This is a genomic window from Aliiglaciecola sp. 3_MG-2023, from assembly GCF_030548205.1.
Taxonomy (GTDB): domain Bacteria; phylum Pseudomonadota; class Gammaproteobacteria; order Enterobacterales; family Alteromonadaceae; genus Aliiglaciecola.
On record NZ_JAUORV010000004.1, the window covers coordinates 173,015 to 230,685 of the forward strand.

The 57,671-nt window shown below is 42.5% G+C and carries 49 protein-coding genes and 1 other RNA gene (2 of these 50 running past the window's edge); 5 read left to right on the forward strand and 45 right to left on the reverse strand.

Annotated elements, in window-relative coordinates:
- Nucleotides 1-1,937, forward strand: the 3' portion of a protein-coding gene (locus tag Q4574_RS06060; protein ID WP_303472594.1) for a trypsin-like serine protease. 148 nt of this gene lie to the left of the window's left edge; only the last 1,937 of its 2,085 coding nucleotides appear in the window; its start codon lies beyond the left edge, outside the window; the stop codon is at nt 1,935-1,937.
- Here the strand turns inward: Q4574_RS06060 and mazG are convergent.
- The 7 genes from mazG to Q4574_RS06095 are packed head-to-tail and all read right to left on the reverse strand — an operon-like array spanning nt 1,926 to nt 8,506.
- A complete protein-coding gene (gene mazG, locus Q4574_RS06065; protein WP_303472596.1) occupies nt 1,926-2,762 on the reverse strand; it encodes a nucleoside triphosphate pyrophosphohydrolase in 837 nt (278 codons plus the stop codon). The genes Q4574_RS06060 and mazG overlap by 12 nt on opposite strands.
- Entirely contained in the window at nt 2,740-4,896 is a 2,157-nt protein-coding gene (relA, locus tag Q4574_RS06070) for a GTP diphosphokinase (protein ID WP_303472597.1), read from the reverse strand. The genes mazG and relA overlap by 23 nt, the downstream gene beginning before the upstream one ends.
- An 18-nt stretch (nt 4,897-4,914) precedes the next feature.
- Entirely contained in the window at nt 4,915-6,369 is a 1,455-nt protein-coding gene (gene rlmD, locus Q4574_RS06075) for a 23S rRNA (uracil(1939)-C(5))-methyltransferase RlmD (protein WP_303472599.1), read from the reverse strand.
- Nucleotides 6,370-6,371: 2 nt separating this feature from the next.
- Nucleotides 6,372-6,755 carry a holo-ACP synthase gene (acpS, locus tag Q4574_RS06080; protein WP_303472601.1) on the reverse strand — a complete coding sequence of 128 codons (384 nt, stop codon included), beginning with the start codon at nt 6,753-6,755 and terminating at the stop codon, nt 6,372-6,374.
- Nucleotide 6,756: 1 nt separating this feature from the next.
- Nucleotides 6,757-7,488, reverse strand: coding sequence for a pyridoxine 5'-phosphate synthase (gene pdxJ / locus Q4574_RS06085; protein ID WP_303472603.1), 732 nt, complete (start codon nt 7,486-7,488; stop codon nt 6,757-6,759).
- A complete protein-coding gene (gene recO, locus Q4574_RS06090) occupies nt 7,485-8,213 on the reverse strand; it encodes a DNA repair protein RecO (protein ID WP_303472605.1) in 729 nt (242 codons plus the stop codon). Before recO ends, pdxJ begins: the two co-directional genes overlap by 4 nt.
- An 11-nt stretch (nt 8,214-8,224) precedes the next feature.
- Entirely contained in the window at nt 8,225-8,506 is a 282-nt protein-coding gene (locus tag Q4574_RS06095; RefSeq protein WP_216046961.1) for a hypothetical protein, read from the reverse strand.
- Nucleotides 8,507-8,800: 294 nt separating this feature from the next.
- On the opposite strand from Q4574_RS06095, the gene Q4574_RS06100 reads away from it, so the two are divergent.
- Together Q4574_RS06100 and Q4574_RS06105 are read left to right on the forward strand one after the other, a co-directional pair.
- A complete protein-coding gene (locus Q4574_RS06100; RefSeq protein ID WP_303472607.1) occupies nt 8,801-10,261 on the forward strand; it encodes a sensor domain-containing diguanylate cyclase in 1,461 nt (486 codons plus the stop codon).
- Nucleotides 10,262-10,379: 118 nt separating this feature from the next.
- The gene (locus Q4574_RS06105) at nt 10,380-11,030 is read left to right on the forward strand and encodes a hypothetical protein (protein ID WP_303472608.1); all 651 of its coding nucleotides are present in this window, start codon (nt 10,380-10,382) and stop codon (nt 11,028-11,030) included.
- Here Q4574_RS06105 and mutT read toward each other — a convergent pair.
- The 19 genes from mutT to mraZ all read right to left on the reverse strand — a co-directional run bounded on the left by mutT (nt 11,005) and on the right by mraZ (nt 33,434).
- Entirely contained in the window at nt 11,005-11,394 is a 390-nt protein-coding gene (mutT, locus tag Q4574_RS06110; RefSeq protein ID WP_303472609.1) for an 8-oxo-dGTP diphosphatase MutT, read from the reverse strand. The genes Q4574_RS06105 and mutT overlap by 26 nt on opposite strands.
- 56 nt (nt 11,395-11,450) lie before the next feature.
- On the reverse strand, nt 11,451-14,171 hold the full coding sequence (gene secA, locus Q4574_RS06115) for a preprotein translocase subunit SecA (RefSeq protein WP_303472610.1): 2,721 nt from the start codon (nt 14,169-14,171) through the stop codon (nt 11,451-11,453).
- 87 nt (nt 14,172-14,258) lie between these two features.
- The gene (locus Q4574_RS06120; RefSeq protein ID WP_303472611.1) at nt 14,259-15,161 is read right to left on the reverse strand and encodes a M23 family metallopeptidase; all 903 of its coding nucleotides are present in this window, start codon (nt 15,159-15,161) and stop codon (nt 14,259-14,261) included.
- A gap of 283 nt (nt 15,162-15,444) precedes the next feature.
- On the reverse strand, nt 15,445-16,359 hold the full coding sequence (gene lpxC, locus Q4574_RS06125) for a UDP-3-O-acyl-N-acetylglucosamine deacetylase (protein WP_303472612.1): 915 nt from the start codon (nt 16,357-16,359) through the stop codon (nt 15,445-15,447).
- A 289-nt stretch (nt 16,360-16,648) separates the two neighbouring features.
- Nucleotides 16,649-17,815 (reverse strand): cell division protein FtsZ, encoded by a 1,167-nt coding sequence (ftsZ, locus tag Q4574_RS06130; protein ID WP_303472614.1) that lies wholly within the window; start codon nt 17,813-17,815, stop codon nt 16,649-16,651.
- 84 nt (nt 17,816-17,899) lie between these two features.
- Complete coding sequence (gene ftsA / locus Q4574_RS06135; protein ID WP_303472615.1) at nt 17,900-19,129, reverse strand: cell division protein FtsA; 1,230 nt, start codon at nt 19,127-19,129, stop codon at nt 17,900-17,902.
- A gap of 21 nt (nt 19,130-19,150) precedes the next feature.
- A complete protein-coding gene (locus Q4574_RS06140) occupies nt 19,151-19,897 on the reverse strand; it encodes a cell division protein FtsQ/DivIB (protein ID WP_303472617.1) in 747 nt (248 codons plus the stop codon).
- Nucleotides 19,897-20,844 (reverse strand): D-alanine--D-alanine ligase, encoded by a 948-nt coding sequence (locus Q4574_RS06145; RefSeq protein WP_303472619.1) that lies wholly within the window; start codon nt 20,842-20,844, stop codon nt 19,897-19,899. Before Q4574_RS06145 ends, Q4574_RS06140 begins: the two co-directional genes overlap by 1 nt.
- Nucleotides 20,841-22,295: a UDP-N-acetylmuramate--L-alanine ligase gene (murC, locus tag Q4574_RS06150; RefSeq protein ID WP_303472620.1), complete on the reverse strand. Its 1,455-nt coding sequence runs from the start codon at nt 22,293-22,295 to the stop codon at nt 20,841-20,843. Before murC ends, Q4574_RS06145 begins: the two co-directional genes overlap by 4 nt.
- Complete coding sequence (murG, locus tag Q4574_RS06155) at nt 22,292-23,371, reverse strand: undecaprenyldiphospho-muramoylpentapeptide beta-N-acetylglucosaminyltransferase (protein WP_303472844.1); 1,080 nt, start codon at nt 23,369-23,371, stop codon at nt 22,292-22,294. The genes murC and murG overlap by 4 nt, the downstream gene beginning before the upstream one ends.
- Before the next feature lie 5 nt (nt 23,372-23,376).
- Complete coding sequence (gene ftsW, locus Q4574_RS06160; protein WP_303472846.1) at nt 23,377-24,651, reverse strand: cell division protein FtsW; 1,275 nt, start codon at nt 24,649-24,651, stop codon at nt 23,377-23,379.
- Nucleotides 24,652-24,671: 20 nt separating this feature from the next.
- Nucleotides 24,672-25,976 (reverse strand): UDP-N-acetylmuramoyl-L-alanine--D-glutamate ligase, encoded by a 1,305-nt coding sequence (gene murD, locus Q4574_RS06165; RefSeq protein ID WP_303472622.1) that lies wholly within the window; start codon nt 25,974-25,976, stop codon nt 24,672-24,674.
- Nucleotides 25,977-25,985: 9 nt separating this feature from the next.
- Nucleotides 25,986-27,068 (reverse strand): phospho-N-acetylmuramoyl-pentapeptide-transferase, encoded by a 1,083-nt coding sequence (gene mraY, locus Q4574_RS06170; protein ID WP_303472623.1) that lies wholly within the window; start codon nt 27,066-27,068, stop codon nt 25,986-25,988.
- The gene (gene murF, locus Q4574_RS06175) at nt 27,062-28,453 is read right to left on the reverse strand and encodes a UDP-N-acetylmuramoyl-tripeptide--D-alanyl-D-alanine ligase (RefSeq protein WP_303472625.1); all 1,392 of its coding nucleotides are present in this window, start codon (nt 28,451-28,453) and stop codon (nt 27,062-27,064) included. Before murF ends, mraY begins: the two co-directional genes overlap by 7 nt.
- Nucleotides 28,450-29,979, reverse strand: a complete 1,530-nt coding sequence (gene murE, locus Q4574_RS06180; protein ID WP_303472626.1) for a UDP-N-acetylmuramoyl-L-alanyl-D-glutamate--2,6-diaminopimelate ligase — start codon at nt 29,977-29,979, stop codon at nt 28,450-28,452. Before murE ends, murF begins: the two co-directional genes overlap by 4 nt.
- The gene (locus tag Q4574_RS06185; RefSeq protein WP_303472628.1) at nt 29,976-31,715 is read right to left on the reverse strand and encodes a penicillin-binding protein 2; all 1,740 of its coding nucleotides are present in this window, start codon (nt 31,713-31,715) and stop codon (nt 29,976-29,978) included. The genes murE and Q4574_RS06185 overlap by 4 nt, the downstream gene beginning before the upstream one ends.
- Nucleotides 31,712-32,032 carry a cell division protein FtsL gene (gene ftsL / locus Q4574_RS06190; RefSeq protein ID WP_303472630.1) on the reverse strand — a complete coding sequence of 107 codons (321 nt, stop codon included), beginning with the start codon at nt 32,030-32,032 and terminating at the stop codon, nt 31,712-31,714. Before ftsL ends, Q4574_RS06185 begins: the two co-directional genes overlap by 4 nt.
- Nucleotides 32,029-32,979, reverse strand: a complete 951-nt coding sequence (rsmH, locus tag Q4574_RS06195) for a 16S rRNA (cytosine(1402)-N(4))-methyltransferase RsmH (RefSeq protein ID WP_303472631.1) — start codon at nt 32,977-32,979, stop codon at nt 32,029-32,031. Before rsmH ends, ftsL begins: the two co-directional genes overlap by 4 nt.
- Nucleotides 32,976-33,434, reverse strand: coding sequence for a division/cell wall cluster transcriptional repressor MraZ (gene mraZ / locus Q4574_RS06200; protein WP_303472634.1), 459 nt, complete (start codon nt 33,432-33,434; stop codon nt 32,976-32,978). Before mraZ ends, rsmH begins: the two co-directional genes overlap by 4 nt.
- 490 nt (nt 33,435-33,924) lie before the next feature.
- Between mraZ and Q4574_RS06205 the strand changes: the two genes are divergently transcribed.
- On the forward strand, nt 33,925-34,992 hold the full coding sequence (locus Q4574_RS06205) for an aldose epimerase family protein (protein ID WP_303472636.1): 1,068 nt from the start codon (nt 33,925-33,927) through the stop codon (nt 34,990-34,992).
- 47 nt (nt 34,993-35,039) lie between these two features.
- Here Q4574_RS06205 and Q4574_RS06210 read toward each other — a convergent pair whose 3' ends face one another.
- Together Q4574_RS06210 and Q4574_RS06215 are read right to left on the reverse strand one after the other, a co-directional pair.
- Entirely contained in the window at nt 35,040-35,819 is a 780-nt protein-coding gene (locus Q4574_RS06210) for a SapC family protein (protein WP_303472637.1), read from the reverse strand.
- A gap of 225 nt (nt 35,820-36,044) precedes the next feature.
- Nucleotides 36,045-37,655 carry a glycerol-3-phosphate dehydrogenase/oxidase gene (locus Q4574_RS06215; RefSeq protein ID WP_303472638.1) on the reverse strand — a complete coding sequence of 537 codons (1,611 nt, stop codon included), beginning with the start codon at nt 37,653-37,655 and terminating at the stop codon, nt 36,045-36,047.
- 453 nt (nt 37,656-38,108) lie between these two features.
- Here Q4574_RS06215 and Q4574_RS06220 point away from each other — a divergent pair, with 453 nt between their 5' ends.
- Complete coding sequence (locus Q4574_RS06220) at nt 38,109-39,305, forward strand: dipeptidase (protein WP_303472640.1); 1,197 nt, start codon at nt 38,109-38,111, stop codon at nt 39,303-39,305.
- A gap of 8 nt (nt 39,306-39,313) precedes the next feature.
- On the opposite strand, the gene Q4574_RS06225 is transcribed toward Q4574_RS06220, so the two are convergent.
- The 17 genes from Q4574_RS06225 to Q4574_RS06305 form a co-directional block, all read right to left on the reverse strand.
- Nucleotides 39,314-39,853 (reverse strand): hypothetical protein, encoded by a 540-nt coding sequence (locus tag Q4574_RS06225; RefSeq protein WP_303472642.1) that lies wholly within the window; start codon nt 39,851-39,853, stop codon nt 39,314-39,316.
- A gap of 219 nt (nt 39,854-40,072) precedes the next feature.
- Nucleotides 40,073-41,158: a tyrosine-protein phosphatase gene (locus tag Q4574_RS06230; RefSeq protein ID WP_303472644.1), complete on the reverse strand. Its 1,086-nt coding sequence runs from the start codon at nt 41,156-41,158 to the stop codon at nt 40,073-40,075.
- Between the two features lie 56 nt (nt 41,159-41,214).
- Nucleotides 41,215-43,734: a TonB-dependent receptor gene (locus tag Q4574_RS06235; protein WP_303472646.1), complete on the reverse strand. Its 2,520-nt coding sequence runs from the start codon at nt 43,732-43,734 to the stop codon at nt 41,215-41,217.
- A 165-nt stretch (nt 43,735-43,899) separates the two neighbouring features.
- Entirely contained in the window at nt 43,900-45,054 is a 1,155-nt protein-coding gene (locus Q4574_RS06240; RefSeq protein WP_303472648.1) for a hypothetical protein, read from the reverse strand.
- Entirely contained in the window at nt 45,051-45,926 is an 876-nt protein-coding gene (locus Q4574_RS06245) for a hypothetical protein (RefSeq protein ID WP_303472650.1), read from the reverse strand. The genes Q4574_RS06240 and Q4574_RS06245 overlap by 4 nt, the downstream gene beginning before the upstream one ends.
- A gap of 234 nt (nt 45,927-46,160) precedes the next feature.
- Nucleotides 46,161-46,790: a hypothetical protein gene (locus Q4574_RS06250; protein WP_303472652.1), complete on the reverse strand. Its 630-nt coding sequence runs from the start codon at nt 46,788-46,790 to the stop codon at nt 46,161-46,163.
- A gap of 308 nt (nt 46,791-47,098) precedes the next feature.
- The gene (locus Q4574_RS06255; protein ID WP_303472654.1) at nt 47,099-47,560 is read right to left on the reverse strand and encodes a DUF4190 domain-containing protein; all 462 of its coding nucleotides are present in this window, start codon (nt 47,558-47,560) and stop codon (nt 47,099-47,101) included.
- Nucleotides 47,561-47,704: 144 nt separating this feature from the next.
- Nucleotides 47,705-48,078, reverse strand: an RNA gene (gene rnpB, locus Q4574_RS06260) — RNase P RNA component class A.
- 547 nt (nt 48,079-48,625) lie between these two features.
- Entirely contained in the window at nt 48,626-49,624 is a 999-nt protein-coding gene (locus tag Q4574_RS06265; protein ID WP_303472656.1) for an AgmX/PglI C-terminal domain-containing protein, read from the reverse strand.
- Nucleotides 49,621-50,151 carry a biopolymer transporter ExbD gene (locus Q4574_RS06270; RefSeq protein WP_303472658.1) on the reverse strand — a complete coding sequence of 177 codons (531 nt, stop codon included), beginning with the start codon at nt 50,149-50,151 and terminating at the stop codon, nt 49,621-49,623. Before Q4574_RS06270 ends, Q4574_RS06265 begins: the two co-directional genes overlap by 4 nt.
- Nucleotides 50,152-50,164: 13 nt before the next feature.
- Nucleotides 50,165-50,704, reverse strand: a complete 540-nt coding sequence (locus tag Q4574_RS06275; protein WP_303472660.1) for a biopolymer transporter ExbD — start codon at nt 50,702-50,704, stop codon at nt 50,165-50,167.
- Between the two features lie 6 nt (nt 50,705-50,710).
- Complete coding sequence (locus Q4574_RS06280; RefSeq protein WP_303472662.1) at nt 50,711-51,364, reverse strand: MotA/TolQ/ExbB proton channel family protein; 654 nt, start codon at nt 51,362-51,364, stop codon at nt 50,711-50,713.
- Nucleotides 51,365-51,488: 124 nt separating this feature from the next.
- A complete protein-coding gene (locus Q4574_RS06285) occupies nt 51,489-51,833 on the reverse strand; it encodes a hypothetical protein (protein ID WP_303472664.1) in 345 nt (114 codons plus the stop codon).
- A complete protein-coding gene (locus tag Q4574_RS06290) occupies nt 51,830-52,648 on the reverse strand; it encodes a M48 family metallopeptidase (protein ID WP_303472666.1) in 819 nt (272 codons plus the stop codon). Before Q4574_RS06290 ends, Q4574_RS06285 begins: the two co-directional genes overlap by 4 nt.
- Nucleotides 52,635-55,583 carry a tetratricopeptide repeat protein gene (locus Q4574_RS06295; RefSeq protein ID WP_303472668.1) on the reverse strand — a complete coding sequence of 983 codons (2,949 nt, stop codon included), beginning with the start codon at nt 55,581-55,583 and terminating at the stop codon, nt 52,635-52,637. Before Q4574_RS06295 ends, Q4574_RS06290 begins: the two co-directional genes overlap by 14 nt.
- Nucleotides 55,580-57,532, reverse strand: a complete 1,953-nt coding sequence (locus Q4574_RS06300) for a hypothetical protein (protein ID WP_303472670.1) — start codon at nt 57,530-57,532, stop codon at nt 55,580-55,582. Before Q4574_RS06300 ends, Q4574_RS06295 begins: the two co-directional genes overlap by 4 nt.
- An 18-nt stretch (nt 57,533-57,550) precedes the next feature.
- On the reverse strand, nt 57,551-57,671 hold the 3' portion of the coding sequence (locus tag Q4574_RS06305) for a hypothetical protein (RefSeq protein WP_303472672.1). Its footprint extends 407 nt past the window's final position; the window shows 121 of its 528 coding nt (coding positions 408-528); its start codon lies off the right edge, out of view — the gene reads right to left on this strand; it ends in the stop codon at nt 57,551-57,553.

Consider the following 57,671-nt stretch of genomic DNA (forward strand, 5'->3'; position numbering starts at 1 on the left):
GTGGTTCCTCTGCAGATGAAGGGGAATACCCGTTTATGTCGGCATTGGTGATAGTGGGCTCAGAAATTGAAACTAGGGTAACAATAAACAGTATTGGATATGACTCCGACGCTTTTGGATTTGGACCAGATGGCGAAGCAGCGGGTACTTTGGTTGATTGCGGTATTGGTGATTCACAATGTGAAGGGGTAAGCAATAACATATGTTTGATTGAACGAGGCGATATCAACTTCTCTGAAAAAGCACTAAATTGTGAATCCGGCGGAGGCATAGGTGTCATTATTTATAATAACGTCGAGGGTGCTTTAGAATCGGGCACATTAGGAGATGATTTTAGTGGCAACATTCCGGTTGTGGCAATCTCACAAGAAGATGGACAGGCACTCTTAGAATTGGACAATGCCACCGCAAGTATTTCTTCCACCACCCTAGCAGGTACTAGTCAAGATGTGGTTTGTGGAGCAACCTTCTTAGGGGAACAATGGGTGTTAACCGCTGCCCACTGTGTAGACTCGGAATTTGCCGATCAATATCAAGTTAATGTGGGTGAGTACAACCTCACAGATGGAGCCGAGGAAGCTATCGCCATTAAGCGTATTTATTCCCACCCCAATTATGATTCAGAATCGTTTGACAATGATGTAGCCCTAATTGAGCTGGTTGAAACTGTGGATGCTACAGCCATTCAACTTGCCGATGCAGACACCACCGACCAATTGGCCATCGAAAATACCATTGCCACCTCAATTGGTTGGGGCGGTCGCACTGGCTATCTACCCAATGAAGGTCCTACCGGCAACTTTCCAGATATATTGCAAGAAGTAGAACTGCCGTTACTTTCCAATACACAATGCCGAAGTGAACTAGCTAGTTCACAAGGGATCAATACGTTCAGTACAGGCATTACTGAACAAATGATTTGTGCTGCACTAGACTCAGGCGGTGCAAGCGCTTGCCAAGGAGATAGTGGCGGTCCTTTGTTTGTTGAAAGCAGTTCTGGTCCTTTGCAAGTAGGTATAACGAGTTGGGGAATAGGCTGCGCTGCAGAAGGTTACCCTGGCGTATACGCCAGAGTGGGCGCGTTACTCGATTTTATCGATGCCACCCGGTCAGGTGTGGGCATTACCGGAAATTCAGATATCACCAATTCCCCTGTTAATGTAGCTATTGAGCAGGAATTCACGGTTACTAATAATTCTAATAGTACCATAATGCCAACCATCAGCTTATCGAATGACAGTGACTTTAGTATCGATAGTTCTCAATGCACAACCTTAACAGCTCAGCAAAGTTGCCAGTTAGTCGTGACCTTCAATGCACAAACACAGGGGGCTAAAACTGCCACCATCACCATTGCTTCTGACGTCCAAGATATCCCAACGGGTTCAATCAATATTCAAGGTTATGCCGTTGGCGCTGCCTCTGAATTAGCAAGCTCCATAGGCACGCAAAGTTCAGCAGTGAGCATCTACAGTGGCGGTGATGTGTCCTGGCGTACTAACTCCGTCGGCGGAGTGGTTAGCGGCAATATATCCGGTAACGAAGAAAGTATCCTCATCGCCGCTATTGAAGGTGCTGGCACATTGGATTTTGAGTGGGCAGTATCGTCAGAAGAAAATGAAGATGAGCCAAGTGAGCCTTTTGACGCACTTTACTTATTGGTAAACGGTGAAGAAATCGAATTTATTTCTGGGGAAGTGGATTATACCAGTCAAACTATTTCACTATCTGAAGGCACTAACCTAGTAGAGATATCCTATCGTAAAGACTTTAATGTCTCAGACGGCGATGACCAAGGAAAAGTACGTAATTTCGTATTTACGCCAACAACGCCGGTAAGTGAACCCACTAATACCAGCTCAGGTGGTGGCGGAACTATGACTTGGTTACTTTTACTGTTATTTGCTGGAATAGGTGTGCGAAGACTAACTTTTTAAATGTTTGACCTTTTGCCAGATGGCTTCCATCTGGCTAAGGGTGGTATCTGGAAGGGCGGTATTCTGCTCAGCAAAATGCTGCTCTACCTTTGCAAAGCGCCCCGCGAATTTGTGGTTCGCTTTTCTAAGCGCAGTTTCTGGATTCACATTTAAATGCCGCGATAAATTTACCACTGCAAATAGCAAGTCTCCCATTTCCTCTTCGATACGATGCTGATCTTTAGGTTGTTGTTCAAGTTCTTCCATAACTTCAGCGATTTCTTCTTCTACTTTTTCCACCACAGGCGCAACATTAGGCCAATCAAATCCCACTTTGGCGCAGGCTTTTTGAATTTTATCGGCAACCATAAGAGGCGACATTCCCATTGGGATATTTTGCAAAATACTGGTTGACTCTTGTGCGCCCTTTTGGGCTCGTTCTTGTTGTTTGATTGCATCCCAGTTAAGACTAACCTGCTCAGCAGAAAGGTCTGTTTTTTCTGCAAACACGTGGGGATGACGACGTACTAACTTATCGCTAATTGTGCGTGCAATTTCTTCAAAATCAAACGCTTGCTGCTCTTTTCCTAACTGCGCATAGAACACAACCTGAAACAGTAGATCACCTAACTCATCTTGAATATCCTGCATGCTGCCATGTTCAATGGCATCGGCCACTTCATACGCTTCTTCAATGGTAAAAGGGACTATTGATTCGAAATTTTGCTGTTTATCCCAGGGACAACCCGTATCGGGATCACGTAGTTGCGCCATAATCTTAAGCAAACGCGCGACCTGGGGATAGCGCCCCTGATCATCCGACTCACTTGTCGAGCCTGATAACATCAGTTACTCCTTTAACCTGTTGCAATCTGGCGATGGTTCTAGACAAACTAGTAAGATCTTTGATTTCCAAGGATACCTTAATTTTCGCCGTTTGATCTTTAGTGTTGCTCAAACTGTTTACACCCAATAAGGTTACTTTATCATTCGCCAATACAGTGGTGATATCTCGTAATATGCCGTCTCGGTCAGATGTGTGCACATCAAGGTCAGTTTGAAAGCTGGCTCTTAAATCATTGGCCCAATTAACTTCAATTTCTCGCTCTGGATGTTGCTCTAACAAGTGACTCAATTGCTCACAGTTTTCCCGATGAACACTGATCCCTCTTCCCATGGTGATATAGCCTTGTATTGCATCACCGGGTAATGGCTGACAACATTTGGCAATTTGACTCATGAGATTGCCCACTCCTTCTACCACTATGCTGTCTGTGGTACCTTTGGCGGGTTTACTTTGGGTCGTTTTAACCCTGGGGTCAATTTCCGGTGGTGGCGCATCAAGTTGTTGTAAATAGTTAACCACCTGCATAATACGCAGATCACCGCCGCCGATGGCAGCATAGAGATCCTCAACCTGATTCATATTGAAGCGTTCGCAGGCTTTAGTTGCATCTTTTAGTACCAAATTAGCTTTCGAAAGTTCTCGCTCTAATAACTCTTTACCGGCTTGAAGGTTCTTCTCTTTATCTTGCTTTTTAAACCAAGTATGAATTTTGGCCCTTGCTCTAGATGAATGCACATAACCCAAACTTGGATGCATCCAATCACGACTAGGGTTAAGGTTCTTACCGGTTAATACTTCAACCTGATCACCGGTTTGCAACTGATAAGTGAAGGTGACAATGCGGCCATTTACTTTAGCGCCATTACAGCGATGACCCACATTACTGTGAATATAATAGGCGAAATCTAGTGGGGTTGAACCAAGGGGTAAATCAATGACATCACCCTTAGGAGTAAATACATAAACCCTATCATCGAAGACCTGACTGCGTAACTCTTCAACCAGGTCTCCTGATTCTGCCACTTCTTCTTGCCACAACAGGATTTTACGCAACCAATTAATTTTATCTTCATAAGCAGAACGCTCTGAACTCACCCCTTCTTTATATTTCCAGTGAGCTGCAATACCCAATTCAGCATCCTGATGCATTTGTTCCGTGCGAATTTGGATTTCTACGGGGCGCTCTTCAGGGCCACGAACCACTGTGTGAATGGATTGATAACCATTTGGCTTAGGAGTAGCGATATAGTCATCAAATTCACTGGGTATATGTTTAAAAAGTGAATGGACGATCCCCAAAGCGCTATAACAATCTTGCAGTCTTTCAGCGATGATCCGCACAGCTCGAATGTCAAAGAGTTGCTCAAAGGACAAATGCTTTTTCTGCATTTTTTTCCATATGCTGTAAATATGTTTGGGACGTCCGTAGACTTTTACCTTGATATTCGCATTATCCATTTCAGTTTGTAAATTACTCACAAACTCTTCGATATAATGTTGTCTGTCAGTCCGCTTCTCGTCTAATAAATTAGCGATTTTTTTATAGGTTTCTGGGTGCAAGTAGCGAAATGAAAGATCTTCAATTTCCCATTTGAGCTGGCCAATCCCTAACCTATTGGCAAGGGGAGCGTAAATTGTTGAGCATTCCCGTGCAACTATGACCCGAGTTTCTTCTTCTGCGGTTTTCATTTTCTGAAGGGTACAAATACGTTCGGCTAACTTGATTAACACTGTACGAACATCTTCGACCATGGCTAACAACATGCGGCGAATATTGTCTATTTGTGCTTCGTCAGCCTTCTTGCTACTTCGACTGTGTAACGATTTAATGGCATCCATTCGACGCACACCGGAAATTAAGTGGCGAACTCCTTTGCCAAACTCTTCTTCTATTTGATCGTCATCTAACCCATGGACTTCACAGTAGGGATACACCAACGATGCTTGCAGCGTTTCATCATCCATGTTCAACTCATGGAGAATTTCCACCATTTCTTGACCCACCAGCAAAATTTCTGGCGACTCAGAGGTATCCCGCAGTTTTTGTTTAGTCTTCTCCGACAGATTCAAGCAATCAAGCCATTTATCAAATGTAGGTCTTTGAGGTTGATGAACTGTTCGGATTGAAACCATAGTAATAGCCCAGTAGAGTTACTTTCGTTTATTCAGAGGCACAAATAATGCCATCAATTCAGTGTGCGCAGTTTGCGGAAACATATCCATCACACTTAACTTATCTAACCGATAATTTTTTTCAATTAAATGTGCCGCATCTCGAGCAAAAGTAGCAGGATTACAGGAAACATATAAAATATGAGATGGCTGCAAATCTGCTAACTGCTTAACAACCGCCAATGCACCTTCTCTTGCTGGATCAAGTAACACTTTATTGCAGCTTTTCATTTGACCATGAGCTGACAATTTAGTGCTGTTTAAATCTGCATGGATGAAATGACAATTGGTTAGTTCGTTAATGGTTGCATTATGTTGGGCTCTTTGCACCATTTTAGGTACACCTTCCACACCAATTAAGGTTTTACATTGCTCAGCAATAGGTAAACTAAAATTACCAATTCCACAGAACAAATCCAATACTAGATCATTTTTTCCTAAAGCTAACCAGCCAATTGCCTGCTCAACCATTTGCTGATTGACCTGGCTATTTACCTGCACAAAGTCATCATTGTGGACTTGCAAACTCAAGTTTTCATTTATTTCGTAGGTTAATTGCTTGTCTGGCTGGGTGGCGAAATCTTGCGTGTTATGTTTATCTTCGATAAGTAACTGCACATTATATTGTTCAGCAAATTCACGACATAACTGCCGATCTTGTTGGCTTAATGTGTGAATTGTGCGGATACAAACTTGCACGCCATTGTCTCCATTAAGCAAACTAACGTGACCAATATTCAACGGTGTTTGCAACTGAGCAAACATTAACTGCAATGGCTCAATCAGACATTCCAGTGCTTGGTTAAGCACGGGGCACTGTTGCAGATTAAATATTTTATTACTACCTTTGCTTCTAAAGCCGAGTTTTAGGGCATCCGGATTCCTTGCATCCACAGATAAACGTGTTTTACGCCTATAACCTATCGGGGCAGAGTGTAGTGCGGTCTGCCAATTTAACTCCCCTTGCTTATCACTGAATTTACGTGACTTTTTGTTTTTTCCACCACGAGATGCTTTACTGAGTCCCCGTTTAGGCTGAGCAGCAGATTGATTAGAGTCTAAGGCGGTATGTAAGATAAGATTTTGAATTGCAGATTGCTTAAATTGCAACATGGCATCGGTTTGACAATGCTGGGTTTGGCATCCACCACAAATATCAACATGTTGGCAAAAGGGTGTTTGTCGATATTCCGACGCCTCAACAATGTTTACTAACCGACCATGACAAACCTTACCGCGATCTTCTGTAATTTCCACCTCTACAACTTCACCGGGTAAAACACCTTCGACAAAGATAAGAGGATCATGATCGCCACTGATCCCTTGCGCCAAATGATCAAGTTGGGCAATAGTGACCGTTACTTTCTGACCAATTAGCTGGCTATTGGATGCAGCTTTCTTTTTATTTTTTTTCGGCGAATAAAAGTTAACCATGGTTATATACTTTGCTCCAAAATCACTGTCGCCATTGCATAATGTTGTTCGTCGGAAATAGAGACCAACGCATTGTTGATGCCTCGCTGCTCGCACAGTTTCGCAAAGTGCCCATTAAATTGAATAACCGGCTGCCCTAACTCACTATTGGTAATTTCAATTTGTTGCCACCCCACACCATTCCCTATGCCCGTCCCTAGGGCCTTGACTGCCGCTTCTTTGGCAGCAAAACGTTTAGCTAAGTAACGGCAAGGAAAAGGGTGCTCCCGATAAATCTGCATTTCAGTGCTGGTTAAAATACGTAACGGCAAGCGATCGGATTTTTCTAACAGCTTTTCTAATCGAGCAATTTCGATGATGTCTGTGCCCAACCCTAAAACCGCCAACTTAACCCCTTGCCTCTAACATCAGTCGTTTCATATCGGCAACTGCATTGGCTAGTCCGTCAAATGCTGCTCGAGCAATAATTGCATGGCCAATATTCAATTCAATAATTTCGTTAAGTGCCGCTATAGGTTTAACATTGTGATAATGCAATCCATGGCCTGCGTTCACTTTTAACCCCAAAGAATGGGCGTAACTGATCCCCGTTTTCAGTTTTTCCAACTCAACTAACATTTGCTGTTCGCTGCTCGCTTCTGCATATTGGCCTGTATGTATTTCAATATAAGGTGCCCCCGCTTTTAGCGCTGCATCGATTTGACTCTTTTCGGCATCAATAAAAAGTGATACCTGGATATTTTGCTCCCCTAATCGCCCACAAGCATCGGTTAGCTTGCTAATATTGCCGGCCACATCTAGACCACCTTCGGTGGTTAATTCTTGCCTTTTTTCAGGCACTAAACAGCAAAACTCTGGTTGTGTCTGCACAGCAATATCGAGCATTTCTTCGGTCACCGCCATTTCTAAATTCAAGCGGGTATTAATGGTTTCCCGTAATAATCTTACGTCACGGTCTTTTATATGTCTGCGATCTTCACGTAAATGAACAGTGATCCCATCGGCACCCGCGCGTTCGGCAATATCAGCGGCATGCACCGGATCAGGGTATTGGGTTCCTCGCGCATTTCGCAATGTGGCTATGTGATCAATATTCACACCCAAAAAGATATCACTCATTCAGTTCGCTCCAATTTAATAAATAATTCTCTGCTTTTTAATGGTTTTTCACCAAGAATGGGTTTAAACGCCATCCGTGTAACTCGTTTTGCAACGAGTAAACTTTGTTTATCCCAAATGAATCTAGCGACATTTTCTAAATCTTTTCCTAAGAAACAGTTTGCGGTGCGTTGCACCTGATTTAGTCGCTGAAACCCATGGTCATTGATAAAACTATAATAGCTATTTGACTCCAGTTTGTCGCCAGTATGACAATCTGCTTGCCAATCAAATCCATATCCAATGTTATTAATCAAACTAATTTCAAACTCACGCAATACCACTTCAATGGATTCCTGCTTGGCTAAACGAAGTAAGCTCGCCATATAGAGATCATACACTTCTGGGTATGATACCTCTTTTGGTAAAACACGATTCAGTAATTCATTTAAATACATTGCGGAAAACAAAACTGGGCCGTTTAATAAAAACGCCCTGGCATCACCTTCAATCTGAGTAAGATTCTTTAGCTCATGTCTTCCGCTGAAAGAAACAAGTAAAGGTTGGAATGGCTGTATTAAACTCTTTTTCTCATTGGATTTAGTACTCTTACCGCCTCTTACTCCACGACAGATCGCTGAAACGCGCCCTTGTTGTTTAGTAAAGAAATCGACGATAAAACTAGTTTCTCTATATTCTCTTCGATGAAGAACTAACCCGTTGAGCATTGCGTTTGGCTCAGCCATCGCCAAAATTCCTAAGCTATTTTGATTCGAACTACTTTCATCGCTTCAAATTCTATTCCCGCAACAGTCTCGACTATTGGATAATAAGTAAGGTTCACCTGACAACCATTGAGATTTTTGTATTGCTTTTTACGTCTAAATTTAAAAGGCACATCTTGTCCTTCAACCATCACTGTATTCATGATCCAGTCTTCATCTTTGCGTTGTACATGAGAAACTACTTTCATCATCTCAGAATGAATCAAATTATCATGTTTATCCAGTAGCTTGGAAATGTTGGATTTGGCCATAATCTTCTTAGTCTAAATGTTTAAGGTAAATAAAGGGTAACCAAAGCTAAGTAAAGGTACTTAAAGGCGAAATATTACCTCTTTATTCGCCTCTTCTATGGTTGCAGCAAGGCTATAATACCATTTACCGCATAAAAATGGACAATATTACGCAAACACCAGTTAACACGTTTCTGTAAAAGTACTTGCGTCAAGAAAGAGCTCTTATACACATGGATTAATTTTTATACTAAAGTTGAATGGTCTTTAGAGGTGGTTTTGTTAAGATACGGGCTCTTCAATACCTAGGCTAAAGTAATGTTTCAGAAGTGGCGAATATACTTCAAGAATAAGTTTATAGTCGCCATTGTTGCATTCATTTTTGCAGTGGCGCTTAGTGCAACGATTTCGCTTTTAAAATCAGTGGAAAGGCAAAGTCTATTAGAACAGGAAAGCCTTACTCCAGCTTTAAATCTAATTTCCGAAGAAATCATCAAACCTCTCTATGTTGCCGAAACGATAGCGCGCGCCTCAAATCTTAAAAGCTTAATGAGCAACCCCGTGCTCGATGAAGTCGCTCTTAAACAGACATTGCAGCAGCTTTCAGAAGAGTTTAGAGTCGGTTTTTTTGTTGCCAATGAGAATAACCGAACCCAGTATAATTCAGATGGCTCAACTCTGGCTTTAGATATGAATAAAGTGGAGTGGTATTTCCGGGCCATGTATACAAACCAGGAAATTGTTGGTGTACTCGGCAATCGAGACGATATTCGTATTTATTACGATGTGAAAGTGCATAACGACAACGGCGAGTTTCTTGGATTCATCGGACTCAATAAAAAGCTAACCACCTTTCTTAGTGCATTTGATAACTTTAAAAAGGAATTTGGTTATGACTTTGTTTTTGTGGATCACAATAACAACGTTGTACTGTCATCAGATTCTAATATAGTGGCTGACGGCAAACGCATCTTGCAACTAAATCAACTACCTTGGTATGCCCCCTATATAACCAAATATAATGATACTCAGGAACACCACAATTTCCTTGTGGAGGTAGCGGGAGAAGACTTCCTTATTGCTCAAGCAAACTTTGAGTCGTTAAACTGGAAAATGTTTCTAATCAATCCGTTAAAGGTGCGTCAAACTGCAACAACTGAAGACTTTGTTTTGCAAACGGCTTATATATCCATCGCCATATTTACTGCAATTTTAATTATCTGGTTAATGGGTAAGTCGTTACAGGGTGAATTTGCAAGACGACACCAAATAGATCCCTTAACTCAACTTCCTAATAGAGCCCACCTAGCATGGCACTATGAAAAATTTGCCAGACTAAACAAGTCGATTGCAGTGATAATGGTGGACTTAGATCACTTTAAGAATATAAACGATACCTACGGCCATAGCATCGGTGATAAAGCACTGTGTGAAGTTGCAAATTTACTGAAATCTTTACTCAGAGATATCGATATTGTTGCTAGATGGGGTGGAGAAGAATTCGTTATTCTCCTCCCTGCCGCTGATATAACCATTGCCAACCATATTGCCGACAGAGCCCGAAAGGTGATAGCTAAACATATTTTTACTGCGAATAATAAAGTGGTACAAATTACAGCGAGTTTAGGGGTAAGTGCAGACACCGGTAAATCAAATTTAATGCAATTGATTAATAATGCGGATGCAGCCTTGTATAAAGCCAAGAAAAGCGGACGAAATAAAGTCTGTACAGGCAGCATTACGGCAATCAATGAGCATAAAAAACAAGCTAACTCATGAGTAAACACATCAACCTAACGTACAATCAATCTGACTTACCTGTTGATTTGTATTACTAACCCGAAGCCTTTGATATACTCAGCGTCTATAAAAACAGCGTATTTTCAAAGGCGATGAAGTGGTTAAACCAATCTGGCGTAAAATAGTTTTAGTGTGTTGTGTTCAACTTTTAATGGCTTGTCAGCAAGAACCAGCTAAAACCGATGCTATGTTGTTCAGAGAAGCAACCATAACCAAAGCCCAAGTTCCACTCGACAAAGCCCTTAAGATACTCACCCCAGAAGTACAAAACCAGCCAATGGCCAATCTCGATAGCTTCATTGTTGCTAATCAAGGGTTACGTGACGCCCGACAAGTCTATGCAAATAACAATATAACCCATTATCAAGACAATAAATTAAATGAGTTAGAAGGAATTATTCATGCCGTAGAGCCTGAGCTTGTATCACAAGCAAAGGAACTATTGAATCAAACTGTTGATAAAACCGTTGAACTGCGCACGGAAATTGAAGAGGCAAAAAACCAACCTTACAGTGCGCGGGGAAATGATACTGCGCAATTAGTCGAATTTCTTGGCAAACAGTATAACCAAGATGTTAAAGAGTGTTGTTTGAAACAACTATCGCAAATTGATCAGTTACTTAAAGATAAAACCAAAGAACATAGAGCGTTAATCATTCTAATTCGCTCAATCAATCAAGAACTCGCCCAGGTCATTAAGCAAAAAGACTATGCGCAAAAACTCAAAAATCAGATTCAAGCTTTTTAATAATAGCTCGGTTGGCGTCGGGAAAAGTCAAATTACCTAGCTTGTTAATGGCAATCCACTGGGTAAGTTGCCCCTCTTTTCCAGAAGGTTCATTGCTGAATTGCTCAATAACTTGAATATGCAGACGTACTTGTTTGTCGCCATAGTCATGTTCAATTAACATAAACTCTGACTGTGAAGTCACCTCTATACCAACTTCTTCAAGTAGCTCCCGTGACGTAGCCTGCTCAACGCTTTCACCGGCTTCGATTTTCCCTCCCGGAAACTCCCACAAGCCTCCTTGGTGCAAATCATCAGCCCGTTTACTGATAAATATTAGGTCACCACGCTTAATGACCCCCACTGCAACGTCTACAATTTTCATTTGCTATTTCCCACAAAAAAAGGGCAATAAAGCCCTTTTTGTTTATCAAATAGTGCTTAGCTTAATTTACCGTGGCACTGTTTGTACTTTTTGCCTGAGCCGCAAGGACAAGGGTCATTACGACCTACTTTAGCGCCTTCACGCACTGTCGTTGTAGGCCCTGCAGCAGGGCTTTGCTCTGGTTCATCTACCGATTCATGTTCATAACTTTTTTTAACTTCGTCTGCTTGTCTGCGCTGTTCTTCAACGGCTTCAACATCAGATTCGGCTTTCACTCGTACTTTGCTAAGTATATTAATCACTTCAACTTTGAGATTTTCTAGCATTTCAGAAAAGAGTTGGAAAGATTCGCGCTTATATTCCTGCTTAGGATTTTTCTGAGCATAGCCCCGTAAATGAATACCTTGACGTAGATGGTCCATCGCCGCTAAATGTTCTTTCCAAGCACTGTCGAGGTTTTGCAACATCACGGCTTTTTCAAATTGACGCATTACGTCTGGGCCCACGGCCTCTTCTTTTTCTTTATAGGCATCGTTCACACTAGTGTGAATCTGCTCACGAAGTTTTTCTTCAAATAACTTGTCGTCTTCATCAAGCCATTTTTGTATGGGCAATTCCAATAAGAAATCCCCTTGAATACGCTCTTCGAGGCCAGCAACATCCCACATTTCTTCGAGAGATTGGGGGGGAATGTACTCGTCAATTACACTACTAACGACATCTTCCCGTATCGCCTGAATCGTCTCACTGATATCACCTTCATCTAACAACTCATTACGTTGTTCGTAGATAACTTTCCGTTGGTCATTGGCTACATCATCATATTCTAACAACTGCTTACGCATATCGAAGTTACGGCCTTCAACTTTGCGCTGGGCATTTTCGATAGCACGCGTTACCCACGGATGCTCAATTGCTTCACCGTGTTCCATGCCTAAGCGCTTCATCATATTGCCCATTTTTTCAGAGGCAAAAATGCGCATTAATGCATCTTCTAAGGATAAGTAAAAACGAGAAGAACCTGGGTCACCTTGACGACCAGAACGACCACGTAACTGGTTATCAATACGTCGTGATTCATGACGTTCTGTACCAATAATATGGAGACCACCGGCATCAAGTACTTTTTTATGATCTTCTTCCCACTGCGCTTTAATCTTTGCCACTTTCTCAGGTTTAGGATCGTGAATTTTAGCAATTTCAGATTGCCAGTTACCACCTAACACGATATCTGTTCCACGACCGGCCATGTTGGTGGCGATTGTTACCGCTCCAGGGCGTCCCGCTTGGGCGACAATATCCGCTTCACGTAAATGTTGTTTGGCGTTCAATACTTCATGGGGAATTTTCGCTTTCTTCAAAACCCGCGACAGTAGCTCAGAGTTTTCGATGGAAACGGTACCTACCAAAGTAGGTTGTCCACGCTTAACACATTCTTTTATGTCTTCTACTATAGCTTCATACTTTTCTTCAGCTGTTAAGTAAATTAAATCAGCTTTATCGTCACGAAGCATGGGTTTATTGGTCGGTATTACCACCGTTTCCAAACCATAGATATGGTTAAACTCAAATGCTTCGGTATCTGCAGTTCCTGTCATACCCGCCAATTTTTCGTATAGTCGGAAGTAATTCTGGAATGTAATAGAAGCAAGGGTTTGGTTTTCATTTTGAATTTTCACACCTTCTTTAGCTTCAACAGCTTGGTGTAATCCTTCTGACCAGCGACGCCCTTCCATAGTTCGGCCAGTATGCTCATCAACGATGACGATTTCATCACCATTAACAATGTAGTCGACATCTTTACTGAATAGTTTATGGGCTCTCAAAGCAGCGTTAACATGATGCAATAACGAGATATTTGAGGCCGCAAATAAGGACTCATCTTCTGGTAAAATACCATTGCGCTGTAAAATTTCTTCTACATGTACTTGACCACGTTCAGTCAGATGAATTTGTTTACCTTTTTCATCTATAGTGAAGTCCCCTTCACCTTCGCGTCCAGCTTCGTCACCTTCTTTATCTTCATCTGCTTGCTGAATTAGCTCAGGGATAATTAAGTTAATTTGACGATATAGTTCCGAACTATCTTCTGCTTGCCCAGAGATAATTAAGGGTGTTCTAGCTTCATCGATAAGGATTGAGTCAACTTCGTCTATTACTGCAAAGTACAGTTTCTTTTGTACTCTATCATTGGGACTGAACGCCATATTGTCGCGCAAATAATCGAAGCCAAATTCATTATTAGTACCATAGGTAATATCAGCGGCGTAAGCTTCTTTTTTCTCAGCATGAGACATACCAGGAACGTTACAACCCACGGTCATTCCTAAGAATTCAAATAACGGACGACTCCAGTCAGCATCACGTTTGGCCAGGTAGTCGTTGACCGTAATAACATGCACACCTTTACCGGATAAACCATTTAAGTAAGCAGGTAACGTCGAGGTTAAGGTTTTACCCTCACCTGTACGCATTTCAGCGATTTTACCTTCATGCAGTACCTGTCCACCCACCATTTGCACATCAAAATGACGCATGGAGAAAACTCGCTTACTGGCTTCTCTTACAACCGCAAAAGCTTCAATCAAGATATCATCTAAACTTGCACCGTCTTCAATGCGTTGCTTAAACTCTACCGTTTTCCCTTTAAGTTGCTCATCATCTAAGGCTTCGAGTTCAGGCTCTAGGGCATTAATTTCTACAACACGTTTGTTAAGTTTTTTTAACAGGCGGTCATTACGACTACCGAAAATTTTTCTGAATATACTCGAAAACATCGCTTTAAAGCTTCCAATCTAATAGAGAGATAAAACAATCGGCTCCCAATGGAGCCGATTTTCAAAATTACGTGGTTAAATTAGTTATCACTTTCGATAAACATAGGGCAACGGGTCTTGCTGCTTACCATTTTTAATCACTTCGTAATGTACATGAACGCCTGTTGAACGTCCGGTACTACCCATAAGGGCTATTTCCTGACCTTTGGTGACCACATCCCCAATCTTAACACTTATGCCTTGATTATGACCATAACGAGTAACCAAACCATTACCATGATCAATTTCTACCAATTGGCCATAACCATAACGTTCGCCTGCCCAAGTCACTAAACCAGCGCCGGTAGACACAACGGCATCGCCTTGTTTACCAGCGAAATCTAAACCTTTATGCATGGTTGGCAGGCCGCTAAAGGGGTCTTTTCTGACACCGTAATAAGAAGATAACCAACCAGAAGTAATAGGACGACCTTCTAAATGAGTCTGTTGGTCTATATGGTGATTCATCATGATAGATTCAAGGGCAGCGAGTTGTTGAGTTTTACTATCTAAACTCTCAAGCATGGAGTCCATGCGTTCTAACAGCTCATTACTGCCTTCAATAGTAATCACTGAATCTGTAATAGGACCACCAAGGTTATCCAATTCCTGAAAGCCAAATTCGTCTTGATTTAAGCCTGCCTGTTCAACCAATCTGGCGCCCAGAGCATTCACTCGTTGAATCTGACTCTGTACATCAGCCAAGTTAAGCATGATGCCAGCCAACTGTTGTTGTGTTGCAGATTTTAGTTCTGTTACGTCTCGTTGTTGCTCAATAAAGCCACTTTTTGCATACTCAATGCGAGCATGAGACTCATTTATTTTGTGATCCGTCCGGCTTGAAAGCATAACCAGCCCGCATACCAAAACAAAGCCGACAACCAATCGTTGCTTACCTATATGATAGGAAAACTCCGTTGATTTGCCTTTATAATGTAGTGTTAAACTCATGTAAGGTATTCTCGTGATTTTTTAGCTGCAGTGGATTCTAAACCTGATAGCCTTATGTTGATAGCTATATTAGGTATCCAGAATCAACCTAAGCGTTTACTTTTCATACAGTTCAAATTGGCTTTTTGTTAGTAATTTTGTGCCAATACCCATATCGTTTTTTCTAACCCCAAACAATACCTTGTAGAACATAAGGTTATCAAGGTATTTATATGAGGTGTTTGATTCTTTTTGCAGTTACTAAACTAAAAAATGCCGCAAAGGCGGCATTTTTATATAAAAGCTAATTCGCTAATACTGCTGGTGCAAAATGAATGGGGACTTCATCTTGATTTTCGTAGGTAACATATTCCCAACAGTTTTGGTCGTTTAACATCGCATTCAGCAATTTATTATTTAGACCATGACCTGACTTGTAGGCTCTTAATTCGCCAACAATGCTATGGGCACCTAGATACAAATCACCTACTGCATCGAGAATTTTGTGTTTCAAAAACTCATCTTGATAGCGCAAACCTTCAGGGTTTAACACACGGTATTCATCTAAGGCAACCGCATTTTCCATGCTGCCACCTAGTGCCAGGTTATTAGCATTCATGTATTCAAAGTCGCGCATGAAACCAAAGGTTCTCGCACGGCTCACCTGATCAACGTAAGAGGATGCGTCAAAATCCAATACAATGTGCTGACGAGTTTGACTAATAACCGGGTGTTCAAAGTCGATTTTAAAGTCTACTTTGAAGCCATCGTAGGGATGAAACTCAGCCCACTTATCACCGTCTTCAACACGAATGTGTTTGGTAATACGAATGAATTTTTTGGGTGCATTTAACTCTTCAATACCAGCCGATTGCAGCAAGAAAATGAACGGACTCGCGCTGCCGTCCATAATCGGAAGTTCATTACTGTCAACTTCAACAATAATGTTATCGATGCCTAAACCGGCTAAGGCTGATGATAAATGCTCAACCGTATAGATAGATACCCCGTCCGCATTACTCAGACAGGTACACAGCACTGTATCGCCTACTGCATTCGCTTTAGCAGGAATATCCACATGAGGCTCAAGATCGATGCGGCGAAATACAATTCCCGTATTCGCCGGCGCAGGCCGGAGAGTCATGGAGACCTTTTCACCTTTGTGCAGACCTATCCCTGTTTCTTGCACAGCATGTTTGATTGTGCGTTGCTTTATCATCTAAACGTTGCCTATCCAAAAACATTAATCAGCTAAAAACCGGCGCGTAGTATACTGACCAGCTGGTCTAATGTCAAAAAACTGTCATATTTGTTATGCAGTGCTTTTTGCATCAACCCCATCACTTTATCAATGACCAAGTGTTCACACTATCTCAGATGAGACGTGAACCATGGGATAAGTGATCAAGCACAGTATAACCCCTCGCGTTTTTACGCTCTCAAAATTCGCTACTAACTATGTAGCTACGACCTCACAAACGTCGAAAAATTCACTTTACGACGAAAAATCAGTCAGCTTGCTTTCGCAAAAAAGCAGGAATATCCAAATACTCATAATCTGTATTGGCTTCCGTTTTTTCTTCGGTAGCAACCGCTTTATTCATATCGGTAGCAGTGTTGCCAATGCGATCACCGCTATCAGGCTGCAGTTTGAACTGCTTCGCTTCAGCTGAAACCCGTGAACCTTGACTACTAACCAATGAAATATCAGGTTTACGTTCTGCACCAATACCGGTTGCAACAACAGTAACTCGTAGCTCGTCAGTCATTTCCATATCAATAACAGTACCCACAACCACTGTTGCATTTTCAGATGCAAATGCTTTAACTGCGTTACCAACAGTTTCAAATTCATCGATAGCAAAGTCTGGTCCAGCCGTAATATTTACAAGAATACCGCGAGCGCCAGTTAGGTCGATATCTTCCAACAACGGACTTGCAATCGCAGCTTCGGATGCTTCTTCCGCTCGGTCTTCACCGGTGCCAGAACCACTGCCCATCATTGCCGTGCCCATTTCAGACATCACTGTTTTCACGTCTGCAAAGTCAACGTTAATTAAACCTGGGCGCGTAATTAGCTCAGCAATCCCCTGAACCGCACCGCGTAACACGTCATTTGCAGCACTAAAGGCTTGCAGTAAAGGCGTGCCTCTTCCCATTACTTTCAGTAATTTTTCGTTCGGGATCGTAATCAGTGAATCGACATATTTTGTCAACTCTTCAATGCCCTGCTCAGCAAATTCAATGCGTTTTTTACCTTCAAACGGAAAAGGCTTAGTAACAACAGCAACGGTCAAAATACCTAATTCTTTTGCTACTTTAGCGACTTCAGGTGCCGCCCCCGTACCTGTACCGCCGCCCATACCAGCAGTAATAAAAACCATGTCAGCACCTTCAAGGGCTTGACGGATGGTTTCGCTATCTTCTTCTGCTGCTTGACGTCCGATATTTGGATTAGCGCCCGCTCCCAAACCTTTAGTGACGCCTGAGCCTATTTGTAAGGTCACATTGGCAGAAGAACTGCGTAACACCTGAGCATCAGTATTTACAGCGATAAACTCTACACCTTCAATACTTTGAGACACCATGTGCTCAATTGCATTTCCACCGCCACCGCCGACGCCGATGACCTTTATGACAGCTTCTTCGCTGTGACTATCCATTAATTCAAACATTATTTTTCTCCGATTTTTGCGCGATAGAACGTAAGAAATAAGTACTTACGGTCAATTTTTTAAGATCCCGAGATTTTTCCATCCTCAGAATTCCCCCTTAAACCAACTTTGAACACGATGCCATAATCCTTCGCTGGACCCAGCTTTTTGCGCAGATTTCGATTGCATGGATTCTTTGCCATATTGCAACAACCCAATTGCGGTTGCGAAACTCGCATCTTCAACGTATTCAGATAAACCTTTCATGCCGATTGGTTCTCCAACTCGAACAGGCATTTGAAACAACTCTTCTGCAAATTCTACGGCACCTTCCATTTTTGCCGAACCGCCAGTTAAAACGATTCCAGCGGCAATTTGCTCTTCTAATCCACTGGATTTGATCTCTTCATGGATCAATTCAAACAACTCCTGATAACGAGGCTCAATGACCTCTGCTAGCGTGTGTCTTGACATCATTCTGGCTGGACGTCCACCCACGCTAGGGACTTGTATTTGTTCTTCCATACTGACCATGTCACGCAATGCGCAGGCATAGTTTATTTTTATCTCTTCAGCATGGTTTATTGGTGTTCTAAATATTTTAGCGATATCACTAGTAATTTGGTTCCCAGCTACCGGAATAACCGCGGTATGACGTATTGCACCGTCGGTGTAGACCACCATATCTATAGTTCCACCACCAATATCAACGACACAAACCCCCAATTCCTTTTCATCATCAGTTAACACCGCATAACTGGATGCAAGGGCTGAAAATATCATTTGGTCAGCATTGAGTTCGCAGCGCTCTACACATTTCACCAAATTTTTAGCCATATCATCGGCGCAGGTTATAATGTGTGCTCTAGCTTCCATCCGGACACCAGACATACCAATCGGATTTTTTATCCCTTCTTGTACATCAATGGTGTATTCCTGGGGCAGCACGTGTAACAACCGACGCTCCAACGCAATGGGTACTGAACGCGCTGCATGGACCACATTATCAACATCGTCTTGTGTCACTTCCTGATTATTTATCGGTACCATACCGCTTTCGTTTTGGCACTTTACATGACGGCCAGATATCGACATAAATACCGACGATACTCGACAGTCAGCCATTAACTCCATTTCGCCTACCGCTCGTTGCACAGACTGCACAAGTAAGTTCAAATCGTTGACGCCGCCCTTATCCATACCTTTGGCTGAATGCGTACCAACACCGACAATGCTCACATCACCGTCGTCGAGAATTTCCCCAACCACAGCTTTGACTTTACTTGTGCCCATGTCTAAGCCAACGATTAGATTTCTTTCTGTTACCTTAGACATATTATTTGCTACCCACTTTAACTAACTCTCTTGTTCATTTGTTGATGCGCTTTTCCATCCCACGGCTAATCCCGTGTCATAACGCAAATCAATATAATCTACTTGTTTATCTTGCTTTTTTAACAACGGATAAACATCTACAAAACGTTGTAATCTATCTACATATTCCGAGCGTCCGAGATTAAGTCGAATGCCATTTTCAAGTCGTAAATTCCAAGCAAAACGTTCACTTAGATATAATTCATCAATGCGCAAACTGGCTGAGTTGAGTAATGTTTGCATATCACGATATCCATTTAACGCTGTTTCCTCACTGCCACTTGGCCCGAATAAATCTGGCAATACTTCATTTGGCAATTGAGCTGCGAACCTTTCACCATATTGATTTAACAATGCATCTTTATTCCATCTCGCGCTGGCTATCTCTTCCACTACATGAATATTGAGACTATTCGGCCAACGCTTTCGTACTGATGCTCTATGCACCCAAGGCAATGCCTCAATTTCCTGATGCAATCGATCAACATCAACTTCAAAAAAACTTTCTGGATGTTTTGAACGAATGGTATTTTCAATCAATTCATCCTCAATATTTATTCTCTTCCCACTGACAATAACTTGCTGAATGGGTGCTCGCTGGGCATCTTCCAACCAACTATCTAACCACCAAATGGCGTACACTAGAGCTAGCAGCACAATTGCCAAAAACACCATTCCCACTATTTGATAGCGAGTATTTGGTTGGCTTGTGACAGCGAGTGATTGCATTAATGTTCATCCGCCGTTTTCAATATGGCTAACACTAATTGCTCAAAAGTCATTCCAGCCTGTTTTGCCGCCATGGGTACTAAACTTTTTTCAGTCATACCAGGAACAGTATTCGCTTCTAATAAATAGAATTGACCACTTTGGTCACACATAAAATCAATCCGCCCCCATCCAATGCCAGACACAGCATGGAAAGCTTCAAGAGCTAACCTACCCAGCCTATTTTCTTCTTCTACAGATAACCCGCTGGGGCAAAAATACTGAGTTGAATCAGAAAGATACTTGGCATCATAATCATAAAAAGTATGGGGTGTAGACATACGAATCGATGGTAGTGCGCTACCATTTAAAATTGTCACTGTGTATTCTGAACCATGGATAAAGCGCTCTAACAAGACGCTATCATCATAATTAAATGCGTCTTGAATGGCCGCTTCTAATTGTGCAGCATTGCTTACTTTGGTCATCCCTATGCTGGAACCTTCCTGCGCAGGCTTGACCATCACTGTGTCCCCTAATTCGTCCATTATAACCTTGCAAGATCGCGCATCAAAGCTACTTTTCTCTGCAATTTGATAATTTGCTGTAGGTAACCCTAAAGTTTGCCAAATTTGCTTAGTTTTAATTTTGTCCATGGCCAAGGCAGAGCCTAATACACCACTTCCGGTATAAGGTAAATTGAGGACTTGCAATGCACCTTGCATACTGCCATCTTCCCCTCCCCGACCATGCAGCATAATGAGCACGCGCTCAAATCCTTGGCTAACAAGCTCAGTAATTGCCTGTTCTGCAGGGTCAAATTTATGGGCATCAACGCCAGCAGTTTGCAACGCGTTAAGAACCGCATTTCCGGAAAGCAAAGAAACTTTGCGTTCCGCAGAGTGACCACCAAACAAAACGGCCACCTTACCAAACTGCTTTACATCAATGTTTAGTCCATCTGTCATTGCGCACTTCCGACATTCATTTTTTCTTTATTTAATTCAACGGACTGCAAATACTTGGCAATCTGACCAATATTTCCGGCACCTTGTGTCATTAACACGTCTTGGTCCCTCAAGGCTTCGGATAGTAACTTGGGTAGCTCATCTTTATCGGCTACGTAAATAGGCTCGATTTGCCCCCGTTGTCTGATAGAGCGGCACAATGCCTTACTATCAGCACCTTCTATAGCGGCCTCTCCAGCGGAATATACTTCAAGTAACAGAAGACAATCGACCTGAGAAAGCACACGCACAAAGTCTTCGTATAAATCTCGAGTACGGGTAAAACGATGTGGTTGATAAGCCATGACCAAGCGTTTGTCTGGCCAATTGTTACGGGCAACGGCAATAGTTGCAGCAACTTCAGTAGGATGATGACCATAATCATCAACCAATATTACTTCACCGTCACCGGTCTCAAAGCAACCTAATTGCTCAAAACGTCGCCCAATTCCTTCAAAAGCGCCTAAAGCATCAACAATTGCCTGATCGTCAACACCTTCATCAGTCGCAACCGCAATAGCCGATAACGCATTTAGAATGTTGTGTTTACCCGCGATATTTAACGTCACTTGTAAGTCTGAGCGCCCAGAACGCTTGGCGATAAAACGACTCTGATTAAACCCCATTTCAATATTGACGGCGCGCACATCCGCTTGCTCTTCAATACCGTAAGTCATCACTTTACGTCCGACTCTAGGTAGAAGTGCGCGCACCACAGGATCGTCAACGCACATTACTGCCAATCCATAAAAGGGTAAGTTATGTAAAAAATCTAAGTAAGTGTCTTGCATTCGTTGGAAATCACCGTCATAGGTTTCCATGTGATCCGCTTCAATGTTGGTCACAATTGAAACCATGGGTTGCAAGTGCACAAAAGATGCATCACTTTCATCCGCTTCAGCGATTAAATAACGACTGCTACCCAATTTAGCATTGGTGCCGGCACTATTTAGCAGCCCACCAATCACGAAAGTAGGGTCGAGTTCAGCTTGAGCAAATATAGTGGCTAATAAGCTTGTTGTGGTTGTTTTACCATGGGTACCCGCTACTGCGATCCCATGGCGGAAACGCATAAGTTCAGCCAACATTTCGGCGCGGCGAATGACGGGAATGCGTGCCTCTTTGGCGGCTATAATTTCAGGGTTAGTATGATCAATGGCACTGGAAACTACCACCACATTGGCGTTTTCAATATTTTCCTGACGATGGCCGATAAAGACTTTAGCCCCCTTGCTTTGTAAGCGCTGGGTCATACCGTTATTTTGTTGATCTGAACCCGAAATGGCATAACCTTCATTTAATAGTACTTCCGCAATGCCACCCATACCAGCACCACCAATTCCAATAAAATGAATTTGTTTTATGCGGCGCATTTCAGGTACATGATAGTTCGCTTTATCAGGCTTAATCATGAAGCTTCTCCCCCCAGCGTGGCACAAATATCACTAACGGTTTTAGTTGCTTGAGGTTTGGCCAGCGATCTCGCTTTTTGCCCCATTGTTACTCGACTTTCTCCGTCGTTTACTAGTTGTTGGATAATAACTTTCAAACCACCTTCTTCTAATTGAGGTTGAGGTAATAAAACCGCTGCATGATGATCCACTAATGCCCGGGCATTCATGGTTTGATGATCATCCACAGCATGTGGTAAAGGAACAAATATCGCCGCCACACCGACCATGGCAACCTCTGCAACAGTCAATGCACCGGCTCGGCAAATAACGACATCAGCCCAGGCATAGGCTTCAGCCATATCATCAATAAACTCGGTAACCTGCCAGTTATCACTGTTTGGCCACACTTGTTGATAAGTGTCTGTCACTGATTGTTGATGGCCTTTACCCGTTTGATGGCGCACTTGCGCGTTAGTAATCTCAGCCAAAGCTGGCGGTACATGCGTATTAAGGGCACTGGCTCCCAAAGAACCGCCGACAATAAGAATATGACACTTACCTTGATTAGCTTGTTTTGCCGGTAAATTAGCGAAATCACTTCTGACGGGGTTGCCCACCCAATTGTATTTGTTAGCAGACTGCTTTCCAAAAGCCTGATTAAAACCAGTCAATACTCGCTTAGCAAACTTGGCAAGGACTTTATTGGTTAGTCCAGGTAATGCATTTTGTTCATGGACAACCAAAGGTATGCCTCGGATCCACGCGGCAATGCCTCCAGGTCCACTCGCAAATCCCCCCATGCCTAAAACGACATCAGGATTAATTTGCTTAATAACTTTCAAAGCTTGGTAAACCGAATGAATCACTTGGAAAGGCGCTTTGAGTAAGCGGAGGATCCCATTGCCACGCACTCCGGCAACGTCAATAAAACTAATATCGAATCCTTCTTTGGGAACAATATCTGCTTCCATACGCGCTGCCGTGCCTAGCCAGTGGATGTGCCAATTGCGTTGCTGCAACTCTTTTGCCACGGCAATGCCAGGAAAAACATGTCCACCCGTTCCACCTGCCATAATCAGAATGGTTTTGTTCATGTCATTCATTCTGCCACCCCTTCTTCATTATGAGGGGCCGCTTCGGCAAGCAGTTTTTTGACTTTAGACTTGGCCTTGTTGACTTTTTTCTTTGAACCTTTGCTCATGGCTTGAACGCCATCAACTCGAATTTCAAAATCAATTCGAATTAAAATTGCTACGGCAACCGCCATGACAATAAGGCTTGAACCACCGTAACTAACCAACGGCAGTGTTAACCCTTTGGTCGGTAAAATCCCTGCACTGGCACCGACATTTACAGCAGTTTGGAAACTGAACCAAATGCCAATGGCATACGCTAGATAGCCATCATAGGGACGTTCAGCTTTTAATGCTAAATTACCTAGTTTCAGTGCCTTGTATACCAATGCAAATAACAGAATTAACACGCAGACAACACCCATAAAACCAAATTCTTCGGCTAAAATAGCAACGATAAAGTCGGTATGTGCTTCAGGAAGAAACTCAAGTTTCTGCAAGCTGTTTCCTAATCCTTGACCAAACCAATCACCACGCCCGTAAGCCATTAATGACTGGGTTAATTGATAACCCGCACCAAAAGGGTCTTCCCAGGGCTTTAGGAAAGAACTCATTCGTTCTACTCGATAGTCAGCCGTTAAAATTAACGCCGTAATCAAGGCAAGCCCGGTAAACACTAGACCAAAAAACTGCCATAATTTTGCACCGGCTAAAAACAGTAAACCTAAGGTGGTGGCAAACATCACAACCACTGTGCCCAAATCGGGTTGTAGCAGGATTAAAAATGCCAACACAAAAAACACCACTAGAGGTTTCATAAAACCTTTAAGGTTTTCTGTTACTTCTTCGTATCTGCGCACCATATAGCCTGCCAAATAACAAAAGAAAAATAACTTAGCTAACTCAGCAACCTGAATGGTAATAGGCCCGACTACCAGCCAGCGACGACTACCATTTACTGTGCGCCCTACAAACAGCACCAAAATGAGTAAAACGACGGCCGATAACAGTAACCAAGGGTTACTCACTCGCCACCATTGCATGGGAATTTGCATCACAATACAGGCCGCCACTCCGGCTAAGCACAAATATATGCCGTGACGAATAGCAAAATGAAAGGGATTATCAAATAAACGCGCAGCCACAGGCATGGAAGCTGAAGTGACAATCACTAAACCAATGGCCATCAACGCAATGCTGATCAGAATAAAGTTCACATCAAACGCTTTTCCGTCGATTTGTTTGCCATCATGACGCTGAGAAAACATTCTACGCAACATGGAATCGTTTTGTGTGTTCATTGTCGTTGTTCTGCTTTCACTCATTGGGTGACCTCCAGAACACTTTGTTTGAATACATCGCCACGATGTTGATAGTTATCAAACATATCCAAACTTGCACAAGCAGGCGATAGCAAAACAATATCACCACTTTCGACAATGCCATTTGCAAAGGTCACAGCCTCTAATAAATCAGCGACTTCAATACTTCCTGGTTTTAAAGACGCTAGTTCCCTGCCGTCTTTACCTAAGGTAATTAATAGATCGACATCAGCCAACAACATGGGTTGTAATTCAGTGAAATTAGCTTTTTTACCGTCGCCACCAGCAATTAATATAAGTTTGCTGTCTCCTCTATTTTTGAGGCTTTGCAGTGCAGCGATAGTAGCGCCAATATTGGTTGCCTTGGAATCATTGATCCAACGCACATTGCGGTTTTCACTGACTAATTCAAACCTATGCGGTAGGCCAGTAAACATACCTACAGCTTGTACAATCGCAGCTTGCTTTACTCCCAATGGCATAACACAAGCGATGGCCGCTTGAATATTCAAAATATTATGCAAACCTTTTAGCGCACATTGTTGAGCAGAAATAAAATCTTCACCATCTAGGATAATGTTTTCTGCTGGAGCATCCCAACTGATCCCCACTGGCGAATGACTCAAACCAAAGCTGTTTTTAGGTTGATAATTTTGTGGCCATGTTTTTACATCATCTCGATTAGCGATACAAAATTCAGCATTTTGATAGATGCGTTGTTTAGCATCCGCATAAGCGCTAAAAGTCAGATGACGGTCAATATGATCTTCGCTCACATTCAAAATGGTAGCGCAAACTGGGGTTAACGAATGCAGTAACTCAAGCTGGAAACTAGATAATTCAAGGACTAAATATTCGGCACCACAATCCAGTAAATCCAACACTGGTGTACCTATATTCCCGCCCATTTGCGCTTTCATACCAGCGCAATTTAGCATCTCAGTGACCAAACAAGTGACTGTAGATTTTCCGTTAGATCCGGTAATGGCAATGACTGGGATAGTGTTAAAGCGTGCAAATAACTCCACATCTCCAATCACCTCTACCCCCGCATCTTGGGCGTTTTGAAATTCCTTCGCGTTTGGATTTACCCCAGGGCTTAACACAACTAAATCAGCGTTTAATAACACCTCTTGATTGAAGTCACCACTGAGGGTCTGAATTCCACTAGGCAATTCAACTGGATTACGATCCATGCCAATTACCTTAGCCCCCTGAGCATTTAAAAACGCCACGCACGACTTGCCGGTCAGTCCTAAACCAACCACAACAACTTGCATGTGTTTTAAATCAGGGGTTTGCATAACCTTTGTTTATCTCAGCTTTAATGTGGCTAATCCAATTAGCACTAGAATGATTGAAATAATCCAAAACCTAACGATTACACGAGGTTCTGGCCAGCCCTTCAGTTCAAAATGATGGTGAATAGGTGCCATTCTAAATATGCGTTTGCCACGCAACTTATATGACCCCACTTGCAATATCACTGACAAGGTCTCCACCACAAAGACCCCGCCCATAATAATCAACACGATTTCTTGACGGACAAGCACCGCCATAATCCCCAGAGTACCGCCTAACGCTAATGAGCCGACATCGCCCATAAACACTTGAGCTGGATAGGTGTTAAACCATAAAAAGCCTAATCCAGCACCAACAATAGCGGTGCACACAATCACTAACTCACTCGTTTCCGGAATATAAGGAATATTCAGGTACGCAGAAAAGTTAATGTTGCCAGTGGTGTAGGCAAAAATCGCCAATGCCCCTGCCACCAAAATTGTAGGCACGATGGCCAGTCCATCTAAACCGTCAGTTAAGTTCACTGCGTTACTGGTCCCCACCACGGTGAAATACACAACCACCATGAAAAACATCCCAAGTTGTGGCATCACTTCTTTGAAAAAAGGCACCAAGAGTGCAGTTTCAGCAGGATCTTGGCTGCTTGCATACAAATAAATAGCAACAGCGATGGCAATAATGGACTGCCAAAAATACTTCCATTTAGCGATTAGCCCTTTAGGATCTTTACGCACTACTTTACGATAATCATCAACAAAGCCAATCAGTCCATATCCAACTACAATTGACAATACCACCCAAACATAGCGGTTACTCAGATCTGCCCATAATAAAGCACTGGTCAGGATCGCAGCCAAAATGAGTAAGCCCCCCATAGTGGGAGTACCCGATTTGGACAAATGACTTTGCGGGCCATCATCACGGACAGTTTGACCGATTTGCATAGTTTGCAACCAACGGATCATGCTAGGACCAATTAAAACGGCCATAAGCAAAGCAGTTAGGGTGCTAAGGATTGCGCGCAGGGTCAGGTATGAAAATACATTGAACCCAGCATCATATTGCTGCAACCATTCAGCCAACCAAATTAGCATGCGATTCGCTCCCTAACTCGTTCAAACTTTCCCACAGGAGAATCCTCCAAAGCTTTCACGACGTTTTCCATACGAGCACTTCTAGAACCTTTAACTAAAATCGTAATGTCACGCTGCTCAGAGGCTAGATGGTCACTAATATATTCAATGAGCAACCCAATATCACTGAAGTGTTTACCACCAAAGATATCGCTGGCAGCCTGACTTAACACACCAAGAGTGGTTAAATTATCAATACCTTTTTGTTTCGCGTGTTCACCCACTAGCTCGTGGTAATAGCGCGCTTTTTCACCTAACTCACCCATGTCACCCAACACCAAAATACGGTAACCACTGAAGCTACTGAGTAAATCAATTGCGGCATTAACAGAGGCGACATTAGCGTTATAGGTATCATCTAAAATTTTAACTTGATTGGTTAACTGTTTGACCTGCAGGCGGCCACTCACTTGCTGCATGTTTTGCAAACCAAATTTAATATCGTCTAAACTTGCTCCTACATTCATCGCCAACGCAGCGGCAGCTAGGGCATTACCCACATTATGAGTACCAGGCAATGACAAGGTAAGATGAATTTTGCCTTTTGGTGTACACATCATAAATTGCGCACATCCATCGATACCAAGGCTAATATCTTGAGCATAAAACTCAGTTTCTTTGCTTTCTGAGAACCCTTGAATATGGCATTCTTTCAATTTGCCAGACCAAAAATCACTAAACTGGCTATCTTTGTTGATAATAGCCGTACCTTCCTTACTTAAACTTCTAAAAATTTCACTTTTTGCCCGAGCAACACCCAATAAACTCCCAAACCCTTCTAGATGAGCTGCAGCAGCATTGACGATAGTGGCAACATCCGGTTTAACTAAATTGGTGGTATACGCAATCTCGCCTAAGTGATTCGCGCCCATTTCGATCACCGCAAAATCATGGTCTTGTTGCAATCTCAGTAATGTTAGAGGCACGCCAATCTCATTGTTAAAATTTCCATCAGTGGCAAGTACATTACCGATTCGCGATAAAATACCAGCCACCATTTCTTTCACCGTTGTTTTGCCACTACTTCCGGTAATGCCCACGGTTTTTGGCGCAACTTTTTGTTTTACTGCCGCGCCCAACGCCCCTAATGCCAACTTTGTGTCTTCCACCAAAATGTAAGGTAAATGGGTTTCGATTTCTTGCGATACAATCAGTGCAGCAGCACCACTGTTGGCAGCTTGATCAACAAATTTATGGCCATCAAAATTAGGCCCTACCAAAGCAATAAAAACATCTCCGTGCCCCAAACTTCGTGTGTCTGTGCTAACACCTGTGACCTTGTCATTAGTGCCAAACAACTCGCCATTTGTTTGTTGTGCTATCCAGTCAAGAGATACTTCAATCATTGCATTTTCCCTACACTCAGCGTGTTTACATAATTTCTTTCATCGTACGGTAGAATTTGCTCACCGATAATTTGTTCTGTCTCATGTCCTTTACCTGCAACCACGATCAGATCTCCTTTCTGACTATGAGCAATTGCAAGTTGAATTGCTTTTTTACGATTGGTTTCAACATAGACCTTTGATTGATCTTTTATGCCGGCGAGTATATCGGCAACAATAGAAGAAGAAGGTTCAGAGCGACTGTTGTCTGAAGTGAGAATGATTTGATCACTAAATCGTTCCGCTGCCTCGCCCATTAACGGACGCTTGCCTTTGTCTCTGTCGCCACCGCAACCAAAAACACATATAAGTTGTTTGTCACTATGCACTCTTGCTGATTTAAGCGCTTGCTCTAGGGCATCCGGTGTATGGGCAAAATCGACAATTAAATGACCCGCTGTAGGGTGTTCAAAAAGCTCCATCCGTCCGGCCACAGGTTTTAATTTCGCGCACAATTTGGCCAATTGCTGTAACGGCAGACCTAAGACTAAAAGACTCGCCATCGCGGCCAGTAGGTTAGCCACATTGAACTGACCTAACAAACCACAGTTAATCCGGGCATTTCCCCATGAAGAATGCAGTTCAAACGACAAACCACTATGGCTATAATCAATATGACTAGCTAGGCAATAGTGCCGCTGTTCTGGCAATTGTTCGACCTTTAACTGGGTCGAAAACAAAGTAATATGTTGCTGTCTCGACGCGGCAACCACCCAGTTTTGCGTCTCAGGATCATCTGCATTTAAAACCAAATGTTTGAGCCCTGGCTGGTTGAGTAATTGCCGTTTTGCCTTGGCATATTCATGCATATTGCCATGATAATCCAAATGATCGCGGGTCAGATTAGTAAAGACTCCGACATCCATTTTAAGCCCTTGAATACGATCCTGAACCAAGGCATGTGACGACACCTCTAAAGCCACTTGTTTCGCCCCAGATTGCACAAATTTGCCAAGTAACTTTTGCACCTGACAGGCGTCTGGCGTGGTATTTAGCGTTTTTTCTAATGCATTATTATCAGCGCTGTACAGTCCTGCGCCTAAGGTCCCTATTGAAGCTGACTTGTCGCCACATAAATAACGCAGTTGACTGATTAACTGCACCACTGACGTTTTGCCATTTGTCCCCGTCACACCAACCACGTCTAAATGTTGAGCAGGTGTACCGTAAAATGCGGCGGCCAATTGAGATAGCTTTTGTCCCAACTGATAAAAAGAGATCAAAATACTCTGTTCACGCATTTCAATATCGCCGTGACGTTGCGGCTGTTCAACTTCTTGCAAGATCAATTTCGCACCTAGGCTAATTGCCTGAGGAATAAAGTCTCGTCCATCTAACTGATGACCTTTTATTGCCACAAAAACACTGTGAACTGCCACTTCACGGCTATCTAATACTAATTCACTGACTTGCACCTCAGGTGCATCAATTTTAAATTGCGCAAGTATAGATTTGATATCAGTGGTGTTGTGTAAATGCGGCATCATTGTTCTCCTCGTTTGGCGATTGAGGAAACATTTTTGGCATCTGGCGGAACATTCAATAATTGCAGCGTGTTGGCCATAATAGAGCTAAAAACCGGAGCAGCGGTGTCACCGCCGTAATACAAGTCGCCTTTAGGCTCATTAATTAGCACAACCACCGCCAGTTGGGGATCAGAAACAGGGGCCACACCGGCAAAAATATTCACATATTGCTCGCCGTAGCCGCCTTTAATCGCTTTACGACTGGTGCCTGTTTTACCCGCAACACGGTAGCCTGGCACTCGCGCTTTGCGGCCTGAACCACCGTCTTCAAGTACACTTTCCATCATATTCAACACACGATGAGCATTCTCTTCACTAATAACCCTTTCTTGAATTTTTTGTTCATCTGACATGACAATACTGAGGGGTTGTTTAACACCGCCATTGCCTAAAATGGAATACATTCGTGCCAATTGCATAGTGGTAACAGATAATCCGTACCCGAATGACAAGGTAGACAATTCAAATTTCGACCATCTTCGCTGTTCGTTGAAAAGCCCGCCCTGCTCGCCAATCAAATTAGTGCCTGTTTCGCTCATCAATCCCATGTTGTAATAAGTGTCTAAAAGGAATTCTTTGGGTACTGAAAGCGCTAATTTTGAAGTACCGATATTGCTCGATTTTTTAATAATTTGCTGCAAAGTTAATTTGCCGTAATTACGGGAATCGCGGACGATACTTCCACCTAGACGTCGCCAACCTGGCGAGGTGTCGATAATGGTTTCAGTGTCAGCAGAACCAAACTCTAGAGCACTCACCACAGCCAGCGGCTTAACAGATGAACCAGGTTCAAACGTGTCGGTAATTGCTCGGTTGCGAATTTTCCGTGGTGATACACCTTTGCGGTTGTTTGGATTAAAAGAAGGGCTATTCACCATCGCCAATATTTCCCCGGTATTCACATCGGCCACTACGACTGAACCAGATGTAGCACGGTAAAAATGCACGGCTGACTTTAATTCACGGTAAGCAAGCGCTTGAATTCGTTGGTCTATGGTGAGTTGAATATTTTGCGGCTCTTTTCCTTTTTCCTGTTCTAATATTTCAACTTGACGACCTTTGGCATCACGACGAATCGTTCTAGAGTCTGGGGTTGCTGACAAATATTCGTCATATAATTTTTCTATTCCTTCGATTCCTTGGTCGTCAACATTGGTGAAACCAACGACATGGGCCGAGGCTTCGCCTGCCGGATAATAACGACGAGATTCGTTGACTAAGTATACCCCTGGAATTTTTAGCTTCTGTACAAAGGTAGCCATTGCCGGCGACACTTGTCGTTGCAAATAGACAAATTTGCTATTTTCATTGCTGGCTTTTTTAATCAGTTTATCAACGTCTTGGCCTAATACCTCAGCAAGAGCTTGCCATCTGCGAGTATCGGCTAGCGCCCCTTTTTCCGGATCTGTCACGGTTGGAGGGTGCGCCCAGATAGCTTTTGCAGGCACACTTACTGCTAACTGCTCACCGTTTCTATCAGTAATTAACCCGCGATAAACTTCATTATTACGCACTCGGAGGGTTCGATTATCACCTTCTTCAATCAATTGATCAGGATTGATAACCTGAATATAGGCAGCTCTGGCAGTCAATACTGCAAACACGGCTAGTATGGCACCAACAACCACTATGAAACGCCACTGCACCAAACTTGGAGCAATGTTTTTCTTAGCTTGTTTAGTTCTAGCCTTGGTCATTTCAAACGCACCACAATTTCATCTTCTGGACTGGGTCTGTGCATATCAAGTTGCTTCTTCATCGCAACTTCAATGCGGTTATGATCGGTTAACGCCCCTTGCTCTAGGATTAAGTGACGCCACTCAATATCTAATTGATCTTGTTCTTGCATTAGCTGTTCTAGGGCCATCGACATCTGTCGATTGTGGTGCGCACTCATGATCACGGCGAACGCACTTATCAATACCATTAAAAACAACAAAACCCGTATCGGATGACGGGCTAGTTCAGTGAAGATTAAGTTGACCAAATTGAAGTTGGTCCTAGTATCTGTCACAGCTTCTGAGCCACCCTTAACACTGAACTTCGCGACCTCGCATTCACTTTAATTTCATACTCACTTGGCTTAGTCGCTTTACCAATTAACTTCATTGCCCGGGTCGCATCTATTTGTGCCTGGGTAATTGCCATTCGGGCTGGTACCTGCATTCCCCGACTTTGTTCGCGCATAAAGCGTTTTACCAATCGATCTTCTAATGAGTGAAAACTGATCACGGCCAGTCGTCCTCCTGAAGAAAGGCACGCTAATGCTCCTTTAAGTCCGTCGCGAACTTCATCTAATTCGCTATTAATATAAATACGAATTGCCTGAAAAGTCCGTGTAGCAGGATGTTTAAATTTATCTTTCACCGGTACTGCTTCATCCACTAACTTTGCCAATTGCAATGTTGTAGTTAGTGGAAACTCATCGCGACTATTCACAATGGCATGGGCGATACGTTTACCGAACTTTTCCTCACCAAATTCTTTTATTACCTGGGTAATATCATCTTCTTCTGCTTTTGCCAGCCACTGAGCCGCACTCATACCTTTACTGGTATCCATGCGCATATCCAATGGTCCTTCACGCATAAAGCTAAACCCGCGCTCGGCATCATCTAATTGTGGAGACGACACGCCAAGATCCATCAAAATGCCATCCACTTGACCGAATACCTGATGTTTGTGAGCAACCTCTTCAATGTTTGAAAATGCCACATGTTCAATACAAAAGCGGTTATCATCAGCAAAGCGTTTAGCCGCTTCAATCGCATATGGGTCGCGATCTAAAGCAATTAAGCGGCCTTTGTCAGACAACTTCTGCAATACTTTTTCCGTATGTCCGCCGCGCCCAAAAGTGGCATCCATATAGACGCCGTCGGGTTTAATTGCCAACCCTTCAATGGACTCATCTAAAAGCACTGAGCGATGCAACGTTTGTGACGATTCGTTTTCAGTGATCAAAGTGAGAAGTCCTGTAAGCGCTCAGTTAATTCAAATTCGCCGCCTTTCTCAGTTTCAATATCTTGATGAACCTGTTGCTGCCATGTCTCTGCATCCCAAATTTCGAAGCGATTGAGCTGTCCAACTAACATGATTTCTTTACTTAAGTTGGCATGCTGACGAAGTGGTGCTGACAATAAGAAGCGACCATTCTTGTCCATATCACCTTCCATGGCATAACCTAAAAGAAGTCGCTGTAAGCGGCGTTCTTGAGGTATCATGCTGGAAAGCTTACTAAGTTTGAGTTCAATCTCTTCCCATTCGGGAAGTGGGTAAAGTAGCAGACAGCTTTGCTGTGTATCGATTGTGCAAACCAGTTGTCCCTGACAATCATCTAGCAACAACTGTCGATACCGTGTAGGTATCGCCACCCTGCCTTTTACGTCTAGATTGATTGCGTTAGCGCCGCGGAACATATCCCCTAGCCTTTTTTATTAGTTTGCTTTTATTGTTTTGTTAGCACCAGTTTGCAACACATTGAGATCACTTTGATCCACTTTCTGCCACAATTACCCACAAATGAGAGTTTAGGTTTCCACTAACCCCATTGTCAAGGACAAAAAACAGGTTAACCAGATGCCGCGAATGTCAATTAAATTAAGGGCTAGACGAAAGCGGCTGATATATATAAAGAAAGCCTTTAAAGCTGTTTTTATGTACAGTGAAATTCTGGGATTTTGAAGGTTTAAAATAAGGTGAAAAAATTTTGTCTCACGTCCCTCTCTTATTCTTAAAAACGCAAAACAATCATATAGATGGTAATTTTTATAATAAGCTAGCCTTCAACTTATAATAAGATATCCTCAGTCACGGCAATAAATGCGGTTTTCGCGCCCCAACTGGTTTGTAAAAGGGAGGCGTTAGCATGCCATTACATTATCAACCTAAGCATTGGAGAGATTAACGATGATCGATAAAAGGCAATTTGGAAAAATGCCCGATGGCCAAACAGTGGATAGCTACATTTTAACAAACAACAAAGGAATGGCCGTTGAAATATTGACACTAGGCGCCATTATTCGATCTTGGAAATTAGCTTGTGATCCCAGCGTAGATATAGTGCTAGGCTTTGATAGTGTTGCAGAGTATTTATCTGACCAAAGTTATTTGGGGAGAACTGTGGGACGCTACGCAAACCGAATCGAAAACGGAAAATTTACACTCGCTGAGAAAACCTATTCCGTTAGCACCAACTTACAGGGTAACTGTTTGCACGGTGGGGTGGAAGGCTTTCACAATCGAATTTGGGCCGTGACTAAAACACAGGACAATCCATCCCCAAGTGTTACTTTGAGTTTGACGAGCGAAGACGGCGATCAAGGGTTTCCGGGAACCTTAAAGGTTGATGTCACTTTCAGCCTTGATCAGGAAGATCGCTTAACCATTGAATACCATGGGCTTTGCAACCAAGACACGGTTTTCAATCCTACCCAACATAGTTACTTCAATTTAGCGGGTCACGATTCGGGCAGTATTTTTGACCAACAAATTACCCTGGCCGCAAACTATTACACACCTGCAGATGAAAATGCGATTCCCACGGGAGACATAAAATCAGTGGATAACACTGCCTTCGATTTACGTCAGCCGACCCCCTTTAAACAAGCCATCCAGCAACAAGATGAGGCCATAAAAGCCGCCAATGGACTCGACCATAATTGGTGTGTGGATGGATTTACACCAGCTCAAGAAAAGCTGAATTGGGTTGCAGATGTGACTGAACCAAAATCTGGGCGAGTGTTGGTCACTGAAACGACCATGCCAGGTGCGCAAATATACACGGGTAATTTTATTGGCGAGAATACCCTTGGTAAAAGCAACACTAGATACGCCGCCTATCACGGTTTCTGTATTGAGTCCCAGTTCTACCCGAACAGCCCAAACCAAGCCGAGTTTCCCAGTGCAACTCTGCGCGCCAACTCACCTTTTGTGTCGCGGACGAGCTATCAAATTAAACAAAAAAGCCAACAGTAATCACACTGCTGGCTTATGTTTATTTAACGAAGTAGCGTTAAAAAGTATTAAGCGCTTGGCGCTTCTTCTTTAGCTTCTTCTTTTTTAGTATCGTCAACGACGCTTATTTGAATAGCGCGAATAGGCTTTTCAGTGTTGACTGATAGTTGTGCTAAACGGTTTAATTGCGTAAGTGACAACATTGCCGTATAGATAGCGCCAAGATAGCCGCTATTTTTTAGCTCAATAATAATTTCGTCTGATAACTCATTGACGCGTTTTTCATTGATAGTAAAAAGGCCCGTAACAGCACGTTTTTCACCGCTACCGTACTGAACATTTAATTGCACTGCATCGAGTAATTCTAATTCAACGATTCGTTTGATAAAACGCTGGGTTGCCAATTCACTGTTAGTAATTTCGCCCAGTAGGTCTTGACGATTTTTTAGATAATCCGTTGGCTCGCCTTCGGCAGTAAATAAACTTTCACCTTCTGTTTCGCCAACCAAGACGCTAGTTTCATCAATGTAAACGCCTAGCTTGTCACCGTCAGGGCGCACATCAAAAGGGTAACGTTGAATGTTCAAAGGCATAACATGGCCTAACCATTTGTCATCTTTGAAATATAAATTAGTACCTTGCTCCAAACCAAGCATGGCGATTGAATGGAAATTGCCTGAAGCTTGATCTTTAATAAAGACAATAGGCATACAACTGGCAATTTGCGCGTACTCACGCAATGTAGCAGAGGCTAAATGCGTTTCTTTAGCAAATTCAAAGTTATGCTGGGTCTTTACTTTTAACGCACTATGTTTATTTTTATCCAGTGGAATATAATTCGTTTTCATTACTTCTTGTTCTCTTTTAAATGATGCTCCGCGGGGAAAACACGACGGAGATTAAAATCACTTTCAAACACTTTACTAGCTCTTTGCACTGCCTGAGCACGGTAAAATATAAGTCAGTTTGTGCCAGAAAGTGTGCAAGTATGTTTTATTTGGCGTGGGAAGTCACCACCCTAGCCCTTTAAATTAGAAATACTTTATTAAAAAGTGTACTTCGGTCTGAAATTATTAGGAATTAACCACTGTGGCTATATATTCTGCGAGTTTGGCCTCGGCCTCTTCGCCAAATAGAATGTGACAGGCTTCCTTTAACCCCGGTGCCTGTAAGATATCTTGTTGGGGAACCACTAAGGCAATTTTTGAGCGCCGCCGTAAAAAGTCATCTAAGGTTGTTATCATTTCACGATTGGCTGCATGTTCCACTTCAACTCTAAGGTATTCGCTGTTTTCGATGAGTAATTTTCCCATATCTGGGTTTTCGCGAATGCTTTCCAGCATATTGATAGCATTTCGCCCATATCTACGCCAAAATCGTTGGGTTAGGGGTTCCGACGAACTGCTAGGGGTAAGATCATCCAATCCCATCAATTTGGCACGATGGAAAAACTCTTTTTTTACCGCCTCGCCGGGTTCGCCGTACCATTTGTAATTTTTGTAAGCCAAGGGAATATGAAAGGACGCTATTAACTCACAAATATCCTCGCCAACGTTGATACAGTCGGTTAATTTACCCCCAAATATTGATAAATAATGGTTGTCTTTGTCGACGTCAATGGCATGTTTTCGTGACAACTTCACCCAGTCAGCCTCACCTCCTTTGCCTTTCATGGCTAAAGGTCTCACCCCGCAACGCTCTGCTATAATGTCTTTTTTAGTCAAAGGCTGAGCTAAGGACAAGAGTTTATTAACGTTCGACAAGATAAAATCTCTATCTTCATCGGTTACCTGAGACTGAGGTCCATCAACTTGAGTGTCGGTTGTGCCAATGCAGGTTTTAGGGCCCATAGGTATGATAAAAAATAAACGGCCATCATCAGCAAAAAAAGTCAGCACTTTTTCACTGTCTGTGAGTTTGTTTACAATTAAGTGCACACCTTTAGAAAACAGATGATGGTGCTCGGTGGTTTGATTATTAATTTGATTTACCTGATCGACAAAAGGGCCCGTTGCATTAATGATAGCTTTCGAGGAAATTTCTATTTTTTCGCCACTGATTTGATCGGTAACTTCACTAAACCATATATCATCGACTTTGCGCGAATGCTCTAACCCCACATAGTTAGCGGCTATGCATCCATAACTCATACTAGAGCGAACGAAGTTGAATACAAATCTGGCGTCGTTATCATGCAAGTAAGCATCTGAATATTCAAAACCACCTGAGATATGCTCAGTGTTAACAATAGTCTCCATTTGTTTCATTTTTTCGGGAGATAAGTAGCGAGGCATTTTTGTGAAAAAACGCCCCATTAGCCAATATAAAAGGGTTCCCATGTAAATAAATACGGGATTAAAACGAAAACCACGCTGAATGCTCGTGAAAAAACGTATTTCCTGAACGGTGGAGGGATAATGTCGCATTAGATGATTGCGACTTCTACATAGCTTATTGACTAAAGCAAACTCAAAAGTCTCTAGATATTTGATCCCTCCCCAAGCTAAATTGGATGAATTTGAGCTCGTAAAACCGGCAAAATCCCGCTTATCAATTAGCGCTACCTTAGCCCCTTTAGCCGATAACGCAGCGGCTGAAACTGCACCATTGATCCCACCACCAACAATGAGCACATCAAAGGTCTGTTGAGAAAGCTTGGCAATATTACTTTTACGTAAATTCATGGTCTTGTGTTATTCCAAACGTCATCCAGTATTTGAATTTCTTGATTTAAAAAATCCATTAATTGATATCTCAGTAGATGATAAGCTAGTCAGTGTAACAAGGTTAGAATTCGAAACACGAACAAACAAGTATAAAAATAATGGGCTATTCCTCGACCTTGTATTCAATTACAAAATACCGGATAGTTAACAGCAGCTTTGGTTACTTCATGTAACGCTTGGGTTTGTTGGGTTTTAACATTTCACTATTTCATCTTAGTGATCATACTATTTCTGAAATTTTAAGGGCTGCTTTGGCTAAGGGCGAAGGTCATAACTCGTGTGGATTTGCAACACGGTTCCCCCTTACATGCGGTTTAACGTTAAAACAAACAAAGCAATCCATGACATGGGCTTTTCAATTCAGGTCACATTGAGTCATTCATTTATACATAAAATAATAAGGAAAACAGTATGAAAAAGAGTTTATGGATTTGTACAGCATTAGCTTTGAGTGGCTGTGTTACAGCGTCTGATGGTGAATTCCATGCATCAGAAAAAGCCACAGAGTTAACCCAAAAGTACATCTTAGTTGATGGTCATATTGATGTGCCATATCGTCTTCAACAAAAATGGGAAGATGTAACCCTGGCCACTGACAGTGGCGATTTTGACTACCCAAGAGCAAAAGCGGGCGGACTTAATGCACCTTTCATGTCAATCTACATTCCAGCGTCTTTAGATGACTCACCGAAATCCACAGCGTTAGCTCACAAATTAATTGATTACGTTGAAGCGATTGTAGGCAGAGCTCCAGATAAGTTTGCCATTGCTAAATCACCTGATGATGTTAAAAAGCAATTTGCTGAAGGGTTAATTTCTTTACCTATGGGGATGGAGAATGGTTCTCCGTTACAAGGTAATATGGCAAACCTGAAAACATTCTATGACCGAGGTATACGTTATATTACCTTGGCCCATTCATTAGCCAATCACATATCTGATTCATCATACGATCTGCGCAAAAAATGGAAAGGGTTAAGCCCATTTGGCAAAGAATTGGTGGGCGAAATGAACAATATCGGCATAATGATAGATATTTCCCATGTCTCCGATGATGCGTTTTACCAAGTTATCGAACTCAGTAAAGCACCAGTTATTGCATCTCACTCGTCATTGCGCCGATTCACCCCAGGATTTGAACGTAATATGACCGATGAAATGCTGGTGGCGCTAGCTGAAAACGGCGGCGTTGTGATGATTAACTTTGGCTCGACTTTTGTTGATCAAGTCTCTAGAGGCTGGCGCATCACATTGAGTGAGAAACGCAAAGCCATTGAACAAGAGTTTGGCGCTGATAGCGAGCAATTAGCAAATTTTGACGAAGAGTACATTAAAAATAATCCGTTCCCTTTTGCCAATGTGGATACCGTTGTTGATCATGTAGACCACGTAGTTAAATTGGTCGGTATTGATCATGTTGGGATTGGTTCAGATTATGATGGTGTGGGTGATTCTTTGCCGATTGGCTTGAAAGACGTATCTGCTTATCCTAACTTAGTGCAGGGCCTATTGGACAAAGGTTATAATGAAGAGGATATTGCGAAAATTCTAGGAACAAACTTATTGCGTGTGTGGAGTGAAGTAGAAGACTACGCCGCCAAACACTAAAAGATCGGTTAAAAATGAAATGCTGTAGAGTTGGTGAGATCAGAATCGTGTTGTGTTTGCACGTACACATTCTGCACTAACTCTGCATCACAACTGGCTCTGTGCCGAGTACAATCCATACTCCTAGCTAAGTTTTCTTGGGTATCATGCCAAAGTTCCATCTGTTTCTCAGATAGAATATTTTCCAAAGGACTCAATCTAAACTTCATGGTTTGGTTACCAGCACTGAACAGTTTTATCAGCCACGGATAATCCACAACCCAACCATCTGAGTACACAGTTTGACCATTTAACAGGTTATTTAAATCGAAACATACCTGTTTAGCAGACACACCTTTTTCCAGCAAGATTTCACGGGATATGCCATGCAAATCTTGAGCTTCCTGAGTCCAATGCCGCCAATCAGCTTCAGGTTGAATTAAGCGACAATATCGCTGCGACAAATAGGTCACAACGCCTACCTCGATGGGATAACTGTGACTCCCAAATCCACTGGCCTCAATATCGAGTATTGTCGGGATGATGGTCTTATTAATGTTAAACCTCACTTGAATTGAATTCAGTATAAAAATCGGTTTAGTTTTGGTTAATTTACCCTAATTTAGAACTGATTAACAATTGAACTAAAGTCTAACTGTCAATATCGTTTTAAACAGGACGCTTTGTAAAAGCTAAGACTAGCAAAAAAGCCATCCATTATGAAAAATAATAGATGGCTCACCACTAACCTTATATCGAATTAACCAACAAAAGGTCTTTTATCTGATCTACTCTAAAAAATGCGCTTTCAACACTTCAATATCTGCAGGGCTTACTTCTAATTCCTGCTCTATATAGGCTGTAACCGAACCCGATTGAGCAATCATTTCATCAAACGCTGCTTGTATATAGCTTTTTCTGGCCCCCATTAAAGCCGCTAAAGCAGGTTTTGGTAGCTTAGCCAACTTTGCCATCATGGGATCTGCTGGTTCGTTTGCATGCCCTGCAGGTGGCAATAGGTCCTCAGGTTTTAACACTTGCTCGGTAAATTCGTAATCTTGAATAATGACATCTCGCTCAACATCTAGTGCGGTTAAAATAAGCGCAGCGCTGATACCGGTGCGATCCTTACCTGCAGTGCAGTGGAAAACCAAAGGTTCATCAGATTCAACCAATCTGTCGAACATCGCTTTATAATGCTCTTTTTGCTGGCTTAGGATACCCGGGTACATGCTGGCCATAACGCCTTCCATCATTTCTGATGTTATGGGCTGTCCATTCATCACACTTTTAAACGATTCCATATCAAAGTCCATGGCATAATCCCAAGTGTAATGCTCTACTTCGCCGCCTTGCCATTCAGTTTTTTCTGACGCGCGCTCTTCTGGGGTACGAAAATCCACCACGGTGGCAATGCCTAAATCTCTTATTGTTGCATAGTCATCAGAGGTCAAGTTATGCATTGCACCTGAACGATATAACTTTCCCCATTTAACCTGCTTACCGTCTTTGGTTTTAAAGCCGCCCAAATCGCGGAAGTTGCGTCCGCCAGCGAAAGGTAAAACCCGGGTTCGCAACTCAACTGCCTCGCCATTGCTTTGCTCTATAATAAATTGGTAACGCTGGGTTGCAGGGGCTTGCCAACGCACTTCATTGCCACTGTTGTTGCTATCTATGAGAATAACGTTATTTTCGTTGCCCACAGGGAAAGCTTTTACGGTAACCGGTGATTCAGCCTGCCAATTTAGGTGATAAGCTTGATTTTGAGTATCATAGTTGACGTTGGCTTCGAGAGCATAGGCATGAGCCACTGTTACCAGGCCAAGCATGCTTGAGAATAAAATCCAGGGTTTGTTAAACTTATTTTTTTTCATAATTTGCTCCAATTTGGTCGACAAAAAAGGGCGATTTAACGCCCATTGATGTTGTTTTAGTAGTTAAAACGCACGCCAACAAGGTAGCGTTTACCGTAGCGCTCTACTTGATTAGGCGTAGTTAAATCACCTACATAACGCACATCCAACTCGTCTGTAAGGTTATTGGCGTTGGCATAAATTGACAGCTCACCGCCCATAACATCCCAAGGCAGAGCGTAACTTAGAGATATATCCACACGGGTTTGCGCAGCCCAATATTCCCCCATGGAATCATTTTCCGTGGTGGATAGCCAACTATCTCGATACTGATAGTTCAAACGCGCAGAGAAAGCATCATTTTCATAAAACACTGATGCGTTATAAATTGCCTCTGAAGTGCCAGGTAAGCTGAAAGTCGTGCCGCTTTGCGTGGTGAACTCACTGTCTAAGAAGGTAGCATTTGCGCTCACACCAAAACCTTCTAGCAGGTCTATTTGCATGTCAGATGCTTGAACAATTGCATTGATTTCTAGGCCACTAAGTTTTCCATCTTGACCATTGATAAAGCCGGTGTACTGCCAAGTTTCACCGGCATTGGCGTCAGCATAAACACCGCCATCTATGGCACTACTGTCAGCATATATCACGTTATCGATTTGACGAGTGAACAGCCCTATGGAGAGTAAACTGGCATCAGCTGCATACCATTCCAATGCGATATCCCCTCCCCAAGCCTCTTCGGCTTTCAACGAAGGGTTACCGCCGCTAACTTGCACTGGACTTGAGGTATAATCAATCGATGCCGACGCTCTCCATTCGCCATAAGTTGGACGGCTAATAGCGCTATTTAACGACAGCCTCAATTTTAAATCGTCAGCTAAATTGATGTTAACCAATGCGCTTGGCAGAACATGAATATCATCATCGGAATAACTGCCGTTAGGGCCTGAACTTGTGTAATCAGTTTGCTCAACTCGCATGCCAACAACCCAGTTACCCCAGCTTTTTTCAGTGGTAAGCATGGCGTAAACAGCATTAATTTGTTCTTCAATTGAAATAACCTGATCATCAGATGCCGCTGGCGTTAAGGCGCCTGCTGCTGCCTCCCAGGCTTGTAATAAACCCGGATTGTCGTAATAGCTGGCATTCAAACTATTGGTAAAATCAGTGTCCCACAACTCGCCAGTATCGAAACTAACAATATCAACCTCATCGACCGGGAAGCTGGTTATCCCGTTGCTCATGCCATTGCCCTGTGCTTCACGTTTATTCAAGCTCAAACCGGTATTTAGAACAGAAGCCTGGCCTAGCAGGTTGAGTGAACGTTCTGCGTCGATGCTGATTAGATCCGAGTCGATATCCAAGTTACCAGCCACTATTAAGCCTAAATTTGCGGCATAACTAATGTCTTGAACACTAATAAGATCTGTTGTGCCTGCAGAAAATAAAGAAACCTTTGGATCATTGATATCCGTTAGGTCATAGCTTGCTGCTACTGCACCGCCAACGCTATATGGAATGGGTAAAAAAGTCTCATTGCTGGTTTCAGTGCGATTGTATTTTGCCTCGATAAACCAGTCGCTTAACTGTTTGTCGAATCCTAACGTACTAGTCCAAGTTGAATTCTCATACACACCCTCTTCCAGTAAACGGCTAGCCAACACGACGGGCAAATAGCCGGTATCTCCGGTTGGTGTGGGCGCGTCGATTGCCCCAGCGCCACCAGCAAAATCAAATACATACTGATTACGTTGCTCATGATCGCTAAACTTTGTGTACAGTGTACTTAGATAAACCCGATCCATTCCGCCATTTGGTCGATATTCAATTCTGCCACCTAATGACTCATCTTCTCGTTTGACTTTGTAACTGCGAAAATCAATTTCGTTCAACTGGCGCAGTCCATCAACGTACTCTAAGTCATATTCTCGGTTATCCGTGGTTTGTTCACGACTATTCTTTGAGCCAAATAGGGAGAATCCCCATTCATCTTCGGAGTATGAGGTACGCAAAGAAAATTTCTCTATGTCACCATCACCTAATTGTTGTGTTCCTGCCCCTACATCTGCGGCAACAGACCAGCCTTGCACGTCAAATGGATTAAATGTGCCAATGTTGATAAAACCGGCTATTGCCTCACCAGGCATCTTGGCAGTAATCGCTTTGTTCGCTTCTATACGACTCGTAATCACAGAAGGAAAACTGTCGAAACGGGGAATACGCCCATTTTCTGCACCAGGAATAACGATGCCATCAATAGCGATAGTGGTATAACGAAATGGTGCACCACGGAAATTAATATAGCGCGCTTGACCTTGGTCGCGCTCAATGGCTAAGCCAGGAACCCGCCCTAAAGAATCTGCCAAATTTTGATCAGGAAATCGACCTATAGTATCTGCGGCAACGACATCCACAAAGTTGGTGGCATTGCGCTTAGCATCTATTGCCGCCTTTTGACTATCGCGAATTGGTGAAGCGATGGCAACCACTTCTTCAATGCTATCATCGTCGCTATTTGATTGTGCAAGGGCGCTGAAGGATGAGCTTGTTAAGGCTACAAAAACTGCAGCAGAAACAGGGTTTAAGTATCGCATTTATGATGCTCCGGTTATTTTGACATTAATATGATGGTGTAAACTTGCGGTGCATGCTGGGGGGTTTAGATTGCCAAAATATGACAAAGAGGTTTTTTTAATTTTAGAGACATCTCTAAAATTAAAATCTATATATTTCAACAACTTATAAACATCAAAAATAAACTAATGTATGACTATTTTTGATTTATCAAAGTGTGTTCGATACCAATAACGTTGTGATTTAGCATCTCTGCGCGATTCAAATAAGTAATTTTCAGCTAAATCTTCACCTAAACAATGAAGTAACTCTTCTTTTATTTTGTTTCTATTTTGATCGAGTTTTTTAGAGGTTAAGCCTTGGACTTCCAAATCATTTATGGCTTTGCCGTGCCCACCGTATTGATGCATAAGTTGAATAAGCTCTAATGCCGCCACTTTGTCTGGCCGATTGGTGGCAGGGTTCTTTTGCCAGCCATCTCCTTGCAGACGTTTTTGTGCATACCACAAGAAATAAAAATAAGGCGTTTTGGGAAGTGTTAATGGGAAACCGTGGATTAAAACCAAGTGCTCAGAGGTATTGAACTCAACCACATCCTCGTGAATAGCGATAGTTAATGCCTGATCTTTTTGCTGATAATCTTGACAGATTTTGCAAAACCACCTGACTTGATTATCACTTATATCATCGGGCACGTTTTGCATACACCATTTAACGATAATTTCCATATCATCATCAGTTTGCCCCTGTAAAAATTGAAATATTTGCAGTTGCTCAGTGGAAAATTGAGATAGGCAAAAGCTAAAGTATCCTGCCTTTTTCCTGCTCAGTCCTGATGCTAATAAAGTTTTATACCAATGCTGCTGGTGAGTGGATATGGGGCGAGGTAAATAATGAAAAGTTAATAGCATCAAGGCTGCAAGCAATGCATTTAATCCAAGTAACTGAGGCCATTTAACTTCACAGTCTAAGCTAATGCTAGCAACTAAATCATAAGGTGCAATGAGAATATTTGCATGCATCCACGACTTTTCTAGTTCAGAGGATTGCGTTTGACTATGCACTTCAACCTCAACCCCCCGGCAACGTTTCTGAACTGAAATAATTGAAGAAGGGGAAATATCAACCAGATCGAGTAATAATCGTTCTTCAAGTTGCTGTTTGAAGTCGTAGAACATGTTGTCAGAATAGGTTTTAGTTTGTTTAATTTCTAAAAACGCAGTGTTCAAGTGGCGGTCAAATGACTGTATGGTGGTGTAATTCACCCAAAATACGTTTATAAGAGTGAAACTTATCCATAACAGTAAAAATGCGCCAACGGAAATCACCCACTTTTTCATCCGTCGCAATCCTTCAGATTATGACTCTGCATACTTTGACTCTTCACTTTGACTTGTGTTAATTGATTTTGAGTCAACTGATCAATGAAATGGATATAAGGTTGAATCCCTTTAAATATTTCACACTGAATAGGTTTAGAAATCTGTCTATTAACAAACACATCGCCAATATTGGCATCAGCGGTTATTAAAGACTTGTAGATAGGACCGTCCACCTCTTGCTCAAACCAAGCGCCACTACTAATTAAATCAATTTCGCCAGTTTTAAACCCTTCGTATAATTTATAGGCATTGTCGTAATAACGAAGATCAACTTGTTCAAGGTGCACATTGGCTTGACCTAAAGCTGTCAATGGCAGTAAATAATGGGTATGGCTAACTTTATCGTTTATCACGCCAATACGTTTACCTAAGAGTTGCTGATGAAGCGTATTCTTGAAGGGTTCGTGGCTAAACCAATAAACTTTGTACTGGGTGAAATTAACCCTAGGCTCTAAGAGTTTATATGATGCATCAAACGTTGGTACCAGCCCAGTAAAGGTGTGTTTTCTACCAATTAACAGCGAGAACTCAGTATCAGTAATATCCGCTGCGGTAATGGCATCTCTTGCTTTCCAAGATACAATTACCTTTCCATATTGTTGTTGAATCAACTTGGATTGGCACAATTTTTCAGCAATAGTTTTGATAAATATTGGGGCAGCTAAATGCAGTTTAATACGCTTTTCAAGGGGCGCACCAGTTTCGCAAGCATAGGTAGAATAATTGGAAAGCTTGACATAGGGCGTAGCCTGGCGAGTGAGTATCGCCCCTAAACAAACTATGCACACCATTGAAACTAGCAATGCCAGCGAGTATTGCTTTGTTGACATCGCAGTAAAACACACCAAATAATTTTCTTAATTGCGATGATAATATGACTTTAATATTGCACTTATATGACTTTTAACTTTTTACTGTCATAAACGCCCATTTTGCAGGGCGAGGGTAAAACTCAGAAGTGAAAAGTGGCTATATTCCTTATGCTACTTTTACAGAAGCTTTAAACAATTTCCAAAATTCATATATGAGTTAAGGGGACGGGTCTTGTTACTTTGGCTTTTTTTTTAATCTTCGGATTCAGAGTATTTTTTCGTTAATACATCAGTTTGCCCATGGGAGGTAAAATAGCCACCTTTAGAGCTGATTACCAACTCATTGCTATTGTTAACCACTTCCCTTGCCTCTTTTAAATAGTCAACAAGGGTTTCCTCTGGCATATTTTCCTCCTGATAAACCGCCGCTTGCTCCTTTGCTTTACCCCACTCAACAAATTGAGATAACGTTGAGGTTTGCTTTACTAAACTGTTAAGACGACTGTCACGATCTAGGTACTTTTGCAGAGACTCGGCAGATTGCTCATCCCCTGTTACTGTTAGCCTTTCATTTTCGATACTAATTTGCAGATTATCAACAGAGTCAAATTGTGCAAATAACTGTTCGATTTCTTGATTTAATCGATTCTGATTGAATTGATAGTAGTTTTCGACAGTATTCAAATCTAAATCAATTTCGCCTTTTTCAAGTAACCGCAAGGTCTCTTCAAATTCCTGATTAGCTAATCCACTGTCTAACACTGCTAAGCCACTTTTAATGTCTTGCTTGGCAGTGTTAGCGATATTCTCCAGATCTTGGTTACCTTGGGTTTGATTATCCAAATAATCAAACAAAGAAAGAGGTTGTGTATTGATTTGCATGTTAAAAGTCATTTTAAAACAGGTTACATAGCCAAGAGCTAGCAGAAATAATGCCAACAGAGGTATTTTTCAGTCTTCGGTGAGAGTTATTTCACATGGCGTGTAAATTCTACGCGGGAATTTTTGATTTTAAATTAACCATTCAAAATCAACATGTTAACGTATTAATTTGAAATAAACTTTAGATTGACCAGAAAGCGAATCTTTCCAGGCTTGCGCTACCTTGCATCTTTGCACAAAATGCCAAAACAAAATGGCAAAGTAGAAAGGCTAGCGGCAGAAAATGACGGCAAACCATTGCCTAACCGCTAATAACCTGGCCCTGTTTGTGCAGCCAGTATAATAAAGAAAACAATATTAAGGAGTAGTCCAATATAGCCTAGAAATAATCCCCACCTAGCCATTTTACTGCCAATTAATTTGCCATGACTATGACGTATTCGAGACTGTGCCACGTGACCAAAAATGATAGCCAACAGAGAACTAATAAAAATAAGGGACAATATTCCAAAAATTAAAGATGCCACAGCGCTTTTAGAGCGTTTAACTGCATTGATGGTTTCAGATGCCAATACTATAGCGTTAGGTGCTTTATAAAGTGCTTTAATGTCTTTGGCTTTACCTAAGTGTGCAGCGAATTCAACATGTTGCCCCGGACGCGCAGAATGATTGTATTTCCACTCTCCCATATTAAACGTGAAGCGTTTATTGTCGGCGCAGATGACCCCTTCTTTCGAGTTGGGCTCAAAATCCAGAATTGTTCCTTTCATTGACATTCCTAATATAAAGCGAGTTTAAGATACCGAGGTCGAAATTGATCCGACTAAATGAATTTACCCCATTATTTCAACTAACTCTATAATTTTTATAGGTTTAAAGTAGTAAGTTTATCAATAAGAAGATGTGGAGGGAGGAGTTAGAGCTGGTCATTAAGCCGGGTTCTGTATTTCTCAAAGAGATTAACAATCATTCATCTAGGCCAGCAATCGCTCACTGGCTCAAGCAACCTACCCGGTTCCAATGCGGGCCGCACCATAAGGAACCCTATTTGGTCTTGCTCCGGGTGGAGTTTACCTTGCAACCAACTGTTACCAGTGGCCCGGTGCGCTCTTACCGCACCCTTTCACCCTTACCGGCGCTTGCGCGCTTAGGCGGTATTCTCTCTGCTGCACTTGTCGTCGGCTCACGCCGCCCAGACGTTATCTGGCACCCTGCCCGTTGGAGCCCGGACTTTCCTCCCCCTTGAAAACCCGAAAGTAACAAGGCGGCGATTGTCTTGACCAGCTCTGGCGCGCAGTTTACGTTGATTAATGAATAGATACAATATTTGTCGCCTGCTTTGTATTATCGCGATGAGGTAGATGAGTTGAATTGCAGGTGGGAGCTACACGCAAGCATCATTGATAACACGGTATTTATGCCGTGGAGGTGTGGCCTTAAACGGTATCACTGCAAGCTGTTATCCACGGACTAAAGTCCGTGCTACAGGCTTATATTCAAATGGGAGCTACACGCAAGCATCATTGATAACACGGTATTTATGCCGTGGAGGTGTGGCCTTAAACGGTAACACTGCAAGCTGTTATCCACGGACTAAAGTCCGTGCTACAGGGGCTATATACAAATGGGAGCTACAAGCAAGCATCATTGGCAGCACGGTATTTATGCCGTGGAGGTGTGGCCTTAAACGGTATCACTGCAAGCTGTTATCCACGGACTGAAGTCCGTGCTACAGGGGCTAAATCACTGCAAGCTGTTATCCACGGACTGAAGTCCGTGCTACAGGGGCTAAATACAGGTGGGTGCTACAGCAATCATCATTGGTAACGCGTTAATTAAAAGGGGAAGAAATCTAAGGAATAATCCAAAATGGTGGCAGTCACTTGATCTGCACCGAAATTAATTAATCTAATCCGATTCAGTAGCTTTTCTTCCAATTCTGGATAATCCAATTCACTGGATACCAAAGTGACTTTACTCACAGAACCGTCTGGTGCAATTTCTAAGTTAACAGTAATTTTACCCTGCAAACTTGGATCATCCCTTAAGGCGCGGCGATAAATGGTGTACAAAGCCCCTTTGCTTGCATCAAAGCCTTTACGAATCGACTCGATATCTCGACTTCCTAACACCGTATCTTCGGTCACTAATTCTTTAGCCGCTAGAGACGCTAAGCCTTCATTGGGCGCATCAAACTCTGTAGTCTTTCGACCTTCTAATTGCCCTCTAGCACCTACATCGCTAGATAAAGCACTGGTGTTTAAACCACCACTTTTATCCGCAACCTTTTTTCCCACAAAAGCCCGTTGTTGCTCATTGGTTTTACCGGCACCCTGGATCATTTCGGTATCTGCCAAATTGTTAATATTGGCTTGATCGCGCATACTGTTTAAATCATCGGTAAATTGCAGCAAGCCACTTTGGCTTGCCTTTTCCCTTGCCTGGTTAGCGAGTTCAGCATCAGTCGGTTTTTCAACTTCTACTTTAGGTTTTTCTTGGGGCTTTTCCGCCTTTTTCTCTGGCTTTGGCGGTTCTGGCTCTTCTTTCGGTGGATCTTTTTTCACTTCAGGGATCTCATCCGGAATAGGTTTTGGCGGCTCTATGGGTTTAGGTGGCTCAACTTTTTGTGCTTCAATAATTCGTGTCAGTTGAGGAGGCACTCGCTCTTTCTCTTCCCGCGTTTGCTCGGGTAACTGTTGCAACTTAACGGTTAAGGCCAAAATGAGGGTAATCCCTAAAGCCCCTAAGGTTAGTTTATTAAAAAACGTATTTTCTTGTTCGCTGGAAGACCAAGGCAACTGACTTCTAAATGGATTTTGACTTAGGGTGCTCATTGCTCCCCCTGTGCAGGTAGTTTCTGCTCCACTGCCAAAGAAATATTGGTGTAGCCAGCTTGCGCACATGTTTGCATTATTTTTTTAAGCAAACTATAGGGTATGGCTTGATCGCCCATAATTGTAATAGCCCGTGCAATCTCGTTAGGATCCTCTTCTTCATTAGGCTCGACGGCAATAATTTTTGTACGATTCTTTTGATAAGTGAGTTCTTTTTCTAAAGCAGGAATAATATCCTCTGGCTGCGACATAACCTGGGCAACATCAGCCATTTTTTGACCTTGCAATAAAATATGCTCAGCATTAACCAACAATACTAACGTCTCCTGTGCCGCGGTATCAGCATTAGATTCAGGTAACTTAACACTTTTGTCTGTTTGTAAAACCTGTACATCTGATGCATTAAACATTAGGAAAAACACCAGTATGGTGAAAATATCCATTAATGACACTAAACTCAGTTTTGAGGTTTGCGCCATACGTTTGTGATGTCTCTCCATACGAGAGGCGCGTACTGATTTTTTCATCGCTTATCCTCTGCTATGGGGTTTGGTTAGATGGATTCGATGGGATTTCGATTGGCGCATCACCCAAAGAAATTTGCGGAAACAGTTCAGCCTGTACCACAGACGCCACCACCACTTCGTCATAAGAACGAGTGGTATCCATCAAGGCTACAATCACCTGATAAGGAATATCTTGCTCTAGTAATAGCGTGGCCTGATTTTTTTCTAATTGTTGATTTTTAAGTGTTTGTTTAATTTGCTTTAATACGTATTGCAAGGCTTCATAATCGTACTCTTGCTCAACATTCGGTATTGTTTTCACCAAATAGCCTTGCGGATAAAACACTTCGAGCCCCGTCTGACGCACAATAATTTCCAACTGTTTGTCTTTTTCATCCAAATCAGATTGCTCAGATGCTTCACCAAGCTCTGGTAATGTGAGCTCTACCACAGTGATCCGTGAAAATACCATCATCATCAGCAACACTGGCACTAACACTATCATCAAGTTCATAAAAGACGTGATATCTAGTTCAGCATCCTGCTTTTGCAGACGTTTTTTTCTGCCCAACATCTGAAATTAATCCGTATCACGAGAACGACTAGAAATTGCTTGGCGCCCCATCAGCGTGTTCAAACATTTCACCCCGGCCATTTCCATACTATCGATAATCTCGGTGGTTTTGGTTTGTAATATGGAGTGACAAGCTAGCAACGGAATAGCCGCAATCAATCCAAATGCGGTGGTATTCATAGCGACTGAGATACTTTGTGAAAGCAAGCTCGCCTTCTCAGATGGGTCGGCAGTTGCAACTGCGGAAAACGCGGCAATTAAGCCGATAATGGTTCCCAACAAACCTAACAAGGTGGAGATATTTGCCAATGTGGCTAGGTAAGCGGTGCGCTTTTCCAAACGCGGAGTGGTCTCCATCAAACCTTCCTCCATGGCATATTCAATATCTTCACGACGCTGGCTTAAAGACATTCTGGCAATACCAGCACCAATAATGCGACTTATGGGGGCACGGTTCGACTTACCGAAGGTTAAAATACCTTCGTAGTTAGCCGATTCCAACATAGGTTCAATTAATTTAAATGCTTTTTGATTGGTTTTTTTAGCATTGCTTAAAAACACGTAGCGCTCAATTGCGATAGCGACGCCTAATGCCAGAACCACAGCAATGGGAAACATAAAGGAACCACCTTCTTGAAAGAAGCGAACTATAATATCCATAAATTTACCTTAATTTTGCAATACCGACAGTCTACGTGTTACTGCCTGACTTTAGCGTATGGGATTAACCACACAGTTAATACATTTAATAACTTTTCTGCTTAGGTGTTAAGCCGTTACGTTTTTATTTTTTACCCTTTGCTCGTTCAAAGTGCGTTACTTTTCGGGAAAACTCTTCACGGTCGATGGGCACAAAGTCCTGCTCTATTCGTTTAACAAATGGGCTTGGTAGGGATGCCTTATCTCGTGGAGGTTGCCAAGGTACAATAGACAACACTCTTGGTTGTTCCCTATTTCCACGAATAGTATCTTGGATCAGTATTTTACCGTTTACTTCAGTCACTTTTTGCGTTTTTTGTGTGTTAGTTTGATTAGAATCGGAAACTGGCTGCTCAGATTGTGCCATCACACTAACAGAACTAAAAATAGTAATGAATGAAAAGCTTATCATGGCTAAGACAATTTTCATTGGTTAACTCCATTTTGAGTTTTTGCTAACTGTCGCTTCAAGTCTGCAATCCATCCCCTAACTTGTCGTTTAGGTTTATTTTGAAATGCTTGGTAAAGCTCATAGTTTTCAAGGGCCAGTTGCTTTTTATCTAAATACAAATCATACAATATACCCAAATTTAAATACGCATTGTCATAAGCAGGATAACTCTGAATTGCATACAAATAGTGTTGTTCTGCTTGTTTGAACTCACCCATTTCTCGAAACACTTTGGCTAAACGATTGTGAGCAAAATAGTTGTGTTGATTTAAACTAAGTGCTTTTTGATAATCGTCCTTAGCGGCCACTAAATAGGCTTGTTTTTGTTGCAGATCAGTATTTTTACTATCTGCAAATTGTTGCATGTTTAGATCCCCAAGCTGTACCCAGGGACCAGATAAAGAAGGCTCTTCAACAATTAACGCTTGTAACAACTGCTCGGCTAATTTGAGGTTTCCAGAACGCTTGGCAGCGAGGGCTTGGTCGAACTGGTATTTGACTGCTGCGGTTACTGGCGTTGAACCCGATAGATATAGGTTCGGTTGTGATCTGAGCGCTAACAGCTTGGCCTGCATCGGATCCAATGGGACGACCTCAGGCTCGTTAGTAGCGGCACTATCTTGTTGGTCAGTCTCAATTTCTGCTGATCTAGTTTCGGATGTTTCTTGGGTGCTAAACAAACTGTCCATGCTAGCGCAACCTGACAACCCCAACATCAGTGCAACGCAGACATAAACACGCCAACCTTGAAACAGTAATTGAGCATATGTTGACTGAGAGTTAGAAGATCCCATTATTGGCCTCCGACAACTGTTCTTGTTTATTGTAGCGGCCAGGCAACAACTCACTTAGGGCATCAAAGCTTTCTTTTACCCAACGATCATACACACCTTGCCAAGTTCGCTGGATATTGGCTTCATGAATATTAATAGCCTGTTCTTCAAATGGATAAGCTTGTTCTTCTAGCAGTATATTGTATTGCTCCAATTCTAGCGCGGACAACCCCTTAGGTCGTTCTGAATCCATTAAATCCCGGGCGAGCTGTCCATATATTTCACCAATTTTAAAATTGGCGACTGTACTAAATTCCGCAATTTTATATTCTAAGGTTGCATTTAGGGCCGACAGAGCTTCATCTAAAACCTGACGCTTTTTATTTAAGCTTTTATTTAATGGTAAAGATAATTTCACCCGATTGAACGCTTGTACTCTATCTTCAGCGAAAACCATTGAAGCCATTGCCGCTAAATAACGAGAACGGTCAGTGCGATCAACACTGGCCTGTGCATCTCCTTGAATGAGCTTTTTGAGCCAAAAGCGACGCTTGCTCGGTTCATTACTTTGCAGGTAAAACTCACTCATCTGAAAACGTGCTTCGGTGACTTCATCAAATGGTAATGGATAGCGATGGGCGTAGGTACGGTACGTATCAAGAGCAGAGTCCCGCTGCTCGGCTTTGTGATAATATTGAGCGGCAATATACAAAGCTTCACGCCCTTCTTCTGAATCTGGGTTGGCTTGCCATAACTGTTTTAACTCGTCTGCAGCTGGCAACCAATTTTGGTTTTGTTGATAAGCGAATATCAATTTTTCTTGGATATTTTCGGCCAAAGGATGGGACGCAAAGCGTACTCTGAAATCTTCAAGCAAACCTATGGCTTCAGGCCACTGCTGCATTTCCATTAAATAGGTAGCGGCATCATATTGCGCATTGACCCGCGCACTACTTGTGGGGGTTTTAGCAATCACCCTCAAAAAATCTTCAATTGCCAAAGCAAGGTATTGTTTGCCTAAATTAGCTTCTGCCTGCTTATAAATACTTGCTGCCAATCGTTCCAGCATATCGTTATATCTGGGATCATCTTGGGTTAACTGGGCTAAAATTTGCTCATAACTTAATTCGGCTTGCTGATATTGCTGGAGAGCAAACTCACTATGGGCAATTACCAACTGCCCCGCCATTTTACGTTCGGGATTGACCTCGGGCTGCCAAGCCAGAATCGTTTCAGCACTTCTAATTGCAGGTAAATAACGTTGCAGGTCAAACTGCTGCTGCATGGTGTCATACTGCACATCAACGGCTCTGGGATCAGCGCCAAAGCGATTCACAAACTGTTGCTGGCTGGCGAGTTGTTCATCTTGCCACTGTTGTTGCAAGCTGGCATCGGTTAGACCTTCTCGCAGCGCCCTGAACGCCAAAATGGCCGCATATCCGGCCTCTGCAGCTTTGGGTTCGTTGAGGTACTCATAGGCATAGCGTTCATACGCAACAATTGCTTGTTGATAGTTTTGCGCTTCAAATAAACTTTCTGCCAAGTTAAAGGTTATTTGCGGCGTTAAGTCATCATAGGGAAAGGTTTCAATAAACTCGCGATAAAGGCTGGCAGCCTTGGCATAAGCCACCTGTGCTTTTTGACGATTATCTGCAACTTTATCTAACTGTTCTTGGGTGGGTTGATTAACCGCCTTAGTTAGTAACTGAGCTTTACTGTGCTCATACTGTGCAAGCTCTTGAATATATTTTTTTAGAAAGGGCTTCACATCTTCTTGAATCAACTGTCCCCATTCCTGCCAAAAAGGCCCGTTAATCCCATACTGGTCAACAAAATCTTGTTTGGCTGGCAACACTAAGGTGGGAAATTCACCGAGGATATAAGCATCAATTTGTTTCACCGCGAAGACCGGAGCTTGATTATGTTCAGGATGTACGTCGGTAAAACCGCGATAAACCAATGCACTGTCTCGAAACCGATCTTCATTTAAAAACTGTTGGCCTAAACGATCATATAGTAAATTCTCATAGTGACGCTCCCCTACTTGCTGATAGAAGGTTTTTACACTTTGTTCAGCACCTTGATAGGAAAACAACAACGCCATAATACGGATACTGTCATTGACTAAACGCTTCTCGCCTACTGGCAACCTTTCTAGTTGTTGCTGCGCATTTAACTGTCTTAACATCTGCGAATCAATCACACTATTGGGTAGCTTTTGGTCAAGCAACTGGGTAAAGGCTATCAACGCATCCTCATACAATTCCAGCTTAAAATAACTCCAGCCCAGCATATATGCAGCGGTCATAAAATAATCAGTATTCGGTCCTTGATCAAGGACGGTTTGATAGGCTTGGATAGCGCTGACATAATCTTGGTTATTGAATAGGATTTCACCTCGTCTAAACTGTAATTCAGCCAAATAAAGTGTATTCGGATATTGTCTCAGGAGCTCATCAATAACGTCCAAGCTCTGCTGGGACTCACCTTGTAAATCATGGGCTTTGGCCAGTTGATACAGTACTTCTGCATTTTCCCTCTGCTGTGGATGACGCTCCAAAATAGATTGGTACTGAGCAATCGCTAAGTCGTATACGCCTCTGTCTAACGGGGAAGCGCCAACCTCTTGTTGCTGCTCTGCAAGCAAGACTTCTAAATCAGCCAAACGATACTGAACAATTTTAATGGTTTCTTGATCATCCACAATTTCAAGTAAATTGACATAAGCATCGCGTAAGGTCTTCAGCCCCTGATCTGGCAAAGGATCATGATTCAAGGAAACGGGTTCGAAATACAACTCTCCCAGGGTCTTACGCTTTTCCACAGGATTGCTTGCGGGCGGTTCGTCAAACAACCCAGCGCATGCTGCTAAGAAAAAACTCCCCAAGACGACAATAAACGAGCGCAAGGTTGTGAGTGAAAACAAGGACATTAGCTGACAAACAGGATGGCTCATTGTTTGGCTCCCTGTCTATCGGCTTCAGCTTTTCTGAAGGCCTTGTCATTGAGTCTGACAATGGCCAACTGAGCTTGCAGTTCATAATTCTCTAATTGGTCGATTTGTTGTTGTATTTGTTCCTTAAATAATGCATTTAAACTGGCTAACTGTTGAGTTTGTATTCTGTGAGTCTGTTGTTGCTGTAACTCAAGAGTTTGTTGAAGCTCCGCAATTCTTTGACGTTGTGCTGGGTATTCAGGTGTCTTGTTTAATTGTGCAATAAGCTGATTTTGCTGTTGAGCCGTTTGTGCAATTAGCTCGTCTACTTCATTTAACATTTTCTGTGCTTGCCAACGCCGTGTTGAATAAGATTCAGAGGCATTCCAGAGCATAATCCCTTCTAACCGTTTTAAGCGCGCAACATAGCGGGGTTTTAACGGTTTCTTATTTAATCTCAACCAGGCTTCACTGATTTCTTTGTGTCGTTGCTTAGCCCGTTCTAGCCGAGATTGCCATTCCAATTCTTGTTCATCGGATAAAATTCGCGGTTCATCTTCTGCGTTGATTAACCTAGTGTGCAATTGCTCCCGTAGACCTTGATATTGTTGCAATTTAGATAATAAATCACTTTGTTTAAGGGTCTGCTGTCTTGACTGTGCTTCCTTTTCGCGCTCGTCTAACATTAAACTGAATGTATTAAGCTGCTGTTGCCATCTATCAAATCGACTTTGTAATCCTAAACTTTCTTCAAGCCAGCTCATTTGATTTCGAAACTCGCTGCTGAGCATGATCGACGATAAGTGGGCCGGTATTTGCTCAGACCAGTCAGCGGTATTAGCTAACTGAATAAAATACTGATCATTAATTTCCTGTTGATTTGCACGCAGCATTTGCTTTTCAGAGGCAAAGCGTTGCAATCCTCGCTGCAAATTTTCTAATGCCTGTGTGGGGGCAAATGCTTGTTCAAACGCATAAGCTGAAGCTAAATATGACTCCATTACATATTCGTTACTGCGAGGTTGTTGTTGCAGACGCTGCCATGCTGATAAGGCAATTTGATATTCTTCTCTTTGCGCTGCCGCCCATCCGTAACCAAGTAATGCGGAATCTGAGTCTAAGCTACCAAGGCGCACACGGTTAAATGCGTCTAATGCCTCCAATGCTTGCTGATTTTTAAGATGGGCATAGCCAATAGTGAGGTTAGCTCTGTCTCGAAGTGCATCGGTTTCAGTTTGATCTACAACCGTCAATGGCGACCACCAGCCGCCCAAAAAACTATCCAAAAAACTCTTATCAGCTAAGCCTACTTGCTCTAAGGTCTGGACCCCTTCGGCATATTGATTAGATTGCAATTGATGCAAGCCTTGATTGTAAATCACGTACTGACGATAAACCGAGTCTTCAGATAACTCGTCTAACCAATAACTATTGTCCCGTGCGGCGGTAATAGATTGGGTGATCTGCCAATTAAAAAGTTGGCTTTGCATATACAACCACTGGTCTTTGTCTAATGTATGCAAATACTCATCTGCGTTATCAATGGTGATTTTGTTTAAAATATTGGCGGACGCTTGGTATTGCTGTTTCTCAAACAAAGATTTGCCTAAAAGAAACCAGCTTTGGGTTTGGGTTTCTAACGGGGCGGCAGTAGTTAATAACCGACTAAAGATATCAGCAGCTTGGTCATCTAAACCATAGGCTAGGCTGATTCCGCCCTTGAGTAGATAGGGGTCAACCCCTGGTTGGCTAATACTGGATAAGGAATCTGGACAGGCCTGCTGGAGAATTTCGAACTGGGTTAATGCCTGATAAAAATCGTGTTGAAAATAGTAGTATAAGACTTCTTGATAGGCTTTATCGGCTATCCCTGTCTCGCATTTTTGCGCCGCCACAATAGGACTACTATACAGTAGCCAAGCACATACTGATAGCGAAGCATTTAGTCGATTTAGATAGGGTTTAAGCATCTGCCAAAATTCCTGTCACTAAAGCTCTACCACGTTGAATTCAGGTTGTTGGCTACCGGTAGCGTCATTGATAGTTAATTCTAACGCTTTAGCATCACTGTCTTTATTAAAGTTGAAGCTAGTTGCACGCTTGTATTCT

Coding starts and splice junctions, on each gene's coding strand:
- ftsZ (WP_303472614.1), bottom strand. CDS start 17,815: ATGTTTGAATTAATGGATAGTCACAGCGAAGAAGCTGTCATAAAGGTC.
- murE (WP_303472626.1), bottom strand. CDS start 29,979: ATGATGCCGCATTTACACAACACCACTGATATCAAATCTATACTTGCG.
- mazG (WP_303472596.1), bottom strand. CDS start 2,762: ATGTTATCAGGCTCGACAAGTGAGTCGGATGATCAGGGGCGCTATCCC.
- relA (WP_303472597.1), bottom strand. CDS start 4,896: ATGGTTTCAATCCGAACAGTTCATCAACCTCAAAGACCTACATTTGAT.
- mraZ (WP_303472634.1), bottom strand. CDS start 33,434: ATGTTCCGCGGCGCTAACGCAATCAATCTAGACGTAAAAGGCAGGGTG.
- Q4574_RS06295 (WP_303472668.1), bottom strand. CDS start 55,583: ATGAGCCATCCTGTTTGTCAGCTAATGTCCTTGTTTTCACTCACAACC.
- Q4574_RS06220 (WP_303472640.1), top strand. CDS start 38,109: ATGAAAAAGAGTTTATGGATTTGTACAGCATTAGCTTTGAGTGGCTGT.
- Q4574_RS06265 (WP_303472656.1), bottom strand. CDS start 49,624: ATGAGCACCCTAAGTCAAAATCCATTTAGAAGTCAGTTGCCTTGGTCT.
- ftsW (WP_303472846.1), bottom strand. CDS start 24,651: ATGAACACACAAAACGATTCCATGTTGCGTAGAATGTTTTCTCAGCGT.
- rlmD (WP_303472599.1), bottom strand. CDS start 6,369: ATGGTTAACTTTTATTCGCCGAAAAAAAATAAAAAGAAAGCTGCATCC.
- pdxJ (WP_303472603.1), bottom strand. CDS start 7,488: ATGAGTGATATCTTTTTGGGTGTGAATATTGATCACATAGCCACATTG.
- secA (WP_303472610.1), bottom strand. CDS start 14,171: ATGTTTTCGAGTATATTCAGAAAAATTTTCGGTAGTCGTAATGACCGC.
- murD (WP_303472622.1), bottom strand. CDS start 25,976: ATGCAAACCCCTGATTTAAAACACATGCAAGTTGTTGTGGTTGGTTTA.
- Q4574_RS06275 (WP_303472660.1), bottom strand. CDS start 50,704: ATGTTGGGCAGAAAAAAACGTCTGCAAAAGCAGGATGCTGAACTAGAT.
- Q4574_RS06235 (WP_303472646.1), bottom strand. CDS start 43,734: ATGCGATACTTAAACCCTGTTTCTGCTGCAGTTTTTGTAGCCTTAACA.
- Q4574_RS06240 (WP_303472648.1), bottom strand. CDS start 45,054: ATGAAAAAGTGGGTGATTTCCGTTGGCGCATTTTTACTGTTATGGATA.
- Q4574_RS06140 (WP_303472617.1), bottom strand. CDS start 19,897: ATGCAATCACTCGCTGTCACAAGCCAACCAAATACTCGCTATCAAATA.
- Q4574_RS06185 (WP_303472628.1), bottom strand. CDS start 31,715: ATGACCAAGGCTAGAACTAAACAAGCTAAGAAAAACATTGCTCCAAGT.
- ftsA (WP_303472615.1), bottom strand. CDS start 19,129: ATGTCTAAGGTAACAGAAAGAAATCTAATCGTTGGCTTAGACATGGGC.
- murC (WP_303472620.1), bottom strand. CDS start 22,295: ATGATTAAGCCTGATAAAGCGAACTATCATGTACCTGAAATGCGCCGC.
- Q4574_RS06280 (WP_303472662.1), bottom strand. CDS start 51,364: ATGGATATTATAGTTCGCTTCTTTCAAGAAGGTGGTTCCTTTATGTTT.
- Q4574_RS06250 (WP_303472652.1), bottom strand. CDS start 46,790: ATGCAAATCAATACACAACCTCTTTCTTTGTTTGATTATTTGGATAAT.
- Q4574_RS06290 (WP_303472666.1), bottom strand. CDS start 52,648: ATGGGATCTTCTAACTCTCAGTCAACATATGCTCAATTACTGTTTCAA.
- mraY (WP_303472623.1), bottom strand. CDS start 27,068: ATGCTAATTTGGTTGGCTGAATGGTTGCAGCAATATGATGCTGGGTTC.
- Q4574_RS06120 (WP_303472611.1), bottom strand. CDS start 15,161: ATGAGTTTAACACTACATTATAAAGGCAAATCAACGGAGTTTTCCTAT.
- Q4574_RS06205 (WP_303472636.1), top strand. CDS start 33,925: ATGATCGATAAAAGGCAATTTGGAAAAATGCCCGATGGCCAAACAGTG.
- recO (WP_303472605.1), bottom strand. CDS start 8,213: ATGGCTGAGCCAAACGCAATGCTCAACGGGTTAGTTCTTCATCGAAGA.
- Q4574_RS06285 (WP_303472664.1), bottom strand. CDS start 51,833: ATGAAAATTGTCTTAGCCATGATAAGCTTTTCATTCATTACTATTTTT.
- Q4574_RS06145 (WP_303472619.1), bottom strand. CDS start 20,844: ATGACAGATGGACTAAACATTGATGTAAAGCAGTTTGGTAAGGTGGCC.
- Q4574_RS06255 (WP_303472654.1), bottom strand. CDS start 47,560: ATGAAAGGAACAATTCTGGATTTTGAGCCCAACTCGAAAGAAGGGGTC.
- Q4574_RS06300 (WP_303472670.1), bottom strand. CDS start 57,532: ATGCTTAAACCCTATCTAAATCGACTAAATGCTTCGCTATCAGTATGT.
- Q4574_RS06230 (WP_303472644.1), bottom strand. CDS start 41,158: ATGAAAAAAAATAAGTTTAACAAACCCTGGATTTTATTCTCAAGCATG.
- Q4574_RS06210 (WP_303472637.1), bottom strand. CDS start 35,819: ATGAAAACGAATTATATTCCACTGGATAAAAATAAACATAGTGCGTTA.
- murF (WP_303472625.1), bottom strand. CDS start 28,453: ATGATTGAAGTATCTCTTGACTGGATAGCACAACAAACAAATGGCGAG.
- lpxC (WP_303472612.1), bottom strand. CDS start 16,359: ATGATAAAGCAACGCACAATCAAACATGCTGTGCAAGAAACAGGGATA.
- murG (WP_303472844.1), bottom strand. CDS start 23,371: ATGAACAAAACCATTCTGATTATGGCAGGTGGAACGGGTGGACATGTT.
- Q4574_RS06245 (WP_303472650.1), bottom strand. CDS start 45,926: ATGTCAACAAAGCAATACTCGCTGGCATTGCTAGTTTCAATGGTGTGC.
- mutT (WP_303472609.1), bottom strand. CDS start 11,394: ATGAAAATTGTAGACGTTGCAGTGGGGGTCATTAAGCGTGGTGACCTA.
- Q4574_RS06270 (WP_303472658.1), bottom strand. CDS start 50,151: ATGAAAAAATCAGTACGCGCCTCTCGTATGGAGAGACATCACAAACGT.
- Q4574_RS06215 (WP_303472638.1), bottom strand. CDS start 37,655: ATGAATTTACGTAAAAGTAATATTGCCAAGCTTTCTCAACAGACCTTT.
- Q4574_RS06100 (WP_303472607.1), top strand. CDS start 8,801: ATGTTTCAGAAGTGGCGAATATACTTCAAGAATAAGTTTATAGTCGCC.